We start from the raw sequence: 55,809 nt of genomic DNA on the forward strand, positions 1-55,809 counted from the left end.
AGGTTGATCGCGGACGGCGCAAGCCACAACCGCAAGAGCTTCCCGCGGGCGTCGACGGTCGCTTCGACCTGCCCGTCGACGTCGTGGGCGGTCCCGGAAGCGGCGGCCATCAGTTCGTCCACTTTGGACATGGCTGCTTCGCGGGCCCGGGCCTGCTCGATCAGCTGGCGGGTCGTGATCACCCCGGTCACCTCCCGTACGTGTAGGTGTCGGCGTCCGGGTCGTCGTCCGGGATCGGCTCGTACCCCAGGACGTCCAGCTGCGCCTTGTCCACCACCGGCGCCAGCGCGTGGTACATCCGGTCGCCCGCGCGGCGGGTCGCGCGCTGGGCCAGCTCGAGGATCTGGTCGGCGAGCACCGCCGACCCGTGCCGCAGCGTCGAGCGGTGGATCGTCAGCCCGGTCAGCAGCCCGCCGGGAGCCACCTGGACCTCGATGGTGCCGTCCGGGGACGCCGCCTTGCCCACCACCGGGCCGGAGCGGGCGAAGCGCGCCGAAGCATCGGCCTCCGCCCGCTCCGCCTGCTCGGTGATCCGCGCTGTCGCCAGCTCGATGTCGAAGTCAGCCACCACTCACCCCGTAGGCCGGTAGAAACCGATGAACGACTGTCCCGCGTTCGTGGTGCGGATCTTGCTGATCTGCACCGGGTCGCCCGCCTCGACCATCTGGCCGTCGCCGATCACCATGGCCACGTGGCCGGACCACACGACGAGGTCGCCGGGCAGGAGCTGGTCGATCGAGGGGACCTCCGCGCCGACCGTCTGCTGCGCCGCCGTCCGCGGCAGCTGCAGGCCCGCGTCCTGGTACGACGTCATGGTCAGCCCGCTGCAGTCGAGGCCCTGGCCGCGGGCGGTGCCGCCCCAGACGTACGGCACGCCGAGCTGCGAAAGCGCGTTGCGCACGGCCTTCGCCGCGGTTTCGTTCGGCGCCATGACCTGCTTGCCGCCGGGCAGGTTGATCGCGACGCCGGAGCCGGGCTGCGGCGGGATCGCGACCGGCAGCCGGGGCTTGTGCACGGCGCCGCCACCACCGCCGCCGCCTCCCCCACCGCCGCCGCCCCCGCCGTCCGAGCCGCCGCCGGAGTAGCCGCTGTTGCTGTTGAACGACGAGCCGACCTTCGTCGAGGAAGCGCTGCTCGACGACGTCGTCTGCTCGCCGCCGCCCAGCCGGGTGCCGATGTCGGTCAGCTGGTTGATCGTCTGCTCGCTGAAGGTCGCGGCCTGGCCGGTGAGCTGGGTGATCTTCGTCTGCAGCTTCATCAGGATGTCGCGCGACGCGGCGGCGCGGCTCTCCGGCGGCTGGATCGACTTCACCGCCGCCAGCGCCTTCATCGACGCCGAGATCTCCTTGATGATCTGGTCGCGCACCTGGTCGTTCTTGATCTCGCCGACGTGCAGCGCCTCGGCGGCCTCGGTGACGGCCTTCTCGATCTCGGCGCTCTCGTCGAGGAGGTCCTGGACCTCTTTCTCGAGGCTCTGCGACGTCGCGGTGGCGCGATCGGTCGTCGAGCCCGAACTGGCCGACGTCAGGTTGACGCGCTGCTCGGACGCGACGTCGCGGGTGCGGCCCACCGACGTCTGCAGGGCGTAGTGCGCGTCCCGCGCGCCGCCGATCGCGGCCGGGTCGTGGCGCACCTTGGCGGCGAACTGGTTCGTGGTGTCCAGGCCGTGCCGGACGAGCTGGTCGGCGTGGTGCTCGGTCACGCGCGGCCCGGCCCGAGGTCGGTCCCGAGTCTGCGCACGACGTCGCCGTGCTCGGCTTCGACCGCCGCGTAGTTGCGGTCGGTCTGCCGGGCAGCCTCGCCGACCTGACGCCAGCCGCCGCCGACGCGGTGCATCTTCTCCTGCAGCGCGCGCATCCGGCCGCTGTAGGCCCCCGAGAACCCGGATTCGCCGCCCATTTCCGAGAAGCCGTGGCCGCCGAGCGTCACGTGCGGGCCGACGTGCTTGTCGGCGGCACCCTTGACGTCATCCCCGAGCGGGTCGACTTCGCGCGCGTACCGCGTGTACGCGCCGTCGTCGACGTGAAACCCCGAATGCGAACCGTCCACTGGCCCTCCCTGTCACCGGGGGTGCGACGTGCGCGCGCGACCCCCGGTTCCCCATGGTGCGGGATTCAGCCTAGACCACGGTCCGTACCCGGGTGGGCGAATTGCCCGGAGTCAGCCGGTGACCTTCTTGAGCCAATCGGGGTCCTGCCAGGACACGATCGTGCCGTTCGCGGTGACCGTCGGCGTGCCGAAGCCGCGCTGGCCGCCACCGAAGTCCTGCGCCAGCTTCGGGTCGTTCTCGATCTGCTGGAACGCCGTGTTGAGCTGGTCGTCGTAGGTGCCCGCGTTGACGGTCTGCGCGAACGCCGGGTCGGTGATCCCCACGTTCTTGCCCAGCTCGATCAGCTGCGCCTTGTCGTAGCCGCGCTTGCCTTCCTCGGGCTGGTTCGCGAACAGCGCGTCGTGGAACTGGACGAACTTGCCGGCGTCGGCCGCGGCGAGTGCCGCGTTCGCCGAGTCGAGCGAGTAGCCGGGCGGGCTCGAGCGCTCGTTCAGCAGCGGCACCATGTGGTAGCGGACCTGCAGCTTGCCGTCGTTGACCGCCTGCTCGACCTGGCCCTTGTACTGCTTCTCGAACTCACCGCAGATCGGGCAGAGGAAGTCGGCGTAGACGTCGATCGTGGCCTTGGCGCCCGGCTTGCCGACGGTGACGACCACTCCGTCACGCTTCTGGGTGACATCGGAGGCCAGCGAACTGGTCGTTTCACCGGTGCCGATGGTCTTGCCCTCGGTCTTGTTCCGGTCCGAAATCGTCCAGATCACGCCGCCGATCACGAGCGCGGCCACGACGACCACCGCCGCGATCCCGATGATCCACTTCCGCTTGTCCCCGGACGCGCCCCTGGCCTGGGCCACCGCCTTGGCTCCCCCGGCCTGCGCGGCCTGACGACGCTTCCGAGCGGTCCGCTCAGCTCCACCCACTGTGTATCAGTTCCCTTCCGCGATACCCGAGTAGTCGGCCTCGGGCTCGGTGGAGTTCCCGCGACCTCGCGCCAGCCAGCCGTCGACCGACAGCCACGTGCGCGGCCGCGCCAGCAGCCAGACGGCGAGCAGCGCGAACCCGGTGTCGCGGAGGATCTCCTGCGGGTACTCGGTCTGCCCCGCCGCCACCTGGCCGCCGCCGCCGAAGCACCCGCAGTCGATGCTCAGCCCGCGCGCCCACGACTGGGCGATGCCGGCGATGAGCACGACGAGCAGCACCAGCGCGGCACCGGCGGCCCACCGGGTCGCCAGGCCCGCGAGCAGGAACAGCCCGAGCACGAGTTCGACGAGCGGCAGCGCGATGGCCACCACGTCCGTGAGCGCGTCCGGGAGCACGTCGTACGCCTGCACGGCGATCAGCGTCTGCCCGGGATCCGCCAGTTTCAGCGCACCCGAAACGAGCCAGACGGCAGCCAGCCCGAGCCGGGCGAGCGTGCCGACGGCGTCCAGCACGGGTTGGGACGGTCGCACCACGCACTTAGGCTAACGGGAGGACCTGAGAACCACGTGAGGGCAGGGCAGCGGCGGAGGGAGCGGCTGGATGCGGTGGCGCACGCTCCTCGCTTCGGCGTTGTTGCTGGTCACGACGTCGGCGTGCGGCCCGGCGAGCGTTTCGCCGACCGACTCGCTGGTCACCCGGGCGAGTGCCACGGATCACCTGACCATCGGCATCCGGTTCGACGCGCCCGGGCTTTCGGAGCACACCGTGGACGGCCGGTTCGTCGGGTTCGACGTCGACGTCGCGACTTTCGTCGCCTCGGAACTCGGCGTCGCGGCCAAGGACATCACCTGGCGCGAAACGACGTCGGCGACGCGGGAGACGGACCTCACCTCCGGCGCGGTCGACCTGGTCGTGGCCACCTATTCGATCACCGACAAGCGCAAGCAGGTCGTCTCGTTCGCCGGGCCGTACTTCACCACCGGCCAGGACCTGCTGGTGCGCCGGACGTCGGCCGACATCACCGGCCCGGAGGCCCTCAACGGGCGGCGGCTGTGCTCGGTCACCGGGTCGACGCCGGCGCAGCAGGTGAAGGACAAGTTCGCCCAGGCCGTCCAGCTGGTCGAGTACCCGCGGTACTCCGACTGCGTGACGGCGCTGCTGGCCGGCCAGATCGACGCCGTCACCACGGACGCGGTGATCCTCGCCGGCTACGTCGCGCGCGACCCCGAGCTGCTGAAGATCGTCGGGAAGCCGTTCTCGGCGGAGAAGTACGGCGTCGGCCTGCGCAAGGGCGACACGCAGGGTGTCAACGCGGTCGACGACGCGATCCGCAAGATGATCTCCTCCGGCGAATGGCTCCGCTCGCTCAACGCGAACATCGGGCCGTCCGGTTACCAGCTGCCCCCACCCCCCGAGGTCTCCCCGAAGTGAAACTGCCCGACCTGCCGGTCCGCGCGGTGCTGCCCGACGTGCTGGCCGCGCTGGACGCCCACGGCACCGCGGTCCTCGTCGCGCCGCCCGGCACGGGGAAGACGACGCTGGTGCCCCTCGCCCTGGCTTCGGACGGCGGGCGCGTCGTGGTCGCCGAACCCCGCCGGCTGGCGGCGCGGGCCGCGGCGACGCGGATGGCCGCGCTGCTGGGCGAACCGGTCGGCGAGACCGTCGGCTACGCCGTGCGCGGCGACCGGAAGGTGTCCGCGCGGACCCGCGTCGAAGTCGTGACGTCGGGGCTGCTCGTGCGGCGGGTGCAGGGCGATCCGGAGCTGCCCGGCGTGTCGACGGTGCTGCTCGACGAATGCCACGAGCGGCACCTGGACGCGGACCTGCTGCTGGCGCTGCTCCTGGACGTCCGCGCCGGGCTGCGCGACGACCTCCGCCTGCTGGCGACGTCGGCGACGGTCGCGGCCGGGCGGCTGGCGTCGCTGCTCGGGAACGCACCGGTCGTCACGGCCGAAGCGCGGACTTACCCGATCTCGTACTCGTACCTGCCCCCGGCGCGGGGCGAACGCGTCGAGGCGTGCGTCGCCCGCGCGGTGCGGACGGCGTTGTCGTCGGGCGAAGGCGACGTGCTCGCGTTCCTCCCCGGCGCGGGGGAAATCGCGCGGACGTCGAATCTGCTGCGGTTGTCCGATGTGGACGTTCTCCCGCTGCACGGCCGGTTGTCGGCGGCCCACCAGGACGACGCGCTGCGGCCGCGTGACCGACGGCGGGTGGTGCTGGCGACGGCGGTGGCGGAGTCGAGCCTGACAGTGCCGGGCGTGCGCGCGGTGGTGGACTCGGGACTCGCGCGCGTGCCGCGGGTCGACCACCGGCGCGGGCTGCCCGGGCTGGCGACGGTCCGGGTGTCGGCGGCGGTCGCGACGCAGCGGTCGGGCCGCGCGGGTCGTGAGGGGCCCGGGCGGGCGTACCGCTGCTGGGCGGAGAACGAGCAGTCCTTGCTGCCCGCGTACCCGGAGCCGGAGATCCGCACGGCCGAGCTGGCGCGGCTGGCGCTGGAACTGGCGTGCTGGTCGACGCCGGACGGCAGCGGGCTGGCCTGGTGGGACCCGCCGGGCGAGGGCGCGCTGGCGGCGGGCCGCGCATTGCTGGAGACGCTCGGGGCGACCTCCGGCGGCGTGGTGACCGCACGCGGGCGGCGGATGGCGGAGCTGGGCCTGCACCCGCGGCTGGCGCGGGCGCTGCTGGACGGCGCCGCGGAAGTCGGCGCCCGCAACGCGGCGGAAGTGGTGGCCCTGCTGGACGCGGGCGGCACGCTGACCGACGTCGAAGCCGAACTCCGGCGGCTGCGCTCGGCGACCGACGCCCCCTCCCGCCGCTGGAAACAAGATGCCCGCCGCCTCGAGTCCCTGCTCACGGACCGCAAGTCCGTGAAGGCCTCCTTCACGGGCGAAAACGCCGGTAAGGAGGCCTTCACGGCCGATCCGGCGCTGGTCGTCGCGCTCGCGCACCCCGAGCGGCTCGCGAAACGGCGTCCCGGCGGCGCTCCGGTGTACCTCATGGCGGGCGGCACCGCGGCCGAACTCCCGCCGGGCAGCGGTCTCGACGCCGAATGGCTGGCCGTCGCCGAAGCGACACGGGACCCCGGCCGCGTCCACGGCACCATCCGCCTCGCCGCGGCCGCCGACGAACGCCTCGCCGTCCGCGCCGGCTCGGTGTCCGAAGTGGACGAAGTCACCTGGGACGGCGACGTCGTCGCCCGGCGCGTCCGCAAGCTCGGCGCGATCGTCCTGTCCGAGCGGCCGCTCAAGGACGCGAACGTCCACGACGCCCTCGTCGCCGGCCTCCGCGCCGAAGGGCTGGGCCTCCTCAGGTGGCGCCCGGACACGACCCGCCTGCGCGAACGGCTCGCGTTCCTGCACGAGGTCCTCGGCCCGCCGTGGCCCGCGGTGGACGACGCCGCTTTGCTGTCCGATGTGGACCGCTGGCTGGACCTGTCCGGCGCCCGCCGGAAAGCGGACCTCGCCGCCATCGACGCCGGCACCGCCCTCAAGGCTCTCCTCCCCTGGCCCGAAGCGGCCAAGCTCGACGACCTCGCCCCGGACCGCCTGGAAGTCCCGTCGGGCTCCCACATCCGCGTCGACTACCGCGGCGACCGGCCGGTCCTCGCCGTCAAGTTGCAGGAGACGTTCGGCTGGACCGAAACGCCCACGCTCGCCGGCGTCCCGGTGGTGCTGCACCTGCTGTCCCCCGCCGGCCGCCCGGCCGCGATCACCGCGGACCTCGCGGGCTTCTGGACGACCGGCTACCCGGCCGTGCGCGCCGACCTGCGCGGCCGCTACCCGAAGCACCCCTGGCCGGAAGACCCGGCCACCGCCGCCCCGACGCGGCACACCCGGCGCCGCGGCTGACCCCCGCCGAAAGTCGGGGGCGCGCCGCGACCGACGTCCGATGCCCCCGGCACCCCGGAAACCCCAGACTCCCGGTACAGGCGAACAACCGGGAGGAACCATGATCACGCTTCGCGCGCTCACGAAGCGGTACGGGGAGAAGACGGTCGTCGACGCGCTCACGTGCGACGTCGAACCGGGGCGGGTGACGGGGTTCCTCGGGCCCAACGGCGCCGGGAAGTCGACGACCATGCGGATGACCGTCGGCCTCGACCACCCGCAGCAGGGCGAAGCCCTCGTCGGCGGACGGCGCTACGCCGACCTGCGGCACCCGCTGCGCGAGGTCGGCGCGCTGCTCGACGCCAAGGCGCTGCACCCCGGCCGCAGCGCCGGCAAGCACCTGCTGGCCATGGCGCGCAGCAACGGGATCCCGGCCGCGCGCGTCGAAGAGGTCCTGGCGACCGTCGGGCTTTCCGACGTCGCCGGCAAGCGGGCCGGCCAGTTCTCCCTCGGCATGGGGCAGCGGCTCGGCATCGCGGGCGCGCTGCTCGGCGACCCCGGCGTCCTGATGTTCGACGAGCCGGTCAACGGCCTCGACCCGGACGGCGTCCGCTGGGTCCGGCAGCTGATGCGCTCGCTGGCGGCCGAGGGGCGGACGGTGTTCGTCTCCAGCCACCTGATGAGCGAGATGCAGCTGACCGCCGACCACCTGGTGGTGATCGGCAAGGGCAAGCTGCTGGCCGACGCCCCGGTCGCGGAGTTCATCGCGGGCAATTCCCGCACGACGGTCTCGGTGCGCGTCCCGGCGGCGGCCGAACTCTCCACTTTGGACACCCGGCTGCGCGCCGAGGGCGGGCTGACGCACCCCGGCGAGCCGGGCGAGCTGGTGGTGGACGGCGTCGGCGTCACCCGCGTCGGCGACCTGGCGCACGAACTGGGGATCCGCCTGCACGGCCTCACCGAGCGGACGGCGTCGCTCGAGCAGGCATACATGGAACTGACTGCTTCTTCGGTGGAATACGGGGTGCCGGCATGACGACGGCGGTGCGCGGCGCGGTGGCGTCGGAGTGGACGAAGTTCTGGTCGGTCCGGGCCACGTGGTGGTGCCTGGTGGCGGCGACGGCCTTGATGCTGGGCTACAGCACGCTGTCGGCGATCGCCCAGCGCTACAACGACGACCCGTCGGGCGCCGACACGATCGCCCTCGGCGGCGGGTTCTACTTGGCGCAGTTCGCGGTGATCGCACTGGCGACGTTGTTCGTGACGAGCGAATACACCGGCGGCGGCATCCGGTCGACCCTGCTGTGGACCCCGGCGCGCCCCCGGGTGGTCGTGGCGAAGGCGGCGGTCCTGGTACCGGTGCTGGCTGTTTTCGGGGTCCTGCTGGCGTGCGCGGGGATGGCGCTGGCCGCTGGACTGAAGGACGGTTACGGCCTGCCGACGTCGTTCGAAGGCGCGTTCACGACGGCTTCGGGCATGGGCGGGTACTTCGCGTTGCTGGGGTTGCTGTCCACGGGCGCCGGCTGGGCCCTGCGCAGCGCGGCGGGGACGCTGATGTCGGTGATCGTGCTGCTCGTGCCGCTGCCGCTGATCGTGGCTTCACTGGGGCAGCCGGAGCTGGTGGCGTACTTCCCGGGGATCGCCGGGGTGAACGCGACGGTGGAGGCGGGGCACCCGAATCCGATCACGATGACGGCGGCGCCGTACGCGCCTTGGGTGGGGTTGGTGGTGTGCGCGGTGTGGGCTGTGGTGGCGCTGGCGGTGGGGACCGCGGTGCTGCGGCGCCGCGACGCCTGAGCCGAGACCCCCGCCCTCCCTGGGGGGCGTGCCCTTGTCCAGCCTATCGGCGCGCCCCGACAAACCGGCTCGGCGCCGTCGCTGCGGGCCGGGTTGTCCACAGCACGTGCCAGATGTGGACAACCCGGCCGCTTCAGCTCACCCCGATACCCGCCAGGATCTCCCGCGCACTCCGCACCAACGACTCCCGCGAAGCCGGCTCCGAAGCCCCCGCCAGCGCGCCGAAGATCGTCCCCTCCATCCAGTCCACCACCACCCCGGCATGCCGGACCGGATCCGAAGAACCCGCCGCCGCCAATACCTCCGCGGCCCGGCGCCGGATCAACGCCCCGCCCGAGTCGTACTCCGCGCGCAGCTCCGGCCGCCGCGTCGCCTCCAGCGCGAACTCGTACCGCGCCAGCATCCGCGTCCGCCCCGACGTGATCGCCTCGAACGCGTACCCGGCGATGAGCTCCGCCAAATCGCGCGACGACGCCGAAACCTGGTCCAGTTCGACGATCCGCGCGAAGGCCAGCGAGAGCAGCGCCGCCCGCGTGCGCGCGTAGTACGACGTCGAGCCCGCCGGCAAGCCCGCCGCGCGGTCGACCGCCCGGTGGGTCAGGCCGCGCATGCCGTCCGCCGCGATCACCTCGATGGCCGTGTCGGCGATCACCTCTAGTCGTTCCACCACCCCACTCTACAGGTGTAGAGTCCTCTACACCTGTAGAGGAGGAGCCATGCACGCAGTGGTCGTCGGGGGCGGCATCGGAGGACTCGGCGCGGCAGCTGGACTGCACCGGGTCGGCTGGCGGGTCACCGTGCTCGAGCAAGCCGAAAAATTTGGCGACGTCGGCGCCGGGATCTCGCTCTGGCCCAACGCCCTGCGCTGCCTGGACGAACTCGGCGTCGACCTCGGCGGCAGCCTCGCCCCGCAACGCGACGGCGGGTTCCGCGACCGCCGCGGCCGCCGGATCACCCGCTGGGACTCGGCCGCCTTCGAACGCCGCCACGGCCGTCCGCTCGGCGCCATCCACCGGCGGGACCTCGTCAAAGCGCTCACGGAGGCCGTCCCCGCCGAAAGCCTCCGGACCGGCACCGAAGTCACCGAGGTCCGCGAAGACGGGCTCGTCCGCTTCGACGGCGGTGAGATCGAAGCCGACCTGGTCGTCGCCGCCGACGGGATCCGCAGCCGCGTCCGCCGCGCGCTCTTCCCGCACCACCCCGAGCCCGTCTACTCCGGCAGCGCAGCTTTCCGCGGCGTCGCGAAACTGCCGCACACCAGGCTCGGCACGAGCTTCGACCGCGGCACCGAAGTCGGCGTCCTGCCCCTCACCGGCGACGACGTCTACTGGTGGATCTGTTACGTCACCGAGCCGGGCCGCAACCCGTGCACCCCGGACTTCGGCGCGTGGCACGACCCCATCCCGGCCCTGATCGACGCGACCCCACCGGAAGCGTTGCTACACCACGACCTCTACCACCTCGGAACGCCGCTGCCGACCTACACCCGCGGCCGGATCGCGCTGCTCGGCGACGCCGCGCACGCGATGCCGCCGTTCCTCGGCCAAGGCGGTTGCCAGGCACTCGAAGACGCCGTGGTGCTCGCCCACGCCGTGTCCACAAAGGACCTGACGCAGGCGATCCGGAGCTACGACGAGGAACGACGTCCGCGCAGCCAGAAGGTCGCCAGGGAGTCCGTCCGGATGGGCAAGCTGGGAGCCCAGCTGGCCAATCCCGTCGCAATAGCGCTGCGCACCGCCGTACTGAGGATGCTCCCGGCGAACGCGACAGCCCGGGCAGGCGCGGCCATCACGGGGTGGCGGCCGCCGCGTCTCCCCCGACCAGTCCCGCCTCGTACGCCGTGATCGCCGCCTGCACCCGGTTCTTCGCGCCGAGCCGGGTCAGGATCGTGCTGACGTGCGCCTTCACCGTGCCTTCGACGACGAACATCCGCGCCGCGATGTCCGCATTGGACAGTCCGGAACCGAGCAGGGTCAGCACTTCCCGCTCGCGCGGCGTCAGCGCGCTGATCCGCTCCCGGGCCGCGGCCGCACGCGTCAAGCGGCCGCCGGACAGCCGCGCGATGACCCGCTGGGCGACCTTCGGCGAGAGGAACGCGGCCCCGCCGGCGACGGCGTGGATCCCGGCCAGCAGCTCGCGCGGATCCCCCGACTTCAGCAGGAACCCGCCCGCGCCGAGGCCCAGCGCGCGTTCGATGTACTCGTCCTCGCCGAACGTCGTCAGCATGATCACGCCGGTCGAGGGCAGCAGTTTCCGGATCTCGGCGGCGGCACCGAGGCCGTCCAGGCCCGGCATCCGGATGTCGAGCAGCACGACGTCCGGGTGGGTGGCGAGCGCCTCCGACACCGCCGCGCGCCCGTCGGCGGCCTCGGCGACGACCTCGATGTCCGGGTCCGCGCCGAGGATCGCCGCAACTCCCGCCCGCATCAGCGCTTCGTCGTCGGCCAGTACCACCCTGATCACGATGCCCCCTCGGCGAACCAGTCCTTGGAAACCAGCTTCCCATCGGCGAAACATAGCCGGTAGGCGGCGTAGTCGTTGTTCAGCCACGACCGCCCGGCGCCGTAGTACTCGCACGCGGCGCCGGGCACCGACGGCGGCTCGCCCCGGGTGGGCCGCGCCGAGCGCTGGCGTTCGGGCAGCGTCAGCTCGGCCCGCGGCTGCCCGATCCGCAGCCGTTCGTAGGCGCCGCCGGGCAGTTCGGAGGAGTTCCACTGGTAGAGGAACGCGATCCCGCCGACCGCCAGCACCACCCCGAACAACGCGAGCGGCACGACTACCGCCTGGATCAGGCTGCGCCGCACGTCGCGGCGGGCCAGCTCCAGGGCCCGGGCGGACGTCGACTGCCCGATCTCGTCGTCGGCGGCCTCGCGCAGTTCCGGCGTCTCCTCGACCGGCGCGGCGTCGTGCGGCAGCGTCGCGGTGACGGCGAACCCGCCCTCGTGCGGTCCGGCCCGCAGCGTCCCGCCGACCAGCCGGACGCGCTCGCGCAGGCCGATCAGCCCGCGGCGCCCGGACGCCGCGCCCGGCAGCGGCCCGGCGGGCGGTGGCGCGTTGACGACGCTCACCTCCGTCAGAGCACCGGAACTGGTCACCCGGACCACCACCGCGGCCCCCGGCGCGTGCTTCGCCACGTTCGTCAGCGCTTCCTGCACCACGCGGTGGGCGGCGCGGGCGACCATCGGCGGCGCCTGCGCGCTGTCGACGGTCGAATCGATCAGCAGCCCCGACGCCCGCGCCCGCGCGATCAGCTCGTCGAGGTCGCCCTGCACCGGTTCGACCGGGGCGGCGTCCTCGCGCAGCACGCCGATGATTTCGCGCAGCCGCTCGGTCGCCGCCGCGGCACTGGTCCGCAACTGCGTGGCGGCGTCGCGCTGCGGGTCGTCGAGCCCCGGCGCGACCTCGAGGGCGGCGGCGCGGACGGCGATCAGGCTCAGCTCGTGCCCGAGCGAGTCGTGCATGTCGCTGGCGATCCGGGCGCGCTCGCGCAGCCGCGCCTGGTCGGCGACGAGCCGCTGCCTGCTCTCCATCTCCTCGGCCCGCCGCCAGCCGGTGCGCGCGAGCTCGCCGCGCACCCGGACGTACCGGCCCAGCAGCCACGGCGACAGCCCGGCGAACACCAGGATCGCGACCATCGCCGCCCAGTCCCCGAGCCCGTCGGGCCCGGCGAACAGCGACAGCGGCAGGCCGAGCACCACCACGGCCACGCCGATCAGCACGCCCGGCCGCGCCCGGTCCATCCGCAGCCCGGCCAGGTAGCTCATCGCGACCAGCACGAACACGACCCAGACGGGCAAGCGGTCGCCATACGGGAACGGCACGGCGAGCGCCCCGGCCAGCGCGATGCCGAGCGAGACGACGGGATAGCGCCGGGACGTTGCCACCGACCCCGCCACGACGGCGAGCCCGCCGGCCAGCTCCCAGTACGATCGGCTCTCGATCGTGCCCGCGGCGACGATGAAGCCGAGGAACAGGCCGAGCGCGACGTCGAGCACCACCCGCCACCTGCGCTTCGTCACCTCTTGCACACGTCCGAAGCTACAAGGCGTGACCGCGGGCGACCACTGCCGAAAGTCAACCTTTCAGCGTGTCCACGAACGCCAGCGTCTGCGGCCAGGACAGCGCGAACGCGTCGGCGTTCACCGCCGTCCCGTGCCGCGCGGAGTCGCTGAAGCCATGTTCGGCGCCCGGGAAGTGCTGGCTGAAGGTCGCGCCGCGCGGCCGCGACTGCAGCGCCGTCTGCAGCCGGGCGAACGTCTCGTGCGAGACGACGGCGTCGGCTTCCGGGTAGGCGACGAGGACCGGCGCGGTGATCTGTGTCGACAAAGCGACCGCGTCGAGGTCGTGGTTCGGCGGCGCCGGGTCGCGGACCGTCGGGTGGTAGGCGACGACGCCGGAAAGCCGCTGGTCGCGGGCCGCGAGCAGGAGCGCGAACCGGCCGCCGAGGCACCAGCCCATGACCCCCGCCGACGTGCAGCCGAGGTCGCCGAGCAGGTGGTCGAGCAGCGCGGTCTGCTCCGCCAGCGCGACTTCGTCGCGCAGTTCGCCGAGCTTCGCGCCGAGGTCCTCGCGGGAGGTGTTGTCGGTGCTCGCGCCGTGGAAGACGTCCCAGGTCAGCGCCGTGATCCCGCGGCCGGCCAGCTCGTCGGCCCAGGCCCGGACCTGCGCGCCGATCCCGGTGATCATCGGCAGCAGCAGCATCCCGGTCGCCGACCCGCCCGCCGGCCGGGCCAGGTACGCGGAGAGTTCGCCGACACGGACCGTGGACGTCTCGAAGGTCATGTCCGCATGATGCATGATGATCCACCATGGCCGAGCGCACACTCGCCGAGCAGTTGGGCGGCTACCTCCCCGAGGGCATCGAAGCCCTCGAAGAGCACGAACGGCAGGACCTCGCCGACGCCCTGCGCGACGCGCGCCGCCGGCAGGCGAAAGCGCTCGCCGAAGCAGGCGAAGAGGGCCTCCGGTACGTTCCGGCACTGCTGCGCGGCGCGGTCCGGAAGGCGGTCGGGCTGTGACCGCGGACTACGCCTCGCGCGCGGAGATCCTGAAGCTGGCCCGCGTCCTCGACGTCGAGCACGAGCGGCTGGAGTACCTCGCCCGCGTCGACGCCGACGACCTCAAGGCGTTCCGCGAGCAGGTCACCGACACGCTGTTCGACGCGAACATCGCGGTGCTGCAGCGGATGGCGCTGGCCGCGCGGCTGCTGCCCGGCGCGGTGCTCGCCAAGATCGCCGAAAAGGTGTTCGGCCCGCTGCTGTGCGCCCGGATCGCCGGGCTGGTCGAGGTCTCCCGGGGCGTCGACGTCGCCAAGCGGCTGCACCCGCGGTTCCTCGCCGAAGTCGCGGCGGACCTCGACCCGCGGCGGGCGAGCGCGATCATCTCGCGCATCCCGCTGGACACCGTCCTCGCGGTCGCCGCCGAACTGGCGAGCCGCGAAGACTGGATCACCCTCGGCCGGTTCGTCGGGCACCTGCCCGACCCGACCGTGCGGCGCGCGCTGGAGCAGATCGACGACCCGGGCCTGCTGCGGATCGCGTTCGTGCTCGACGACAAGAACCGCATCGACCACGTCGTCGGCCTGCTGCCCGCGCACCGGCTCGGCCGGCTGATCACCGCGGCGGGCACCGACGAGGACCTTTGGGACCCGGCGCTGGACCTGCTGACCCACCTGTCCGACGAACGGCGCGCCACCCTGGCCCCGATGCTCGGCGGCCTGCCCGAAGGACTGCGGGAACGCGCTCAGGCGACGATCAAGTAGATCCCGTAGCCGACGATCGCCGCGCAGAGCGCGAAGCAGATGACGGCGCCGGCCAGCCGGCCGCTGCCCGAGCCACCGGCCTCGCGGGCCGCGTCGCGCTGGGAGAGCCCGACCACCCCGAAGGAGAAGAGGCTCGTCAGCACGACGACCGAAGCCAGCGCGACGACGAAGACGAGACCGAGGGAACCCCAATCGATGTGCACGGCGGCGCTCCTCAGGCGTTGACCGGCTGCACGCCGGGCTCGGGCTCGGTGACGGAGTGGGCGTTGACGGGGTTCCGCTTCGACGCGAGGTAGATGCCCACCGCCACGACGACCCCGGCGAGCCCGATCAGGACGGTGCCCCAGGTGCCGAGCGTCGAGACCTCGGCGGCGATCGCGCCGACGATCGCGGCGGCGGGCAGCGTCAGCGCCCAGGCGAGCACCATCTTGCCCGCGACGCCCCAGCGCACCTCGGCGAGCTTGCGGCCGAGCCCGGAGCCGATGATGCCGCCCGAGCAGACGTGCGTGGTGGACAGCGCGAACCCGAGGTGCGCCGAGGTCAGGATGACCGCGGCGGCGCTCGTCTCGGCCGCGAAGCCTTGCGGCGTCTGGATTTCCGTGAGCTTCTTGCCCATCGTCTGGATGATCCGCCAGCCGCCGAGGTAGGTGCCGAGCGCGATCGCGGTGCCGGCGGCCAGGATCACCCAGAGCGGCGGACCCGAGTTCGGCGCGAGCGAACCGGACGCGATCAGCGTCAGCGTGATGACGCCCATGGTCTTTTGCGCGTCGTTCGTGCCGTGCGCGAGAGACACCAGCGAAGCCGAGGCGATCTGGCCGGCCTTGAACGTCCGGCCCACCGTGTCCTGCTTCGCCCGCGCGGTGATCCGGTAGACGAGGAAGGTGCCGAGCGTCGCGACGATCCCGGCGACGATCGGCGAGGCGAGCGCGGGGATGAGAACCTTCTCGACGACCTTCCCGAAGTGCACGGCGTCGGAACCCGAGGCGATCCAGGTGGCGCCGATGAGCCCGCCGAACAGGGCGTGCGACGAACTCGACGGCAGCCCGATCAGCCAGGTCAGCAGGTTCCACACGATGGCGCCGACGAGCCCGGCGAAGATGATCACCGGCGTCACCTTGGTGTCGTCGACGATGCCCCCGGAGATCGTCTTCGCGACCTCGACCGAAAGGAACGCGCCGACGAGGTTCAGCACCGCGGACACCCCGACGGCGACCTTCGGCTTGAGCGCCCCCGTGGCGATCGAAGTGGCCATGGCGTTGGCGGTGTCGTGGAAGCCGTTGGTGAAGTCGAAAGCCAGCGCGGCGACGATCACCACCAGCACGATCAGCGAGAAGTCCATGCTCGGCTCTCTCTCCGTAGCTGTTCGTTGGCAACGCTACTGATCAAGAGGGCGGCCGCCGATCCCTGTCGTGTGACGGCTCCCTGAACTCTCGATGAACCGATCCAGCGGGCTCCGGGCCGCGCCCGCAGGAAAGCGCTTGCCGCGGCCCGGCGACGCTCCGGCAAAGGTCTTGAATGAGTCATTCAGGTCTTCGGCGGTCCTGAATGACTCATTCAAGACACCACCGCACCCGCGCCGCCGAGCCCGGCACCACGCTCGCCGTCCACGACTGGGGGTGGGGCAAACCCCACCCCCAGTCCGGTGGTCCAGCCCAGTGCCTTCCCCCACCCCGCCTGAAACCCTGGAACCGGGCGAAAGGGGCACCGATGAAAGCGATCCTGGCGACCGTCGCGTCGGCCGTGCTGTTCTTCTTCGGCACTGGTCTGGACCCGCTGCCCGAACTCGCCTGGCTGGCGCCGTTGCCGATCCTCCTGCTGGCACCGCGCGTCCACGGCGGGATCGTCCTCGCAAGCGCTTTCACCGCCTACCTCGCGGGCAGCGCCGGCAGCTGGAGCTACTTCTGGCACTCCCAGTCGATCCCCCGCCCCGCCGCGCTCGCGATCCTCGTCGGGAGCGCCGTGCTGTTCGCGCTGTCCGCGGGTCTCTTCGGGCGGCTGGCCCGGCGCGGCCACGGCTTCCTGGCCGCGCTCGCCGCCCCCGCGTTGTGGACCGTCGCGCTCTACGTCGTCTCCCTGCTCAACCCCACCGGCCTCATGGGCACCTTCATGACGACACAGGCCGACCGGCCATCGATCGTGCGGATCGCCGCGATCACCGGGGGCTGGGGCGTGGAGTTCCTGGTGCTGTTCGTCCCGGCCGCCGTCGCCGCCGCGCTCACGCCCGGCCGGACGCGGTTCGTCCCCGTCGTGGCGCTGGCCGCGATCGCGGGCGGACTCGCGCTCTGGACCACCCCACCGGCGCCCGCACATTCGACGAAGGTCGCCCTCATCGCACCCGGACAGAACCGCTGGGCCATCGACGTCGCCACCCGCGACGGCCAGACCCTCGTTCAGTCCTATGTGGACCAAATCGCGAAGCTCCCGGACGGCGTCAAGACCGTCGTGCTCCCCGAGGCCGCCTTCGCAGTGGACCAGACCAGCCGCCCGAGCCTCGTCGCGGCCCTCGCCGAGGTGGCCAGAGCGAGGGACCTCGACGTAGTCACCGGCGTCCTCGACGCCACGCCGGACGGCCGTTTCAACGCCGCTCTCGCCGTGCCGCCGTCCGGTGCGCCGATCGAATACCGCAAGTGGCACAACGGGGATTCGCCGAACCTCCGGGACGGCACCGAGCTGACCCGGTTCGCCGGGACCGGCCTGATGGTGTGCATGGACGTCAACTTCGCCGACCCGAGCCGCGGCTACGGCGACGCGGGCACCGGCCTGGTCCTCATCCCGGCGTCCGACGAAGTCGCCGACGGCTGGGCCCACAGCCGCACGGCGCTGATCCGCGGCGTCGAGAACGGTTTTTCGGTGGCGTGGAGCGCGGCCCGCGGCACGCCGATGCTCGCTGACGCGCAAGGCCACGTCCTGGCCGACGCCCGCACCGGCGGGAACCCGTTCTCGGTGGTCGTCGCGGACGTCCCATTCGGCGCCGGGAAGACGCCGTACGCCCGCTTCGGCGACTGGTTCGCGTGGCTCTGCGGCCTGCTCGCGGCGGCCGGGATCGCGGCCACCGCCCGCAGGACGTCAGACCTGGAGAGCCAGCTCGTTGCGTAGCACCTTCGACCACGCCGGATCGGTGCACAGCGTGCAGCCCGGCCCGAAGAAGACGCCTCGCGCTTGCGAGTCACCCGACAGCCAATACCGGAACCACGCCGTGGTCGCGCCGCGGAAACCGCCGCCGTCGCCGGCCGCCGTGAAGTGGGTGGCCCCGGCCAGTTCGCCGTAGACCGCGGGGACGTGCGACGCGGCGTAGTAGCGCGGGATGACCAGCAGGGCCGGCACGACGATCACGTCGAACTGGCCGCCGAGGAAGAACACCGGGCCGTGCAGCGCCGGCACCGAGCCGAGCGGGCCGGGCTCGATCGGGACGGTCGTCGTGACGAGCGGGTCGGCGCCCGCCGCGATCGCCCCGCCGCCTCCCTGGGAATGCCCGGTCGCGCCGATGTGCGCGGTGTCGATCCGGCCGAAGTACCGGCTGCCCGGCCGGGCGTTCTCCGCGACGAGCGTCCGGGCGCCGGCCAGCATTTCCGCGCCGGTCCCCGAGTGACGACCGGATGCGGACCGGGCTGGTTCCAGTGCATCGGCTCCGCCAGCGCCGGCTTCGGAACAGTCACCCTCACCATCGGCCGGGAACGCCCACCCCTTGGTTGTCACTCGTCACAACAAACGGCGCTCAAGTCTGAGCGTTGTCCCAGGTGGCCTCCCCCGCACTGTGACCGATCATGAGCTGCATCACTTACTGACGGGTAGCTGGAGGCAGTGGAATGCGGGTCACCAACGGCGGTGCCAAGCGGATCCTCACGGCGGTCATCGCGGCGATCACCCTCGGCGTCGCCGCTCCGGCGGTCGCCGAAGCGGCGCCGAGCAGCGGCTGGAACGACTGGGGCTGCCGCCCGTCGGCCGCGCACCCCCAGCCCGTGGTCCTGGTGCACGGCCTCGGCGCGAACGACACCGTCAACTGGTTCTTCCACGCGCCGAAGATCGCCGCACAGGGCTACTGCGTGTTCTCGCTGACCTACGGCACCGGCATCCTCGGCCCGGGCGTCGGCGGGCTCGCGTCGATGCGCACCAGCGCCGCGCAGCTCGGCCGGTTCGTCGACCAGGTCCGGTCCGCGACCGGGGCGGCGAAGGTCGACATCGTCGGCCACTCCGAAGGCAGCACGATGCCCGCGTACTACCTCAAGTACGGCGGCGGCGCGGCCAAGGTCGCGAACTTCGTCGGCTTCGGCGCGAACTACCGCGGCACCACGCTCGGCGGCCTCGACGCGCTCGCCAAGGCCCTGCTGACCACGGTGCCCGGCCTGAGCGCGATCCTGACGACGGCGTGCGGCGCTTGCACCGAATACCTGGCGCCGTCGGCCTTCCTGGACGACCTCGCCCGCGGCGGCGTGCACGTCGTCGGTCCGGCGTACACGAGCATCGTCAGCAAGTACGACGAGGTCGTGACGCCGTACACGAGCGGGATCCTGAACGAGCCGGGCGCGACGGACATCGTGCTGCAGGACTTCTGCGCGTCCGACGCTTCGGGCCACCTGAGCCAGGCGATCGACCCGAACGTGACCGGCCTGATCCTGCACGCGCTCGACGCGAGCTACGCGCCCGCGTGCACGCCGTTCACGCTTCCGCTGTGAGCGGGTTCTGCCCGAGGTACCGCCGCCCGTTTTCGGCGGATTCCCGTACCGCCGCGAAGCCGTAGTCCACCATCGCGGCTTCGTAGGCCGCCACCGCCTCGACGACCGGAGCCCCGGCCAGCGCGGACGCCAGCACCGCACCGTCGCGCAACGCGGTGTTGGCGCCCGCGCCACCGGCCGGGCTCATCGCGTGGATCGCGTCGCCGACGAGGGTCACGCGCGAGGGGGTCCACGGCCCGATCGGCACGCTCGTGCGGATCGGCTGCGGGAACGACGCCGGGACGTCCCAGTGCTCGACCATCGCGCGGGCCAGCGGGTGCCAGCCGTCGACCAGCCCGAGCGCCACCTTCTGCAGGTCACCGGGCGTCATCGCGGCGAGTTCGGCCTCGTCGTGACCGATCACTTCCCAGCGCGCGCCCACCGAGCACGTCATGTACGGGTCGCCGTCGCGCAGCCGCAAGTCCGGCACGAGCCGCGCGCACGCGTCGGCGACCGGCTCGGGGTAGTCGACCGGCGCGAACCCGGCCATCGTCCGGTCCGGGCCGAGCATCATGGTGAACACCGCGAACATCTCCGGCTCGAACAACGCCCGCGTGGCCGGGGTCAGCGGAATCCGGCCGTAGAGGTGCACGAGCCCGGCGTCGACGACCTGGGCGTGCGGCAAGTACTGGCGCCGCACCGGGGAGTTGATCCCGTCCGCGCCGACGAGCAAACTGGCACGGGCGGAGGTGCCGTCGGCGAAGTGCGCGGTCACGCCGTCGCCGTCGGTTTCGTAGTGCGTGAACCGCTTGCCGTAGCGGACTTCCTGACCGTGCAGCAGGATCTGCCGCAGGGTGAAGCGGTTGACGTTGAGGTGGATCCCCTCGTCCGTCAGGCGGGTGACCAGCCCCAGCTGGTCGTCGTAGACGTTCGTGTGCGGCCGCGCCCGGCCCGCGGTGGCGTGGAAGAGTTCGTGCAGCCGCCGAGGCAGCACTTCACGCAACGCCGAATCGCCGACGCCGCCGATGTGCAGCCGGTACCCCTGCTTCCGCGCACCCGGCGACTCGTCGCGTTCGTAGACCTGGCAGGGGATTCCGGCCCGGCGCAGCCCCTGCGCGAGACTGAGACCGCCCAGACCGGCACCGATGATGATCACAGACACAGCTGTCCCTTCGTCGCTTCCGAGGAAGGGACGCACAGGTAAGCCTGCCGATGCCGTCCGGACTAACCCATACCGGACTGTGTCTTCGCGCGTCCTCGCCTCCGACGTTAGCGCACGCGATCTCCGGCGCGCCACACCGAATTCGTGAGCGGCACGCCCGGCCGGTACGCCAGGTGCGTCACCGAGGGCGCGTCGAGCACGTGGACGTCCGCCCGCGCGCCGGGCCGCAGCACGCCGACGTCGTCGCGGCGCAACGCCCGCGCACCGCCCGCGGTGGCCGCCCGGACGGCCTCCTCGACCGTCATCCGCAGCTGCAGCACCGCCGTCGCGACGCAGAACGCCATCGACGTCGTGTACGAGCTGCCCGGGTTGGCGTTGCTGGCCAGCGCGACCGTCGCGCCCGCGTCGAGCAGCCGCCGGGCCGGCGCCATCGCCTGCCGGGTCGACAAATCGCACGCGGGCAGCAGGGTCGCCACGGTTTCCGACGCGGCCAGCGCCTCGACGTCGGCGTCGCTCAGGTACGTGCAGTGGTCGACACTGGCCGCGCCGAGCTCCACCGCGAGCCGCACGCCGGGGCCTTCGCCGAGCTGGTTGCCGTGCACCCGCAGCCCGAGCCCACGCTCGGCGGCGGCCTTCAGGACCCGCGCCGACTGGGCTTCGTCGAACGCGCCGGTCTCGCAGAACACGTCCGCCCAGCGCACGCTTCCCGCTACGGCGTCGAGCATTTCGCCGCACACGAGATCCACATAGGACTCCGCGTCGGCGCCCGGCGGCACCAGGTGCGCGCCCAGGAACGTGACCTCGTCGGCCACTTCGGCGGCGATCCGCGCGGATCGGGCCTCGTCCGCGACGGTCAGCCCGTACCCCGTCTTGGTCTCCAGGCACGTCGTCCCCTGGCGGGCCGCTTCGTCGGCATGGCGACGCAGGTTGGCGGCGAGCTGCTCGTCGGACGCCTCCCGCGTCGCGCCGACGGTGATCGCGATTCCCCCTGCGGTGTAGGGCTTTCCCGCCATCCGCGCTTCGAATTCGGCGGTGCGGTCGCCGGCGAAGACGAGGTGCGTGTGGCTGTCGACCCAGCCCGGCAGCACCGCGCGACCCTCGACGTCGACGTGCTCGTCGGCGTCCGGCGCGCTCGACGCCGGGCCCACCCAGGCGACACGCGAGCCGTCCAGTACCAGGGCCGCGTCGGACAGCCGGCCCAGTTCGGCGTCGTTCGTGGTGAGCTCGCCGATGCCCGTGATCAGGACTGCCACAGTGCCTCGATCTCCTTAGCCAGCACGGTTTCCGGTCGTTCGATCAGCTGGTGCGCACCGTCGCGGACGACCTCGCGGTCCGCCACGACGACGTGCCGGACGTCGGCGCCGGACGCGGCGAACACCACGCCCGACGGCTCGATGCCGGCCGTTCGCACCGAATCCAGGGTCACGGTGACCAGGTCCGCGCCCGCCCCCTCGGCGAGCGCGCCGACCTCGTCCCACCCGACCGCGGCGTGGTCGGTCCCCGCTTCGAGGAGTTCCTCGGCGGTGAACCGGCCGCGTTCCTCGCTGGCCAGCCGGTCGTCCAGTTCCAGTGCGCGGGTTTCTTCGAAGGCGTCGACGACGGCGTTGCTGTCGCTGCCGATGCCCAGCCGCACCCCGGCGTCCCGCAGGGCGCGGGCCGGGCCGATGCCGTCGCCGAGGTCGCGTTCGGTGGTCGGGCAGAAACAGGCCCGCGCCCCGCCCAACAGCGCGATGTCCGACGCCGTGAGGTGGGTGGCGTGCACGGCGACCAGCCGTTCGGTCAGCACCCCGCGCTCGGCCAGCAGCTCGGTGGGGGTGCGGCCGTACGCGGCCAGGCACTGCTCGTTCTCGGCCCGCTGCTCGGAAAGGTGGATGTGCACGACTCGCGGGCTGTCCACAAGGGACAACTGGTCGGCCGGGACCGCGCGCACCGAATGGATCGCCGCGCCGACCCGGAACAGGTCGTCTTCCTCCAGCGCGGCCACCCGAGACGCCCACGCCGAGGCCGAGCCGTCGGAGAACCGCCGCTGGACCTCGTCGGGCTCGACGCCGATCCCGCCCGCCAGGTAACAGGTGTCGAGCAGCGTCAGCCGGATCCCGGCGTCGGCGGCGGCCTGCCGCAACGCCGCCCCCATCGCGTTCGGGTCCGCGTACGGCTTCCCGCCGGGCGCGTGGTGCAGGTAGTGGAACTCCCCCACGCTCGTGTACCCGCCCAGCACCATCTCGGCGTAGACCCCGCGCGCCAGCCGGTAGTAGGTGTCGGGGTCGAGCCGGGACGCGAGCGCGTACATCCGCTCGCGCCACGTCCAGAACGTGCCACGCTCGTGGTGCGTCCGCCCGCGCAGCGCTCGGTGGAAGGCGTGCGAGTGGCCATTCGCGAACCCCGGCAGCGTCAGACCTTCGAGTACGACGCCGGTCCGCGGCGACCCCGGGGTCACGGCCGTGATCCGCCCGCCGTCGACGTCGATCCGCACCGCGGAAGCGATCCCACCGGGCAGCCACGCCTGTTCGCACCAGTAGGTCATCGCGCCAGCCGCTCCAGGACGCCGGCGAGCGCTTCGGCCCCGGCTTCGACGTCGGCGGCTTCGGCGAACTCCTCCGGCGAGTGACTGATCCCGGTCGGGTTGCGCACGTAGAGCATTCCCGACGGGACGAACCCGGCGAGGATCGCCGCGTCGTGACCGGCGCCGGTGGGCAGCTCCGGCGGCCCGCCGAGCCAGCCGCCCAGGTCCCGGCGCAGGGCGTCGTCGAACACGACATCGTCCGAATAGGACTCCCGGGTGACGGTGACCCGGCAGCCTTCCTCGGCGGCCGCAGCCTCCGCCGCGCGCGTGATGTCCTCGACCAGCGCGGGCGTCACGCTTCCCGGCACCCGCGCGTCGAGCCACAGGTCCACAATGGACGCGATGACGTTGGTGCCGCCCGGTGTCGGCACGAGCCGTCCGACGGTCGCCCGCGCGTCCGGCACCGCCTTGGCCAGCCGCCGGACGGCGGTGACCGTCGCGGCGGCGGGCAGCATCGGGTCGGCCCGGTCGGCCAGGAGTGTCGCCCCGGCGTGGTTCCCCTGCCCGGCGAAGGAAAACCGCCACCTTCCGTGCGCGATCACCGTGCTGCCGACCGCGACCGGCGCACCCAGGTCGATCAGCCCGCGTCCCTGCTCGACGTGCAGCTCGAGGAACCGCCCGATCTGCCCGAGCCGCGCCGGATCGGCGCCGATCAGCTCCGGGTCGAAGCCGGACTTCGCCGCGGCCTCGGCGAACGTGACACCGTCGGCGTCCCGCAGCCCGCGCGCCTTGCCGGCGTCGATCGTGCCGGTGAGCAGCCGCGAGCCGAGGCAGGGGACGCCGAAACGGCCGCCCTCCTCCTCGGTGAACACGACGACGGCGAACGGCTTGCCCGGCCGGAAACCCCTGGCCTGTAAGGCCTCCACCGCGGCCAGCGCGCTGACGACGCCGAGCGGGCCGTCGAACGCGCCGCCGCCGGGCACCGAGTCGAGGTGGCTGCCGGTGACGACGGCGTCCGGCCCCGGCGGTCCCCACCAGGCCCAGATGTTGCCGTTGTGGTCGGTGTCGACGTCCAGCCCGAGCCCCAGCGCGCGCTCGCCGAACCACGCGCGCAGGTCCTGCTCGGGCGCGTCGAAGGCGTGCCGCGAATAGCCGCCGCGCTTCGGGTCGCGCCCGACGTCTTCGATTTCCGCGAGCAGCCCGGAAGCCGTCACGCCTGCTCCCGCATCGGCACGCGCACCCCGCGCTCGTCCGCGACCTCGTTCGCCCGGTCGTACCCGGCGTCGACGTGCCGGATGACCCCCATGCCCGGGTCGTTGGTGAGCACGCGTTCGAGCTTCTGCGCGGCCAGCTCGGTCCCGTCGGCGACGCTGACCTGCCCGGCGTGGATGGACCGGCCCATGCCGACGCCGCCGCCGTGGTGGATCGACACCCAGCTCGCGCCGGATGACGTGTTGACCAGCGCGTTCAGCAGCGGCCAGTCGGCGATCGCGTCGGAACCGTCGGCCATGCCCTCGGTCTCGCGGTACGGCGAGGCGACGCTGCCGGAGTCGAGGTGGTCGCGGCCGATGACGACCGGCGCCTTCAGCTCGCCGCTGGCGACCATCTCGTTGAACCGCAGGCCGGCCAGGTGGCGTTCGCCGTAGCCGAGCCAGCAGATCCGCGCCGGCAGTCCCTGGAAGGCCACACGTTCGCCGGCGAGCCGGATCCAGCGCGCGAGGGATTCGTTCTCCGGGAACAGTTCCAGCATCGCGCGGTCGGTCGCGGCGATGTCCTCGGGGTCGCCGGACAGCGCGGCCCAGCGGAACGGGCCGTTGCCCTCGCAGAACAACGGGCGGATGTAGGCGGGCACGAAACCGGGGAAGTCGAACGCGCGCTCGCAGCCGCCGAGCTTGGCCTCGCCGCGCAGGGAGTTGCCGTAGTCGAAGACCTCCGCACCGCGGTCCAGGAAGCCGAGCATGGCGTCGACGTGGTCGGCCATCGACTCACGCGAGCGGTCGGTGAACTCGTCGGGCTTCTTGGCCGCGTAGTCGTGCCAGTCCTCGACGCTGATCCCCTTGGGCAGGTAGGAAAGCGGGTCGTGCGCGGACGTCTGGTCAGTGACGATGTCGACCTCGACGTTGCGGCGCAACAACTCCGGCAGCACCTCGGCCGCGTTGCCGACGACGCCGACCGACAGCGGCCGCTTCTCCCGCTTCGCCTTGGTGACGCGGGCAATGGCGTCGTCGAGGTCGTCGGCGACCTCGTCGAGGTACCGGGTCTCGACGCGGCGGTGCGCGCGCTGCGGGTCGCATTCGATGACGAGCGCGACGCCGTCGTTCATGGTCACGGCGAGCGGCTGCGCGCCCCCCATGCCGCCGAGGCCCGCGGTCACGGTCAACGTTCCGCGAAGGGACCCGCCGAACTTCTTCTTCGCCACGGCGGCGAACGTTTCGTACGTGCCCTGGAGGATGCCCTGCGTGCCGATGTAGATCCACGAGCCCGCGGTCATCTGCCCGTACATCGTCAGGCCCTGCTGCTCGAGGCGGCGGAACTCCGGCCAGGTCGCCCAGTCGCCGACCAGGTTCGAGTTGGCGATGAGCACGCGCGGCGCCCACTCGTGCGTGCGGAACACGCCGACCGGCTTGCCGGACTGGACGAGCAGCGTCTCGTCGACGTCCAAAGTGGTCAGTTCGCGGGTGATGGCGTCGAAGCTGGCCCAGTTGCGGGCGGCCTTGCCGGTGCCGCCGTAGACGACCAGGTCCTCGGGCCGCTCGGCGACGTCCGGGTCGAGGTTGTTGTGGAACATCCGCAGCGCGGCTTCGGTCTGCCACGACTTGGCGGTGAGCTGGGTGCCGCGGGCGGCACGGACTACGCGGGACATCAAACCTCCAGACGGGCGGCGTCGAGGACGGCGCCGGAGCGGACGAGTTCTTCGGCGGCCGCGATCTCGGGCGCCAGGTGGCGGTCGGGACCGGGGCCGTTCACCTTGGTGCGCAGGAGATCCCGCACGCGGCCGGTGACCGGCGACGGCTCCAGCGGCGCCCGGAAGTCCAGCGCCCGGGCGGCCGTCAGCAGCTCGATGGCGAGCACGGTGGTCAGGCCGTCGACGGCCTTGCGCAGCTTCCGCGCGGCCGACCAGCCCATGGAGACGTGGTCCTCCTGCATGGCACTGCTCGGGATCGAGTCGACGGACGCGGGCACGGCGAGCCGCTTAAGCTCGCTGACCACGGCGGCCTGGGTGTACTGGGCGATCATGTGGCCGGAGTCGACGCCGGGGTCGTGCGCGAGGAACGGCGGCAGGCCGTGCGAACGCGCCTTGTCGAGCATCCGGTCGGTGCGGCGCTCGGCGATGCTGGCGACGTCGGCGATCGGGATGGCCAGGAAGTCGAGCACGTACGCGACGGGCGCGCCGTGGAAGTTGCCGTTGGACTCGACGCGGCCGTCGGCGAGCACGACGGGATTGTCCACAGCGGACATGAGCTCGCGGTCGCCGACCAGTTCGGCGTGCGCGAGGCTGTCGCGCGCGGCTCCGTGCACTTGCGGGGCGCAGCGCAGCGAATAGGCGTCCTGGACGCGGTTGCAGTCCGGGCCGCGGTGGCTCTCGACGATCTTCGACCCCTGCAGCGCCTGCCACATCCGGGCGGCGGACTTCGCCTGCCCGGGGTGCGGGCGCAGCGCCTGGAGGTCGGCGGCGAACGCGCGATCGGTGCCGAGCAGGGCTTCGACGCTCATCGCGGCGGTGAGGTCGGCGATGTCGAAGAGCTTGTGCAGATCGGCGGCGGCCAGCAGGAGCATGCCGAGCATGCCGTCGGTCCCGTTGGTGAGGGCGAGCCCCTCCTTCTCGGCGAGCACGACCGGCTCGATCCCAGCCTGCTTCAACGCCTCCGCGGCCGGCTTCAGCCGGCCGGCGTGGATCACTTCGCCCTCGCCCATCATCGCGAGCGCGACGGCGGCCAGCGGGGCGAGGTCGCCGGAGCAGCCGAGCGAGCCGTACTCGTGGACGATCGGGGTGATGTCGGCGTTGAGCAGGGCCGCAAGCGTTTGCGCGGTCCCCGGCCGGACGCCGGTGTAGCCACTGGCGAGGGTCCGCAGCCGCAGCAGCATCAGCGCGCGGACGACCTCGGGCTCGACGGCGGGCCCGGCGCCGGCGGCGTGCGAGCGGATCAGGCTGCGCTGCAGCGCGGTCCGGCTCTCCACCGGGATGTGCCGGGTGGCGAGGGCGCCGAAGCCGGTCGAGACGCCGTAGGTGGGCGTGACGGCGTGCGCGAGGTTCTCGATGTGCTGGCGGGTCGCGGCGAGGGTCTTCTCGGCCGCGTCCCCGAGCCCGACCGGCGCGTGGCCGCGGACGACGTCGACGACCTGGGCCGCGGTGAGGGGTTCGAGGCCCAGGAGCACTGTTTCCGGCATGGGCCCATTGGACATCGTCCTTCCCGCTGGTGGGATGCCCCAGGGAGTGGTTCTGTCTGGTATCCCAGACGCTAGGCTCGGGCCGTGGGCGACAGCAGCGAGGTCCCGGCACTGCGCCGCGGGCTGGCGGTGCTGCGCCTGCTCGCGACGCGCCCCGGCCCGGTGACGGCGGCGGCCATCGCGCGCGAAGCCGGCCTCCCCCGGTCGACGACGTACCATCTGCTCAACGAGCTCGAAGCCGCCGGTTTCGTCGTGCACCTGCCCGCCGAACGCCGCTACGGACTGGGCATCGCGGCGTTCGAACTCGGCTCGGCGTACCTGCGGCACGACCCCCTCGAACGGCTGGCCGGGCCGTTGCTGCGGAAGCTCGTCGACCGCGTCGGGCACACCGCGCACCTCGGCGTGCTGCACGGCAACGAGTCGCTGTACTTGATCAAGGAGCGTCCGCTCCGCCCGGAGACGCTGGTGACCGAGGTCGGCGTCCGCCTGCCGGCCCAGCTGACGGCGTCCGGCCGCGCGATCCTGCGCCACCTGCCGGCCCCGCACGTCCGCGCGCTGTTCCCCTCGGCGGCGGCGTTCGTGCACCGCACCGGCCGCGGCCCCGCCACGCTCGCCGACCTCCGCCGCACGCTGAACGCGGAGCGCCGCCTCGGCTGGTCGGTCGAAGACGGCCACGTCACGGCGGGTTTCGCCTCGGTGGCCTGCCCGGTCTTCGACCACGGCGCCCGCCCGCTGGCGGCGATCAGCGTGACCCTGCGCCACCACTGCGCGACGGACCCGTGCGAGGAGACGTGGCCGGACCTGGCGGGCGAGGTGGCGGCCACGGCGGCCGAGCTGACCACCCGCATCGGCGGCCACCCGGGCTGACGCGCTGCTGCGAACAGGGTAACTGTCACCGAACGGCTCGATTCCACTCCGTTCGGTGATTACCGTGGCTGAACAGGGGTTTCGAGGGGCGCCACCGATGGACGACGCACGCGTGACGAAGGTGGGGTTCGGCGCCGTGCTCGCCGTCGCCGAGTTCCGCGCGATGTGGACCGCCGAGCTGCTCTCGATCTGCGGTGACCAGCTCGCCCGCGTCGCGCTCGCGGTCCTCGTCTTCCAGCGCACCGGCTCCGCGGCGCTGACCGGCCTGACCTACGCCCTGACGTACGTGCCTTCGCTGCTCGGCGGCGTGCTGCTGGCCGGGGTGGGCGACCGGCGGCCGCGGCGGGACGTGATGGTCGCGGCGGACCTGGCCCGGGCCGCGCTGGTCGCCGTCATCGCGGTTCCCGGCGTCCCGCTGTGGGTGCTGTGCGCGCTGGTCGCGGTGCTGACGGCGCTGGGCGGACCGTTCAAGGCGGCGCAGCAGGCCCTGCTGCCCTCGGTGCTCGAAGGCGAGCGGTACCTGGTCGGGATGGCGCTGCGGAACGTGACGATCCAGGGCGCGCAGCTGGCCGGGTTCGCCGGCGGCGGGGTCTTGATCGCGGCGCTGACGCCGTCCACGGCTCTGGCGCTCGACGCGGTGACGTTCCTGCTCTCGGCGCTGCTGCTGGTCACGGGCGTCCGGCGGTGCGCCGCGGTCACGCAGGCGGTCCGCGCGGCGTGGCTTTCGACGACCGGCGCCGGCATCCGGCTGATCTGGCGCGACCCGGCGCTGCGGACGCTGGTGGCGCTCAACTGGCTGGCCGGGTTCTACATCGTGCCGGAGGCGCTGGCCGCCCCGTACGCGGCGGGCATCGGCGCGGGCGCGACGCTGGTGGGCCTGCTGATGGCGGCCGACCCGGCGGGCAGCGTGGTCGGCGGCGTCGTGTTCGGCAAGTGGATCCCGGAACACGTCCAGGCGCGGCTGCTCGGGTGGCTCGGGATCGCCGCGGGGCTGCCGCTGCTGCTGTTCGCCCTCCGGCCGGGGCTGGTGCTTTCGGTGCTGCTGCTGGCGACGTCCGGCCTGCTCGCGACGGGCTACAACATCCAGGGCACGGTGTCGTTCATGCGCCGGGTGCCGGACGCGCACCGCGCGCAGTGCGCGGGCGTGAACTCCGCGGGCCTGATCACCGTGCAGGGCCTCGGCGCGGCCGCGGCCGGCGCGCTGGCCGAAGTAGTGAGCCCGGCGCACACCATCGCCGTGGCCGGCGCGGCGGGTGCCGCGGTGGCCGTGCCGATCGCGAGGGCGTGGCGCCGGGCCGGGCTGGAGGGTCCATGACCTCAGTTGTCGCGTCCGCACATGGTGCGCCTCCCTTCACCACCTCGGGCCGAACCGTCTCCGTCACCGGCCGGACACCATGAGTATGCGGACTGGCGGCGGCATCCCGCGCTCCGGGCCACGCTTTCGTGACGTCCTCGTGGCACCGCGGCACTGGGCGCTGTGGCGGCAACGTCCCCGCGTGGTGGTCTACTGCCTGCTGACCGAGGTGGCCGCGGTCGCGCTGACGCTGCGCCCGTACCCGGTCGCGGTGGACCGCCGGACGCTGCTGATCCTGGCGACGTTGCTGCTCCTCGGCATCCTCCAGTCGGAGACGGGACGGCGCGTGGAACGCATCCGCCGTCGCGTGTCGGGAACCCCGCACATCAACATGACGTCGGTCTGGACGTTCGCCGGCGTCCTGCTGCTTCCCCCGCCACTGTTGGCGCTCCTGGTCGCCGGCCTCTACTCCCACCTGGCACTCCGCAGCTGGTACCGCCTGCAGCGGGTACCGGCGTCGAGAACGGCCAGCAACGCGGCCATCATCCTGCTGTCCTGCTACGCGGCCCAAGCGGTGGTCCCCGACATCCGGACGGCGATGACGCACGGCTGGGCCGGCACGTTCGCACTGGCCGCGGCGGGCGTGACGTTCTTCGTGGTGAACGCCTTGCTGGTGCTGCCGGCCAGGCAGGAAATCGGCCGCACCCCGGAAGCCCTGTTCGGCACGTGGTCGGACAACGGCCTGGAAGTGGCGACGCTGTGCCTGGGCGCGCTGAACGCGCTGGCACTGGCGACGTTGCCAGGGCTGGTCCTGCTGGTGCTGCCGCCGTTGCTGTTGCTGCACCGCACGGTTCTGGTGAAGCAGCTGGAGGTGGCGGCCCACCGCGACGAGAAAACGGGCCTGTACAACACGAGCGGCTGGCACGCCCTGGCCGAGCGAACCCTGGCCGCGGCGGCCCGCCAGCACTCGACGTTCGGCTTGCTGATGCTGGACCTGGACCACTTCAAGCAGGTGAACGACACGTACGGCCACCTGGCGGGCGACGCGGTGCTGCGCGCGGTGGCCCAGGCGATCATCTCGGCGGTCCGCGGCCGCGGCGACGCGGTGGGCCGGTTCGGCGGCGAGGAGTTCGTGGTGCTGCTCCCCGGCATCAGCGAGCCCGACATCGGCGCGGTGGCCGAGCGCATCCGCCGCGCGGTCAGCGCCCTGACCGTCCCGGTGGGACAGCTGTCGATCACGGGCCAGTCGGTCTCGATCGGCTCGGCGGTCTACCCGCAGGCGGGAACGTCACTCCAGCGCCTCCTGGACGCGGCGGACACCGCGCTGTACCACGCGAAGGCGACGGGCCGGAACAAGGTGGTCCACGTCGCGGACCTGAAGTAGCGCCTACCGCTCCCGCCACAGTCCGGCGTCAAGCCCGAGCATGTCCAGCAGCTCGGTGCACTCCCGAGCATTCGTGGAGTGCCCGGCAACGGTAACCAGAGCCCGACAGTGCTCGGCGGCGAGCCGATGGGCCTCCTCGGCCCGCAGCACCCCCATCCGGCTGTCCTCATCGTGGGCGCTCGAGCTGCCACTGTGCCGTGCCCAGGTCATCTGGCCACCTACTTCCAGCCTCGCGGGTGCGGAGCCATTGGTCGGGACCTCAGCATGACACTCACAAAGATTTCACTCGCAAGTGGCCCCTGTCACACCCATTCGCGCACGACCTATCACCGACAGCAACCAGCCCAATGGCCTGCACCGCTCGGCCCAAGAAGCTGGTCCGGCCCACCCGAACCCGGGTAAGACTGTCTGATCCTGGCTGTGCCAGGCGGGGAGGGGGAACCGGATGAGCAGCAACCCGAACGACACGTCGAACAGCCACTCCGGCGACAACAGCGAGAACGTGGTGCAAGCGGGCACCGTGAACACCCTGAACTTCTACAACACGCCCAGGACCGAGACGCCCGAAGCAGAATCGACCACTTCGACGTGGAATCCGTCCAAAGTCGCCGTAGCAACCATCGCGATCCTCGGTGGCCTGTGGTTGCTCCCGAGCCCCGAGGACGCGGACGCGATCCCCGCCGAAAGCGGAGCCCGACCAGCAGGCTCAAGCAACGAGGCAGTGCTGACGGCAGTCCAAGCCAGCCTCACCTCGTGCGCCCAGACCCCGGTCCTCCAGCCGGCGAACTGCCCCCAGAAGATCGACGACCCCACCGGCCAGGCCAACGACGTCCACTGGGCCCTCCACGGCAACCCGACCGACGGAACGTACGGTCCGATCTGGAGCAACGACCGCTTCTACGTCGCCGGCTACGCGGTCATGACGGTGACATACACAACGCCCTACCGAGTCCCCTCACCCCAAAACCTGTCGGTCGAAGCCGTCCCGTACCGAGCGGAAATCACGTGGACCGACAACAAGCCAACGGTCGTCAACCTCCGCCGCTACGACACGATCGACAACCAGCGAGTCGCGAAGAAAGACCCCGGCCTACCCCCAGTTCAAGCAACGCAAGCCCTCCGAAAAGCCTTCGACCAGTGCGTCGCAGCCAAGCAGGCCCCCATGCCCCCACAGTGCCCGCAATCATCGATGACCCAGCCCAGCGACCACGCCACCTGGACCCTGAACGGCAACCCGGTCACCAACACGAAGCAGACCTTCGACCCCACAACCGGCCTGACCCACATAACCGGCAGCTACTCGGCAACAGCGACCACCCACAACGACTTCCTGGGCATGACCTACGACTCGACGGACAACCAATCAGGCAACTACGACGCCTCACTGATAGCAACCGGCCCAACCCTGCAAGTCCTACAAATCAAAGCCACCCCCTGACCCCCACACACCCGCACCTACCCACCCACCGGACCACCAGCGGGGGCAAGGGGCGGCAGCCCCAAGAAGGGGTCCAGGGGGCGAAGCCCGCCTGGCGGGGGCCCGGGGGTTCGACCCCCGGAAAAACACCTGAGAACGAGAGAAGGCCCAGCCCCGAAGGGGCGTGGGCCTTCTCGCAGTGGAGGTGCCGGGAATTGAACCCGGGTCCTCTGGCGTATCAACAGGACTTCTCCGTGCGCAGTCCGCTACGTCTCTACTTGGCCCCCTCGGTCACACGAACAAGCCGAGGTGACGAGCCCAGCCACTGTTTGCTTCACGACAGTTCCCCGTGGCCGGGACTGCCGCTGAGCCTCCTAGCTGATGCCGGTACCCGGGCCGGAGGCGAACCCGGGCCGACAGAGACGCACTCGCTCAGGCGGCGAGGGCGTACTCGCGCTGACTGGAGTCGGCGCTTATTTGGTTGCGATGACGCTTACGGTGGTCTCTCGCCTGCACCGGCACGCTTCTCCTGAATCAACGTCCAAAGTCGAAACCGTTCACCCCCTTGGTGGGACACAACCTGTCCATCATAACGCGTCCCGCCACCGCTTTTGTTCCAGGTGGGTAGGGCCAGCCCCACCACGGGGATGCCCGCGCGCACCATGTCGGCCGGCCGGTCCGGAGGCGATCCTTGAGGCAACGAAGGGAGCCGGTCATGGTGCGCGAGAGGCGGGATCCGCCGTTCGGCGGTTCGGTGGTGTTCCTGCTGATGAACCTGCCGCTGGGGGTGGTGGCGTTCGCCTTGCTGACGTCGTTCACGGCGGCCGGCGTGGGGACCGCGGTGGTGTGGGTGGGCGTGGGCCTGCTCGCACTGCTGGTCTTGGCCGTGCGGGGGGCCGCGCGGCTGGAGCGGGCCCGGGTCTACGCGCTGCTGGACCGGTACATCGACCTGCCGTACCTGCCGTTGCCCGCCGACGGCCAGAAGGACCGGTGGAAGGCGCGGCTCAAGGACCCGTCGACCTGGCGGGACCTGACGTACTTCTTCGTCCTCTTCCCGCTCGGCCTGGTCGAATTCGTGCTGGTGACCGTCTTCTGGTCGACCAGCTTGGCGCTGGCGGGGCTGCCGGTCTACTTCCGGTGGCTGCCGGACGGCGCGTACTACTTCCCGGCGGAGGACCTGCGGTGGCTGACCGTGGACTCGACCGTGGAAGCGCTACCGTGGGCGGCGCTGGGGGTGCTGTTCATCGCGTTGTCGGTGGCGCTGACGAAGGCGCTGGCGGGACTGCACGCCCGGCTGGCGAACGCGCTGCTGGGGCCGACCGTGGCACAGCGCCGTCGGATGGAGCGCTGGTGGGAAGACGCGGAAGAGAAGAACCTGGTGGCGGGATGACCGAGGCACTGCCGGTGGAGCACCCGCGGCCGCACCCGGCTCGCACGATCGTGTACATGATCGTCAGCTTCTTCTTCCGGATCCTGCAGTTCGTGCTGATCGTGACGGGGCTGGCGGTGGGGATCGCGACGGCCGTGATCTGGGTCGGGTTCCCCATCCTGCTGGCGACGACGAGCTTCGTCCGCTGGTCGGGCGACCGCGAGCGGAGCTGGCTCCGCACGATGCTGCGGGTGCCGTTGCCGCCGGTGCAGCGGCGGCCGTACGAGGAGGGGCAGCCGCTGCTGCGCCGGTGGGTGGTGCGGCTGAGCGACCCGACGACGTGGCGTGACCTGGCGTACCTGATGGCGGCCTTCCCGCTGGCGTGCGTGGAGCTGGGGATCGCGCTGGCGTCGATCGTGCTGCTGCCGATGGCGGTCTGGGTGACGCCGTGGCTGGGCTGGCTGCACGGCGAGCTGGGGCTCGCGCTGCTGGGGCCGGACCGCACGAAGCGGCTGGAGCAGAAGGCCGAGCGGCTGCAGGCGTCACGCGCCCGCGGTGTCGACGCGGCCGAGGCCGAGCGGCGCCGCATCGAGCGTGACCTGCACGACGGCGCCCAGCAGCGGCTGGTCGCGGTCGCGATGAGCCTCGGGCGCGCGAAGTCGAAGTTCGACCACGACCCGGAGTCGGTGCGGGAGCTGATCAACGAGGCCCACGCGGACGCCAAGCTCGCCGTGTCCGAGCTGCGCGACCTCGCGCGCGGCATCTACCCGGCCGTCCTCGGCGACCGCGGGCTGGACGCCGCGCTGTCGGCGCAGGCGGCGAAGTCGCCGATCCCGGTGGACGTCCAGGTCGACGTCGAGCCGCGCCCGCCGGCGGCCGTCGAAACGACGGCGTACTTCATCGTCGGCGAGACCCTGACGAACATCGCGAAGCACTCCGGCGCGACCGAAGCGGGCGTCAAGGTGTGGCGCACCGACGAGCACGTGGTCGTCGAGATCACCGACAACGGCCACGGCGGCGCCGAGATGCGCCCCGGCGGCGGTCTGGCCGGCCTCGCCGACCGCGCCGCGACGATCGACGGCGTGATCACGGTCGTCAGCCCGGCCGGCGGCCCGACCGTGATCCGGGCTGACCTCCCCTGCCAGTGGTGAATAGGCTGGACCCCGTTCATCCACGAGCTTGGGGGCCGGATGCGGGTAGTCATCGCCGAAGACGCCGTCCTGCTGCGGGCGGGGGTCACGCGCCTGCTCGCCGACGAGGGGATCGAGACGGCCGCGGCCGTCGACAACGGCGACGACCTGCTCGGCGCGGTCAAGGAACACCGCCCTGACCTGGCAATCGTGGACGTCCGCATGCCCCCGACGTTCACCGACGAGGGCTTGCGCGCGGCGCTGGCGGCGCGCAAGGAGATCCCCGGCCTCCCGGTCCTGGTGCTCTCGCAGTACGTCGAAGAGTCGTACGCGGTGGAACTCCTCTCGGGTGGCGCCGGCGGCGTCGGCTACCTGCTGAAGGAGCGCGTCGCGGACGTCGCGGACTTCCTGGACGCGGTCCGCCGCGTCGCGAACGGCGGGACGGCGATCGACCCGGACGTCATCGCGCAGCTGATGGCCCGCGGCCGCCGCAACCCCCTGGACGCACTGACCGCCCGCGAGTCGGAGGTCCTCGGCCTGATGGCGCAGGGCCTGTCGAACACGGCGATCGCGAACTCGCTCGTCGTTTCGCACGGCGCGGTGGAGAAGCACATCGGGAACATCTTCTCGAAGCTCGGGCTCGAGGCGAGCGCGGAGGAACACCGCCGCGTCCGCGCGGTGTTGACGTACCTGGGCCGCTGAGCCGGCAGTCCTCGTCCGTCAGGCAAGGACTGTGCAGGGGGACGTCATGAGCACCGCTTCGCGCAACCACGACTGCCGGCCCGGCCGGGAGTTCCAGGACGGGATCGACCTCCCCGGCTGGGAGGAGCAGAGCGTCTGGGGCTGGGACCCGCCGACCGGAAGCTTCTTCGCCCAGCTGTGGCGCAACGGCAGCACCGGCGACGATCCCGACATCTGGCTCAGCGGCTTGGACACCGCGTACCCGTGGCCGTCCGGCATCGTGCTCGAAATCGTCGAGCGGGTACCGGAACCCCCGGCGGCGGTGGTCGCCGCGCTGGGACTGGCCGCCCCGGAACCGCGGCTGCGTGACGACGCCGAGGTCGTGGCGCTGCTCCGCTCGGCCGTGGACCGGGAAAAGACCGCTCTGCGGCGCGGCGCGATCCACGCGCTCGGGTGGGCGCAGGGCCTCGCGAAGACCACCCCGGTCCTCCGCAGCGAATGGCGTCGGCCCCGGCCGACGGCCGCTGAGGTCGAGGCCGAACACCACCTGGTCACCGGCGCGCTGCACCGGCCCGGCGGCGACCGCGACTTCCTCTCCGGCATCGACGCTTCCCTCGCGTGGCTCCTCACCCGCACGTCCGACACCTGGTTCCTCTGACACCCGCCGCGACCGTGCGGACTTACCCACACGCCGACATTCGGTGACCAAAAGCCCCGTAGGGTGGACTGAGGGTCACCCGTTCCGCGGGCGGCACCCCCAGCACCGCTCACCTACCATGAGCGGACCCGCCGACGAGAGGAGCGAGCAGATGACCGACGAAGTCCGCTTCTTCGGCGGCCCGCTCGACGGCCGCGTCCAGGAGCTCGGGGACGCCGAGCCGGTGCCCGGCACCGTGATCCGGCACATCCACCTGCACGGCGGACCGAAGATCGAGACCCGCTACGAGCTCGGGCTCACCGAGCACGGCTGGGAGTACCGCGTCGCCGCGACGCAGCACGAACCGGAGCCCGACGGGCTGAGGTAGGGAGAACCCCCGTACCCGGCGGGGGTGAACAGGACCCCCAAGACGCCGGTCAGCACCGCTGTTCCGGCACGCCGGAGCGGCCAAGCTCAACGGCATGCAAACGAGCCGGGACCGCTTCCTCGACGTCGTCCGGGCGGGGGCCATCCTCGCCGTCATCGCCCAGCACTGGGTCATGCCGGTGCTGTCCTACTCCGACGGCCACCTCGCCACCGGAAACGCACTCGCGACGCCGGGGTGGTGGGTCGTGACGTGGCTGTCCCAGGTCATGCCGCTCGTCTTCTTCGCCGGCGGCGCCGCGGGCCTGATTTCCTTCCGCCGCGCGGAATCCACGCGGACGTGGCTCGCCAGCCGGATCAAGCGGCTGATGGTCCCGGTGCTGCCGTTGCTGGCCGTCTGGCTGGTCGTCCCGGACTTCCTGCGCGGCCTCGGCGTGCCACCGCAGCCGCTGCAGGTCGGCAGCGCGATCGCCGCGCAGCTGCTGTGGTTCCTCGCCGTGTACGTGCTCGTCGTGCTGCTGACGCCGCTGATGGCCGCCGCGCACCGGCGCTGGGGGCTCAAGGTGCCGCTGGTGATGGGCGCCGCGGGCATCCTCGTCGACGTCGCGCGCTTCAACGACCTGGGCTACATCGGTTACGCCAACGCGATCTTCGTCTGGGTCGCCGTGCACCAGCTCGGGTTCCACTACGTCGAAGGCCGCCTCGGCACGCTCACCCGTCGCGGCGCCCTCACGCTCTCGGCCGCCGGGTTCGGGATCACCGCGCTGATGGTCGCGTTCGGCCCGTACCCGGCCAGCATGATCGGGATGCCCGGCGCGCCGGTGTCGAACATGAGCCCGCCGACCGTGCTGCTCGCCTTCCTCGCCGTCGGCCAGATCGGCCTGCTGCTCGCCTTCCGCCCGCAGCTCAACGCGCTCGCCGCGCGGCCGGGCATCGGCAACGCGCTGAGCTGGCTGGGCGCGCGGTTCATGAGCGTCTACCTCTGGCACATGCCGGCGCTGATCGTGGTGGCGGGAGTGACGGTGTACGGCCTCGGCTACGAAACCCCCGAGCCGGGCACACTGCTCTGGCTGGTGATGGCGCCCGCGTGGTTCGCCGTCTGCGGGCTGGTGCTGCTCGGGCTGCTGCGGCTGTTCGCGCACTTCGAGATGCAGCGCGACAACGGCGAAATCACCGCGCGCACACCGCAGCTCGTGCTCGCCGGCCTGCTGGTCTCCGGCGGCCTGCTCGGCCTGGCCGCGCACGGGTTCGCGCCGCTGTCGGACGGCATCGCGCACGGCCCGGTGCCGTGGGTGGTGCTCGCGACGGCCGGGTTCCTCTTGGCGGGCAAGCACATCCCGGTCACCGCGCTCGGCACGCGCTACCTCGGCCGCGCGGTGGACATCTCCGAGCGGGCCGCGCTCAAGCGCTGAGCAGCCGCAGCGGGGTGTCGTGCAGAACGGCTCGCAGGAACGGCTCACCCAGGCGATCGTCGGCCGCCCAGCCGGCGATCGCCTGCAGCTGCGTCGCGTAGGAGTACGGGATGTTCGGGAAGTCCGTGCCGAGCACGACGCGGTCGGCGTACTCCGCCAGCCGCGCCGTCCAGTCCGGCGGCAGCGGCGACATCGCCTCGGCGAACGGCACGCCCACCATCGTCGTGTCCAGGTGCACCCGCGGGTACTTCGCCATCAGCTCGAACGCCGTCCCGAACTCGGGCATCGCCGCGTGCGCGAGCACCGCCGTCAGCTGCGGGTGCCGCGCGAGGACCTCTTCGAAGACCGACAACCCGGTGAAGTCGCCCCGCAACGGTCCGTGTCCACAGTGGACCACGACGGGGACGCTGGCGTCGGCGAGCGCGCCCCACACCGGCTTCAGCAGGTCGTCACGTGGGTCGTACGCGCCCACCTGCACGTGCGCCTTGAACACCCGGGCGCCGGCGCGCAGCGCACCGTCCACAGCGGACCCGGCGCCGGGCTCGGGGTAGAACGTGCCGGTCGGCACGGCGTCCGGTACCCGCGCCGCGAACTCGAGCGCCCACGACGTCAGCCACTCCGCCATCCCCGGCTTGTGCGGGTACACCAGCGGCGCGAAGCGCGTCACACCGAGCGACCGCAGCGTCGCCAGACGCTCCTCTTCGGACGTCCGGTAGTGCACCGGCCACTCGGTGCCGTAGTGCGTCGATGCCTGGTCGAAGTACGCCCAGACCTTGTCCATCACCGGTTTCGGCAGGAAGTGGACGTGCAGGTCGACCAGGCCGGGGAGGCCCAGCGACGCCGTCCACCGCGCGACGTCGGCGTCGGACTCCGGGCCCGCCGTCACTCCGTGAACCGGCCCTTCAGCGCGCGGCCCATGGCCTTCCTGATGTCGCGCTCCGCGTCGCGCTTGGCGAGCGTCTGCCGCTTGTCGTAGGCCTTCTTGCCCTGTGCCAGCGCGATTTCGACCTTGACCTTGCCGTCCTTGAAGTACATCGACAGCGGCACCAGCGAGAGCCCGCTCTCCTTGGTCTTGCCGATGAGCTTCTCGATCTCGCGCCGGTGCAGCAGCAGCTTCCGGGTCCGCCGGGGCGTGTGGTTGGTCCACGTGCCCTGCGTGTACTCCGGGATGTGCACGTTGCGCAGCCACACTTCGCCGTCGTCGACCGTCGCGAACGCGTCCGCCAGGGACGCCTTGCCCTCGCGCAGGCTCTTCACCTCGGTGCCGACGAGCACGAGACCGCACTCGTAGGTGTCGAGGATGGAGTAATCGTGCCGCGCCTTGCGGTTCGACACGATCACCTTCTGGCCACGTTCCTTGGGCATACGACCACTCTACGTGATTCCGGAATCGACGAGCAGCTGGTTAAACGACTAGTGCCGGACGTACAGCCGCAGCGTGACGTAACCGGTGATGGCGGAGATCACCACGGACACCGCCAGCAGGATCGGCGCGACCGGGAACAGCAGCTCCAGCATGGTGATCTTCGGGAACACGTCGCCGGTGAACACCGAATCGAGGAAGCCGGCCTTCGTGATGATCAGCATGATGATCCCGAGGATCGCACCGACCGCGCCGGCGACCACCGCCTCCAAGAGGAACGGTAGCTGCGTGTACCACCGCGTCGCGCCGACGAGCCGCATGATGCCGACCTCGGTGCGCCGGGTGAACGCCGACACCTGGATCGTGTTGGCGATCAGCAGCAGCGCCGCGATGGCCATGATGAGCGCGGCGCCGAACGCCATGTTCCGGACGCCGTTGAAGGCGTTGAACACGCGGTCGAGGAACTTCTTCTGGTCGTCGACCTTCCGCACGCCCGGCTTGGTGGCGTACTCCTGCACGATCGAGTCGCTGCGGTCCGGGTCCTTCAGCTTCACGTGCAGCGACGCGGGCAGCGACTCGGGGCCGGTGAGTGCGATCAGCTCGGGCTGGCTCTCGAAGATCTTCTTGAACCGGTCGTAGGCCTGGTCGCGGTTCTCGAACACGACCGACTCGACGCCGTTGTTGCTCTGCAGATCCGAACGCAGCGACTGGCACAGCGCCTGGGTGCAGTTCTTGTCCGCCGCGCTGATGTCGTCGGTGAGGTAGACGGAAACCTCGACGTCGGCGAGGAAGTTGGACTTCATCTTGTCGATCGTGCGCACGGCCAGGAGGCCGCCGCCGAGCATGGCGAGCGACACGGCCGTGGTCAGGATCATCGCGATGGTCATCGTGACGTTCCGGCGCAGGCCGGTGACTACCTCACTGAAGACGAAACTGGCGCGCATGGCGGGTGCAGGTCCTTGGGGTCGGGGTCGGTGTGGGCGGGTCTCAGCGACCGATGCCGTAGACGCCGCGGGCGTCGTCGCGGATCACCCGGCCGAGCTGCAGCTCGACCACTCGGCGCCGCATGGAGTCCACGATGGAGTGATCGTGGGTCGCCATCAGGACGGTCGTGCCGGTGCGGTTGATCCGCTCCAGCAGCAGCATGATGTCCTGGCTGGTGTCGGGGTCCAGGTTCCCGGTCGGCTCGTCGGCGAGCAGCACCAGCGGGCGGTTCACGAACGCGCGCGCGATCGCGACGCGCTGCTGCTCACCACCGGAGAGCTCGTTGGGCAGCCGGTCGGCCTTCCCGTCGAGGCCGACGAGCTCGAGCACCTCGGGGACGACCTTCTTGATGGTCGGGCCGGGCTTGCCGATGACCTCGAGGGCGAACGCGACGTTCTCCGCGACGGTCTTGTTGGCCAGCAGACGGAAGTCCTGGAACACGCAGCCGATGGTCTGCCGCAGGCGGGGGACCCGGCGGCGGGCCAGCTTGGCGACGTCGAAGTTGGACACCATCACGCGGCCCTTGCTCGGCGTCTCTTCGCGCAGCAGCAGCCGGAGGAAGGTCGACTTCCCCGATCCCGAGGGACCGATGAGGAAGACGAACTCACCCTTTTCGATGTCGACGGACACCCGCTCGAGCGCGGGCCGCGTCGAGGTCTTGTAGACCTTGGAAACCTCTTCGAGCCGGATCACGATTCGGCATACTACCCACCGGTCTCGTGAAGCCCCGGTTGCCCGGTCCACCCGGGTGGAGCAGCGGGCGTTCGCGCACGGTGAGCGGTCGGCCGAACACCCGCCGCACCGATCAGGCGGCGGTCTGCTTGCGCCAGCGGATGCCGGCGTCGAGGAAGCCGTCGATGTCACCGTCGAGCACCGCGGTCGGGTTGCCGACCTCGAACTCGGTCCGCAGGTCCTTGACCATCTGGTACGGGTGCAGCACGTAGGAGCGCATCTGGTTGCCCCAGCTGGAGCCGCCGTCCTTGAGCGCGTCCATCTCCTTGCGCTCTTCCTCCTTCTTGCGCTGCAGCAGCCGCGACTGGAGGACCTTCATCGCGGCCGCCTTGTTCTGCAGCTGCGACTTCTCGTTCTGGCAGGAGACGACGATGTTCGTCGGGATGTGCGTGATGCGCACCGCGGAGTCGGTCGTGTTCACGCTCTGCCCACCGGGGCCCGACGAGCGGTAGACGTCGACCCGGATGTCCTTCTCCGGGATGTCGACGTGGTCGACCTCTTCGACCTCGGGCAGCACCTCGACGTGCGCGAACGACGTCTGGCGGCGGCTCTGGTTGTCGAACGGCGAGATCCGGACGAGCCGGTGGGTGCCCTGCTCGACCGAGAGGGTGCCGTAGACGTAGGGGGCGCTGACCTTGAACGTCGCCGACTTGATGCCCGCCTCTTCGGCGTAGGAGATGTCGTAGACGTCGGTCGGGTAGCCGTGGCGCTCCGCCCAGCGCAGGTACATGCGGAGCAGCATCTCGGCGAAGTCGGCCGCGTCGACGCCACCGGCCTCGGAGCGGATGGTGACGACGGCGTTGCGGTCGTCGTACTCGCCCGAAAGCAGCGTGCGGACCTCGAGGCCGTCGATGGACTTGCCGAGGTCGGCGAGCTCGGTCTCGGCCTCGCCCATGCTGCCGGCGTCACCCTCGGCCTCGGCGAGCTCGTACAGCACACCCAGGTCGTCGAGCCGCTGGCGCAGGTCGGAGACGCGCCTCAGCTCGCCCTGCCGGTGGGACAGCTGACTCGTGACCTTCTGAGCCGCCTCCGGGTCGTCCCAGAGGGTGGGGCTCGAGGCCTGCTGCTCCAGGTCGGCCACCTGGGCACGCAGCGCATCCAGGTCCATCACCGACTCGATCTGCGTCAGCTTGCCGGTCAGGTCCTTCAGTGCCGCGTCGAACTCATCACTCACGTTTGTCAAGGTTACGGCAAAACCCACGACCGGTTGCGAGGACCGGTCGTGGGCGCGCGAACCTCAGGCCGCGGGGATGGCGTCGAGCAGCTTGAGCGCGGCCTTGGCCTGGGCCTGGGCGAACTCGGCGACCGCCTTTTCGTACGGCCCCTCGGCCGCCTTGGTGGCCGCCTTCGCGTCGTCGAGCTGCTGGCCGTAGCTGGTCCGGGCGGCGTCCAGCAGCGACTGGCGCTGCTTCGCGGTCAGCGACCCCGCGTGCACGAGCCGCAGGATCAGCGGGCTGCGCAGGTGGTCGGGACCGGCCTCGGACGTCAGCCAGGCCTTGAAGGCCTTCTTGCCGGCGGCGGTGATCAGGTACTGCTGGCTGGAGCGCGGGCCCTGCTTGCCGAGCCGGACGAGACCTTCCTTGGACAGCGCCGGGAGCTCCCGGTACACCTGGCTGCGGGTGACGCTGAAGAAGGCGCCGAATCGCTCACCCGCTCCCGCGACGAGCTGCCCGCCGGTGGCGGGACCGTCGTGGAGCAGACCGAGCAGGGCGGCGGCTGTTGCATTCAATTCGGACACGTCCCCTACATTCCCACTTATCGGCCGCTGTGTCCACAGTGGTCAGCAGATCTGTCCATTGTGGCTAGTCAGATCCCCTCGTTCGGCCCAATGCGACCAGGTCCACTGTGGACCGCGGACACGCAGCGCAACCATCACCGCGGTTCTTTGGTCCAACCAGCCGCACGCGAACGGCCCGGAAACGTCCAGGCAGGTGAGTCCGGCGAGCGGCTTTCCCCGGCTTGGCCGACGCCGGATACGCACCGCAACCACGCCGCTGCGGGGTTGCCATCGCGGAATCCGCGGTTTTTCGAGCGCTTCACGGGAAAGTCGGCCGTGGAAGTTGTTCCGATATGACAAAAGAGGCGCGTTCCCGGATTTCCGAGAACGCGCCTCTTCGTGGTAGCGGGGACAGGATTTGAACCTGCGACCTCTGGGTTATGAGCCCAGCGAGCTACCGAGCTGCTCCACCCCGCGCCGTTGTGGTACTTGAATAGATTACACGGGGTCGCGAACGGCTTTACACCGGGGTCCACCAACCGGCTGACCAGGTGTTACTCCACTCCGAGCCACTGCCGTGCTCCACTCAGGACCATGGCCAGCCCGTCCTCGAACCGCGAATCGACGTCGGCGAGCAGGTCCCCGGCCTCCGCGCTGCGGTAGCGCTCGTCCAGTTCGCCGGGCTTCGGGTAGACGGCCTGCTCTTCGATGGTGAACCCGACGACGTAGCTGTACACGGTGAACAGCGCCTGAGCGGCCCGGCGCTCGTCCAGCCCGGCCTCGATGCTGCGGCGCAGCGGGCTCGGCGGGATCAGGCCGGTGTCCCCGAGGTAGGTGCCGGCGAAGACCTTCCCGCCGTCGCGGTAGGACAGCATCATCCGCCGCAGGGCCCGCGCGCCGTACGCGACGGCGTCCCACTCCCCCAGCGACTCCGGCGGCAGGCGGTCCTCGGCCGAGTCGCGGTACATCTGCGTCGCCATCTCGTCGAGCAGCTCCTGCTTGTTCTTCATGTGCCAGTAGAGCGCCGGCGCCTTGACCCCGAGGTCGGCGGCGATCAGCCGCAGGGTGAGGCCGTTGAGGCCCGCCTCGTTGAGCAGCTTCAATCCCGATCGCGCGATGTCCTGCCTGGTCAGGGCCATGTTTTCGCTTCTCCTCGTGGTACCCGCCTTGACAATTTAACGATGTTAAGGGCACTCTCGGGTGGGGTCAATTTAACGTTGTTAAGGAGCTGGGGATGAACGAGCTGACCGCGGACGTGGTCGTCGCCGGGGCGGGCCCGACGGGGCTGATGCTTGCGAACGAGCTGGCGCTGGCCGGCGTGCCGGTCGTCGTGCTGGAACGGCTGGCCGCGCGCACCGGGCTGTCGAAGGCGCTGAACCTGCAGCCGCGCACGGCGGAGGTGCTGGACCTGCGGGGCCTGCTGGGCCGGGCGGAGCAGCGGTCCTTCACCACCGTGCCGGAGGGCCACTTCGCGATGATCCCGGTGAGCTACGCCGGCTGGGACACGCGGCACCCGTACCAGGTGGGCATCCCGCAGGCCCAGGTCGAAGCGGCGCTGGAGGAGCGCCTGGCCGAGCAGGGGGTGAAGGTGCTCCGCGGGCACGAGCTGACCGGCTTCGCCCAGGACGCCGCCGGCGTGACGGTCACGGCGGGCGACGTCCGGGTGCGCGCGGCGTACCTGGTCGGCTGCGACGGCGGCCGCAGCGCGGTGCGGAAGGCGCTGAACCTGCCGTTCGAAGGATTCGAAGGACGCGGGCACGGCGTCTCGGCGGACGTGCTGTTCCGCTCGGCTCCGGCGGGCGCGCCGCGGGAATGGCGTTCGATGCGGAACCTGGTGCGGTCGGCGGCGTCGCCGGGGTCGTTCGTCGGCCTGATCCCGCTGGACGAGCCGAACCTGTATCGCCTGAGCTACGGCGACCGCCTGAACCGCCCGGCGGACCTGCGGGCGAAGGTGACCGACGACGAGGTGCGCGCGAAAGTCCGCGAAAGTTTCGGTGGCGACGCGGAAATCTCCGAAATCCGCTGGGCGTCCCGGTTTTCCGACGACGCCCGGCTGGCCGGCCGGTACCGCGTGGACCGCGTCTTCCTGGCCGGCGACGCGGCCCACACCCACTTCCCGGCCGGCGGCCAGGGCCTGAACCTCGGCGTGCAGGACGCGATGAACCTGGGCTGGAAACTGGCGGCGGAGCTGACCGGCCGCGCCCCGGCGGGCTTGCTGGACAGCTACGAAGCCGAACGTCGTCCGGTGGCGGAAGCGGTCCTCCAGAACGTCGCGGCGCAAACGGCGTTGATCCCGGCGACCCCGGAACAGCGGGCGATGCGGCTCCTGTTCCAGGATCTGACGGCGATCCCGGAGGTCCGGCACCGGCTGTCCGGAATGGTGTCCGGCTTGGACATCCGGTACGCCTCCGAAGAACCGCACCCGGCGGGCACCCGCCTCCCGGACTTCCCCCTCGGCGACGGCCACGTGAGCGACTTGTTCCACAAAGGAAAGTTCGTCTTGCTGACCACTGAGGCAAGGAAATCGCCACACCCGGACGTCATCGTGGCCCGCGTGCCCGCCCTGCCGTGGCCGGACCTGACCACGGTGCTGGTCCGCCCGGACGGTTACGTCGCCACGGCAACGGATTCCGTCGACGGCTGGCTCACCGACTGACGCAACCACCCACCGGGGGTCCAGGGCGGCGAAGCCCCCCTGGCGGGGGTCCGGGGGTTCGACCCCCGGGGACAATGCGAAAGAGGCCTGTGTTCGCGCTTTCCGCGAACACAGGCCTCTGACCGCTGTAGCGGGGACAGGATTTGAACCTGCGACCTCTGGGTTATGAGCCCAGCGAGCTACCGAGCTGCTCCACCCCGCGTCGTGACACCCACCTTACGCCACCGTTTCCAGGCGGTGCAAAGCAGGTGCCCGTTAGGTAACTGAGGTCACCCTCCCGGCTGGCTGCTGGGGGGCGGAGCACTGCTGGACGGCGTCGCCGACTTGGCCGCTTCGTACGCCCGGGCCGCCGCGTCGAGCGCCGCGAGTGCCGCACCCTGGTCCGCGAAGTTGCCCGACTGCTGGGCCGCCTTCAGCTTCGCGATCGCCGCCTGGATGTCGGTGACCGCCTTGTCCAAGGCCGCATTCCCGCCGCCGGAGTTGGGCGGGGTCGTCGGGGTCGTCGGCGGCGTGGTGGGCGGCGTCGTCGTGGGCTGCCCGGCCTGCGGTGGTGTGGTGGTGGCTTGGCCGGTGCCGGCCCCGAAGACCTGGTCGAGGGCTTCCTGCAGCGTCGCGCCGTAACCGACCTTCGGCCCGTACGAAACGAGGACGCGGGCCAGCTGCGGGTAGCTGGTCTGGTTGCGCTGCCTGATGTACACGGGCTCGACGTAGAGGAAGCCCTGCGCGACCGGCAGCGTGATCAGGTTGCCGTAGATCGGGGTGACGTTCGGGTTGTTGAACAGCGTCCGGTCCTGGGCGACCCGTGGATCGCTCTGGAACCGGTTCTGCACCTGGACCGGACCGTCGACCTGGGTCGCCCCGGTGGCCGCGCTCGGCAATTGCAGGACGCGGATCTTCCCGTAGTCGTTCGCATCGGAAGACACCGACATCCAGGACGCGAGGTACTGCCGTTGCAGACCGGTCAGTGAACTCGTCAGCTGGAACGTCGGCTTGCTCTGCCCCGGGGTGTCCGCGAGGACGTAGTAGCCCGGCTGGTTCGCCGCACCGGCCGCCGTCGGGTTGCTCGCCCCCTCGGCCGTCGGGTCCTGCGGGACGCTCCAGAAGGCCTGCTGCGAGTAGAACTCCTGCGGGTTGCTGACGTGGTAGCGGGACAGCAGCTCGCGCTGGATCTTGAAGAGGTCCTCGGGGTAGCGGAAGTGCGCGCGCAGGTCCGGCGAAATCTCGGAGCTGGGCTTCACGAGCCCGGGGAAGACCTTCTCCCAGGCGTTGAGGACCGGTTCCTTGTCGTCGATCGAGTACAGCGTCACGGTGCCGTTGAAGGCGTCGACGGTGGCCTTGACCGAGTTGCGGATGTAGTTGATGGAGCTGTTGGCCTGCCGGGCGACGCCGTTGAGGGAGTCGTTGGTGGCCGCGCCGAGCTGGGTCTGCTGGGCGTACGGGAAGTTGTTGAGCGTGGTGTAGCCGTCGATGATCCACTGGATCTTGCCGTCGACGACGGCCGGGTACGGGTCGCCGTCGAGGGTCAGCCACGGCGCGACCTTGCTGACGCGATCACGTGGGTCGCGGTTGTACATGATCTTCGAGTTGTCGCCGATGGCGTCGGAGAACAGGATGTTGCGTTCGCCGTACTCGGCCGCGAAGGCGAGGCGGTTGAACCAGTTGTCGATCGAGACGCCGCCGCTGCCGTTGTAGGTGTAGCGGTCGGTCGTGGTGTCGTACTCGCCGGGCGCGTTGCCGGACGTCCCGCCGACGATCGCGTAGTCGGAGTCCGCGGCCGACAGCTCGCCGTAGTAGATGCGGGGCTGCTTGACCTCGATGCCCGGCTGGTTCGGGCCGGGCGAGCCGGCGCCGGTCGGGTTCTGGGTGTCGCTCGTCGTGGCGACCGGGTAGCCGCCGTCGGAGTTGGCGTCCTTGACCGCGCGGTCGATCGTGTTGGCCGGTGCGGCGACGAAGCCGTTGCCGTGCGTGTAGACGAGGTGCTTGTTGATCCAGCTGGTCTGGTTGCCGGTCAGGCCCTCGGTCTTGATCTCCTTCGCCGCGACGATGTAGTCCTGCGTCACGCCGCCGACGGTGTAGCGGTCGATGTCGAGCTTCGCCGGGAAGCCGTAGAAGTTCTCCCGGCCGACGCGCTGGGTGAAAGTGTCGGAGAGGACGTTCGGGTCGAGCAGCCGGATGTTCGACATCGTCCCGGCGTCGGCCTTCAGCTGGTCCGGCGTGGCGGAAGTGGCGCCGGTGTACTGCTGGTACTGGACGTCGGTGAGGCCGTACGCGCGGCGGGTGGCGTCCATGTTGCGCTGGATGGACGTCGCTTCCTTCTCGTTCGCGTTCGGCTTGACCGAGAACTGGTCGAGGATCGCGGGCCACGCGACGCCGACGAGGATGCTGGACAGGATGAGCAGCACCAGCGCGATGGCCGGCAGCTGCAGGTTGCGCAGGAACGCGCCGGCGAAGAACGCGACCGCGCAGATCACCGAAATGCACAGCAGGATCAGCTTCGCGGGCAGGACCGCGTTCAGGTCGGTGTAGGTGGCACCGATGAACAGCGGGGCGCCGCGGTCGGACAGCAGCAGGTTGTACCGGTCGAAGAAGTACTCGGCCGCCTTCAGCAGCACGAAGACGCCGACGGTGATGGCGAGCTGCGCCCGGGTCGGGCCGGCGAGCTGGCCGCCCTTGCCGGCGAGCCGGATGCCGCCGAAGACGTAGTGCGAGATCAGCGCGCCGAAGAAGGAGATGACGACGGTGATGAACAGCCAGCCGAGCAGCCAGTTGTAGAACGGCAGGTCGAAGGCGTAGAAGCCGACGTCGTTGCCGAACTCGGGGTCGGTCTGGCCGAACGTGGTGCCGTTGAGGAACAGCTGCACGACCTGCCAGTCGCCCTGGGCGGACAGGCCGGCGATCAGCCCGGTCAGCACCGGGATGCCGACGCCGAAGAGGCGGATGCGAGCGACGATCGCCGAGCGGTAGCGCGCCAGCGGGTCGTCGGCGCCGGAGATCGGGACGAACACCGGGCGGGTCCGGTAGGCGATCATCAGGCTGATCGCCAGCGCCCCGCCGACGAGCAACCCGACCGCGAAGAACAGGATGACCCGGGTCACCACCTGGGTGGTGAACACCGGTCGCGCACCGACTTCGCCGAACCACAGCCAATCGACGTACGTGTCGAGGAGGCGGGCCCCGAGCAACAGCGCCAGCACGATCACCGCGGCGATGATGAGGAGGATCCGGCTCCGCCGGGACAGCTTCGGCAGGCTCACCGGGGGCCGAGTCGCCACGGCACACGCTCCTGTCTTCGTCAACACTTGAGCAGGGGCGCGTGCGCCCCCTGATTCCCTAACTCTACGGATGCCCGGTGAAGTTCCCGGGACCCGCCCAAACCGGACTCGCGGCAATCACCCGCCGGCCGGCCTGACACGATGTGCGCATGGCAGCAGACGAAGCGCGACAGGCCGGCGTGGCCGCGCTCGCCCGTGAAATCGAGGAGTTCGTGGCCGCGGGTGGCTGGGACCAGCCGCCGCAGCTGTTCGCGCTGGTACCGACGGCGGCGCTGCTGGACGAGCAGCCGGAGCTGGCCGGGCAGCTGGACCGGGCGAACCCGCTGACGCCGGTGGCGCAGGAAGCGCTGCCGGAGGGCGACCTGGCCGAGGCGCTGGGCCGGATCGCGTGGCCCGATCTGGTCATCGGCTGTGCCTTGGCGCAGGAGATCATCGTGCTGCCGCCGGGCTCGGAGTCGGAACTGCCGGACGTCGCCGAGGCGGACGCCGACAGCCTGCGCCGCGCGGCGGCCGACCACCCGCAGCGGACGGAGGCCCGCCTGGTGGCCGCGGTCGTGCGCGACGGCGAAGGCGCCTGCGTGATGCGGCTGCGCGGAGCAGGCTCGGAGGAGCCGGTCGACGAGATCGTCGAGAGCCCGGACCTGGCACCGAACCTCGTCGAAGCGCTCAAGGCGACGCTGCTCCCCTAGCAGGCGGCCGTCGGGCGGCCCGCCTTCAGGTTGCCCAGCTGGGTCAGCGCGTCGTCCAGTGTGGACACCTTGATGAGGTTGAGCCCGGCCGGCGCGTTGGTCTTGGCCTCGGCGCAGTTGTGCTCGGGCACCAGGAAGTCGGTCGCGCCGGCCTCGCGCGCGCCGACGACCTTGAACGAGATCCCCCCGATCGGGTCGACCTCACCGGTCTCGGTGATTTCGCCGGTGCCCGCGATGTGCCGCCCGCCGGCCAGGTCACCGGGCTGCAGCCGGTCGATGATCGCGAGCGTGAACATCAGGCCGGCCGACGGGCCGCCGACGTCCTGCAGCGAGATGTTGACGGTGAAGGGCGCGTCGGCGCGGTCGGCCGCGGTGAGGCCGATGAAGCCTTCCTTGCGGTCCGGGCGCGAGGCGAGCGTGAGCGGCACGGTCCGCTCGGGCTGGCCGTCGGACTGGAAGGTGATCTGGACGGTCTGGCCGGGCAGCGTGCCGGCCAGCGCGGCCCGCACGTCGGCGGCCTCGGCGATCTTCTTGCCGTTGACGGTGATCAGCTTGTCGCCGGGCGAGAGCACGTGGTCGGCGGGGCTGCCGGAGACGATCTGCTTCGCCAGCACCTTGATCGGGTAGCCGAGCTTGCGCAGCGCGGCGACCTGCGCGTTCGTCTGGGAGTCCTGCAGCTGCTGGATGTTCTCCTGCTTGACCTGCTCGTTCGTCTCGCCGGGCTTGAAGTACTCCTCGCGCGGCGCGAGCGCGTACCGGCCGCTGGCCCAGAAGCCGAGGCCTTGGAAGAGGGTGACGCCGTCGTGCAGCGAGACGGTCGTCATCCGCAGCTCGCCGGTGGTCTGGAAGGTGTCGTGACCGGTGACCTGGATGACCGGGTTGCCCGCGGCGTCGCGACCCAGCGTGTCGTAGGTCGGGCCGGGGCTGATCGCGACGAACGGCACGGGCACGACCGAGCCGAGCACCACGAAGATCAGGAACAGCGAGCCGCTGACCACGAGTGTCCAGCCGCGGCGGGTCATCCGCCGGGCCTCGCCGGCCGGTTCCGCCGCCGGTTCCGGCGCGCTCTTCGCGGGGGCGGTCTCCTCGGAGGACTTGGTCACGACCGACAGCGTACGGTGACCGTGTTCGCTTCTCGGTGAAGGCCACGCACATGGGTCCGGTTGACGCCCTCGACGGCCGTCGACCCGCGTACGGTGGACACATGAGCAAACCCCCGTTCGGCTTCGGACCGTCCGATCCCGACAAACGAGGTGAGAACGACCCCTCGGAAGGCGGGCAGCAGTCCGGCGCCGAGGCCTTCAACCAGCTCGGGCAGATGCTGAGCCAGCTGGGCCAGATGCTCAGCCAGGCCGGCACTTCCAGCGGGCCGGTGAACTACGACCTCGCCAAGCAAATCGCCCTCCAGACCCTGGGCAGCGCGGGCAACACCGGCGAAAGCCGCCTCGGCTTCCGGGGCGGCGACGACGCCAACGCCGCGGTCCGCGACGCGGCCCACCTGGCCGAGCTGTGGCTCGACGCGGCGACGGTGTTCCCGGCCGGCGCGACGTCGACGGTCGCCTGGTCGCCGCGCACCTGGGTGGAGAAGACCCTGCCGACGTGGCAGCGGCTCTGCGACCCGGTCGCCCAGCAGATCTCGGGCGCGTGGATGCAGGCGCTGCCGGAGGAGGCCAAGCAGGCCGCCGGCCCGTTGCTGCAGATGATGGGCCAGATGGGCGGCATGGCCTTCGGCTCCCAGCTCGGCAACGCGCTCGCCCAGCTGGCCTCGGAGATGCTGACGTCGTCCGAGATCGGCCTCCCCCTGGCGCCCGCCGGAACGTCGGCGCTGCTGCCCGCGAACATCGAGAAGTTCGCCGAGGGCCTCGAGCTGCCGAACAGCGAGATCCTGGTGTTCCTGGCCGCGCGCGAAGCCGCGCACCAGCGCCTGTTCACGCACGTGCCGTGGCTGCGCCAGCGCCTGCTCGCGACGGTCGAGGAGTTCGCCCACGGCATCACGGTCGACACCTCGGCCCTGGAGTCCCTGGCCGGCCGCATCGACCCGTCGAACCCGGCGAGCATCGAAGAGGCGATGTCCTCGGGTCTCCTGGAGCCCCAGACGACGGACGAGCAGAAGGCCGCGCTGAGGCGCCTGGAGACCCTCCTGGCCCTGGTCGAAGGCTGGGTCGACGTGGTGGTGGCCGAAGCGGTCGGCGACCGCCTCCCGGGCGCGGACGCCCTGCGCGAGACCCTCCGCCGCCGCCGCGCGACCGGCGGCCCGGCCGAGCAGACGTTCGCCACCCTGGTCGGCCTGGAGCTGCGCCCCCGCCGCATGCGGGACGCGTCCAACCTGTGGAGCCTGGTGGGCGACCGCCACGGCGCGGAGAAGCGCGACGGCCTCTGGTCCCACCCGGACCTGATGCCGACGGCGGAGGACCTGGACGAGCCGATCGACTTCGCGGACCGCGTCGGCGAGAGCGGCTCGCTCGACGACCTGGACCCGATCGCGGAGCTGGAGCGCACGGAGCGGGCCGAGCGGGAGAAGGAGAACCCGTCGGAGCCCGACACCGACTCCGACAAGGGCGACCAGTCCTGAGCCGAACGGGCCGATCGGCCTGAGCTGTGGTCCAGAGGGCCGGTGACCTGCGGGTCACCGGCCCTCTGCCGTCTCAGCTGTCAATCCTCGAGGGAAATCCCCCACCCGGCGGCAGCCGACAGCCCCTCGAGGTACCCGATCGCCCGCTCGGTCTTCGGATACCGCTGCACCAGCGCCCAGAACGCGGCGTCGTGCCCCGGCTCCCGCAGGTGCGCCAGCTCGTGCACCAGCACGTAGTCGAGCACCCACGGCGGGACCTTCTGCAGCCGGTCACTGACCCGGATGGTCGCGTCGACCGGCGTGCAGGACGCCCACCTCGTGCGCATCGGCGGCACCCAGCGGACGCTCGCCGGCACCGCGTCACCGCCCAGGTACTTGCCCGACAGCAGCGCGCAGCGCGCGAGCAGGACTTCGTCCGACGTCTTCGGGGACGCCGGCCGGCGTGGTTCCGAGCGCTGCAGTTTGCGCTCCATCTCGGCGACCCAATGTTTCTCCTCCGCCCTGGTCATCCGCGCGGGGATGAGCACGACGAGCGTGTCGTCTTTCCAATACGCGGTGACCGTCCGGTGCCGGCGCTGGCTGCGCCGCACTTCGACCTTGTGTCCAGGTGTGTCCGACAAGGGGTTCGTGTCCCCCCGGCCTCTCAGCGAGGGCATGCGTGCTTCGACCACTCGACAACGGTAAGGCCAGGCACCGACAACTCCGAGCGCCTTGAGGTCACAGACCCGAGTTGTCCACAGCCCGCTCCACTTGTGGACAACTCGGCCGATCCGGCGTCTTCACGAGCCTTCCGGTCGGTCCGGGGTGCCATCCTGCGGACATGCTCCTCTCCACCGCGGACATGCCGCCGGTCCTCCTGCCCACCCATCCCGCCCTGCTCCCGGGCCTGACAGTCCTCGAACGAGGCCCGCGCGAGATCCAGATCGGGCTCGACCCGCGCCACGGCGTGATCGTCGAAAACCTGGCCCCCGAACTCACCGCCCGAATACGCGCGCTCGACGGGAGCAAGCCCGTCGAGCGGCTCCTGCTCGCCGAGAGCGAACACCGCGACCAGCTGCGGACACTGCTGCGGCAGCTGACCGCCCTCGGCCTGGTCACCGACGCCGGCCGCCCGGAAGGCCCGGGCCTGCGCGCCGAGACCGGCCTCTGGTCGCTGCGGGCCCGGCACCACCAGCTCGCGCTGGCGGACCGGAGGCGCGCCGCGGCGGTCACGGTGCACGGCAACGGCCGGGTGGCGGTCGCCGTGGCCGTGCTGCTGGCCAACGCCGGCGTCGGGCACGTCGAGCTCCAGCAGTCCGGCACGGTCACCGAGCACGACCTCGGCTCGGGCTTCACCAGCGCGGACCTGGGCCGGAGCCGGCGGCACGCGCTCGCCGACCTGCTCCGCCGGGTCGACCCCGAGGTCCGCGTCACGCGCCTGCACGACCGCTACCCGGACTTCGCCCTGCTCGCCGACGCCGTCGTACCTCCGCCGGAGGTCGTCGCCGAGCTGGTGGAGGACGGCGTCCCGCACCTGCCGGCGCGCGTCCGGGACGGGACAGGCATCGTCGGGCCGCTGGTCGTGCCGGGCCGCAGTTCCTGCCTGCGCTGCGCCGACCTGCACCGGACGGACCTCGACCCGTGCTGGCCGCGCGTCGCGGGGCAGCTCGCAGGCCGGCACCAGCGGCCCGACCTCGGCGCGGTCCAGGCCTGCGCGTCGCTGGCCGTCGCCCAGGCCATGCGGCTGCTCTCCCCCGCCGCCCCGGCGCCGCCGGTGTGGAACGCGACGCTCGAGATCGACGCCTTCGACGGCCGCATCCGCCACCGCGGCTGGCCACCGCACCCGAGGTGCGGGTGCGGCGCGGGACCCCTACATCAAGAGACGTAGGCCACTAACACCGCGCGAGCAGGCTGCGCGCCGCCGCGTGCGCAAGGCAGAATCGCTGGGGTGACCGACTTCCGCGACCCGGGCGACCGCGACACCGCGATGCCGCGCAAGGGTGCCGCCCGCACCGCCAAACTCGCCAGTCTCCCGCTCGGCATCGCCGGCCGGGCGGTCGGCGGGTGGGGCAAGAGGCTCGCGGGCCAGAGCGCGGAACAGGTGAGCGCGACGCTTTCGGCCAAGGCCGCCGAGCAGCTGTTCGAGGTGCTCGGCACGCTCAAGGGCGGGGCGATGAAGTTCGGCCAGGCCCTGAGCGTGTTCGAGGCGGCGGTGCCGGACGACATGGCGAAGCCGTACCGCGAGGCCCTGACGAAGCTGCAGGCCGCGGCACCGCCGATGTCGGTCCGGCAGACCCACCGGGTGCTCGCCGAGCAGCTGGGCCGCACCTGGACCAGCCGGTTCGCGTCGTTCGACGACGAGCCGGCCGCGGCCGCGAGCATCGGCCAGGTCCACCGCGCGGTCTGGCACGACGGCCGCGAGGTCGCGGTCAAGGTGCAGTACCCGGGCGCCGACGAAGCGCTGCGCAGCGATCTGCGGCAGCTGCAGCGGTTCAGCCGGCTGTTCCAGGCGTTCGTGCCCGGCACCGAGGTCAAGCCCCTGCTGGCCGAGCTCGCCGAGCGGATGAACGAGGAGCTCGACTACCAGGCCGAGGCCCAGCACCAGCGCGCCTTCGCGAAGGCGTTCGACGGCGATCCCGGCATCCTGGTGCCGCGGGTGGTGGCCAGCGCGCCGAAGGTCGTGGTGACGGAGTGGGCGAACGGCACCCCGCTGTCGAAGGTGATCGCGGGCGGCGACCGCGAGACCCGCGACCTGGCGGGCCGGCTGCTGGCGGAGTTCCACTACTCGTCGCCCGAGCGCGTCCACTTGCTGCATTCGGATCCGCACCCCGGCAACTTCATGATCACGGCCGACGACAGGCTGTGCGTCATCGACTTCGGCGGCGTCGCCCGGCTGCCCGACGGCATCCCCCGCCACCTCGGCGAGATGACGCGGCTGGCTCTGGACGGCGAGTCCACGGACCTGATGCGCCTGCTGCGGGAGAACCGGTTCATCCGGCCGGACAGCGACCTGACCGCGGACGAGGTGCTCGCGTACCTGGCGCCGTTCACCGAGCCGCTGGCCGAGCCGACGTTCCACTTCACGCGCCGCTGGATGCAGAAGCAGGCCGGACGGGTGGGCGACAGCCGCGGCAACGACTTCCGGGTCGGCCGTTCGCTCAACCTGCCGCCCGAGTACCTGATGATCCACCGGGTGACGGCGGGCTCGACGGGCATCCTCTGCCAGCTCGACGCGGAGATCCCGGCGCGCGGCATCGTGGAGCGCTGGCAGCCCGGATTCGCCGGCTGAGTTGTCCACAGGCGGGGCCGCGAACGGGCGGTTGCCGCCGAGTTGTCCACAGCTGCGGGGAAGGCTGTTCCACCCGGTTGGCGGAGCCGTCATGCTCGATGCATGGCTGCTACTCAGTGCACCGACCCACTGTCCCTCAGTAACCCCGGCACCTGCGAGGTGATGAACCTCGAACAGTTGCGAAGGGCCGGGGTGTCCGATCGAAGAACCAGGCGGCTCTGCGGCCCCGGCGGGCCGTGGCGCCGCCTGCACCCCGGTGTCGTCCTGCTGCGCAACACGGCTCCGACGCGGCAGCAGCTGCTGCACGCCGCGCTGGTGCGGTACGGGCCGCAGGTGGTGATCACCGGCGCGGACGCGTTGCAGGCCCACGGCGTCAAGTGCCCACCGGCAGGCGAGATCCGGCTGCTGGTGCCCGACCACTGCCGGGTGGTGGCGTGCGAAGGCGTCCGCGCGGCCCGCACGGCCCGGCTGCCGGCCCCGGTCCACGTCGACGGCCTGCCGTTCGCCCCACCGGCCAGGGCCGCGCTCGACCTGGCGCGCGAGGAGCCCGAGCCGGCCCGGATCCGCCACCTGCTGACGCTGCCCCTCTACTGGGGCCTGTGCGACCGCCAGGAGCTGGTGCAGGAGCTCGACGCCGGCCCCCAGCGCGGCACCTCGGCGGTCCGGCGGGTGCTGCGCGACCTGGACGAGGGCCCGATCCAGGCCCACGGCCTGGCCACCCGCGTCCTGGAGACGGCCCGCCTCCCACCGCCGAACCGGGACGTCACGATCTGCGACCGCCGCGGCCGCCGCATCGGCGAGGCCGACGCCTGGTGGGACGAGCTGGGCCTGGCCTGGCAATACCGCTGCGGCCCCGGCCCCTCCGGCGGCTTCAGCCACCTGGCCCTTGCGGCGACGGGCATCGTCCTGGTCCGCTGCA

At 71.5% G+C, this 55,809-nt stretch carries 54 protein-coding genes, 2 tRNA genes and 1 other RNA gene (2 of these 57 only partly in view); 25 read left to right on the plus strand and 32 right to left on the minus strand.

Annotated elements, in window-relative coordinates:
• The 6 genes from H4696_RS27140 to H4696_RS27165 all read right to left on the minus strand — a co-directional run.
• Nucleotides 1-182, minus strand: the beginning of a protein-coding gene (locus H4696_RS27140; RefSeq protein WP_086861991.1) for a YbaB/EbfC family nucleoid-associated protein. It extends 313 nt beyond the left edge of the window; 182 of the gene's 495 nt are visible here — the first part of the coding sequence; its start codon is at nucleotides 180-182; its stop codon lies off the left edge, out of view.
• A gap of 5 nt (nucleotides 183-187) precedes the next feature.
• A complete protein-coding gene (locus tag H4696_RS27145; protein WP_086861992.1) occupies nucleotides 188-568 on the minus strand; it encodes a hypothetical protein in 381 nt (126 codons plus the stop codon).
• A 3-nt stretch (nucleotides 569-571) separates the two neighbouring features.
• Complete coding sequence (locus H4696_RS27150) at nucleotides 572-1,702, minus strand: NlpC/P60 family protein (RefSeq protein WP_192782565.1); 1,131 nt, start codon at nucleotides 1,700-1,702, stop codon at nucleotides 572-574.
• Nucleotides 1,699-2,049 (minus strand): hypothetical protein, encoded by a 351-nt coding sequence (locus H4696_RS27155; RefSeq protein ID WP_086863949.1) that lies wholly within the window; start codon nucleotides 2,047-2,049, stop codon nucleotides 1,699-1,701. The genes H4696_RS27150 and H4696_RS27155 overlap by 4 nt, the downstream gene beginning before the upstream one ends.
• Before the next feature lie 111 nt (nucleotides 2,050-2,160).
• Nucleotides 2,161-2,904, minus strand: coding sequence for a DsbA family protein (locus tag H4696_RS27160; RefSeq protein WP_086863948.1), 744 nt, complete (start codon nucleotides 2,902-2,904; stop codon nucleotides 2,161-2,163).
• 72 nt (nucleotides 2,905-2,976) lie between these two features.
• Nucleotides 2,977-3,483, minus strand: coding sequence for a MauE/DoxX family redox-associated membrane protein (locus tag H4696_RS27165; protein ID WP_086863947.1), 507 nt, complete (start codon nucleotides 3,481-3,483; stop codon nucleotides 2,977-2,979).
• An 88-nt stretch (nucleotides 3,484-3,571) separates the two neighbouring features.
• Between H4696_RS27165 and H4696_RS27170 the strand changes: the two genes are divergently transcribed.
• From H4696_RS27170 to H4696_RS27185, 4 genes are all read left to right on the plus strand, one after another.
• A complete protein-coding gene (locus H4696_RS27170) occupies nucleotides 3,572-4,402 on the plus strand; it encodes a glutamate ABC transporter substrate-binding protein (RefSeq protein WP_086863946.1) in 831 nt (276 codons plus the stop codon).
• Entirely contained in the window at nucleotides 4,399-6,819 is a 2,421-nt protein-coding gene (gene hrpB / locus H4696_RS27175) for an ATP-dependent helicase HrpB (protein ID WP_086863945.1), read from the plus strand. The genes H4696_RS27170 and hrpB overlap by 4 nt, the downstream gene beginning before the upstream one ends.
• Nucleotides 6,820-6,919: 100 nt before the next feature.
• Complete coding sequence (locus H4696_RS27180; RefSeq protein ID WP_086863944.1) at nucleotides 6,920-7,834, plus strand: ATP-binding cassette domain-containing protein; 915 nt, start codon at nucleotides 6,920-6,922, stop codon at nucleotides 7,832-7,834.
• Nucleotides 7,831-8,595 (plus strand): ABC transporter permease subunit, encoded by a 765-nt coding sequence (locus tag H4696_RS27185; RefSeq protein ID WP_086863943.1) that lies wholly within the window; start codon nucleotides 7,831-7,833, stop codon nucleotides 8,593-8,595. Before H4696_RS27180 ends, H4696_RS27185 begins: the two co-directional genes overlap by 4 nt.
• 133 nt (nucleotides 8,596-8,728) lie before the next feature.
• On the opposite strand, the gene H4696_RS27190 is transcribed toward H4696_RS27185, so the two are convergent.
• Entirely contained in the window at nucleotides 8,729-9,262 is a 534-nt protein-coding gene (locus tag H4696_RS27190; RefSeq protein WP_249027178.1) for a TetR/AcrR family transcriptional regulator, read from the minus strand.
• A 49-nt stretch (nucleotides 9,263-9,311) separates the two neighbouring features.
• On the opposite strand from H4696_RS27190, the gene H4696_RS27195 reads away from it, so the two are divergent.
• Nucleotides 9,312-10,439, plus strand: coding sequence for an FAD-dependent monooxygenase (locus H4696_RS27195; RefSeq protein ID WP_086863942.1), 1,128 nt, complete (start codon nucleotides 9,312-9,314; stop codon nucleotides 10,437-10,439).
• Here the strand turns inward: H4696_RS27195 and H4696_RS27200 are convergent.
• The 3 genes from H4696_RS27200 to H4696_RS27210 are packed head-to-tail and all read right to left on the minus strand — an operon-like array spanning nucleotide 10,384 to nucleotide 13,377.
• Nucleotides 10,384-11,058, minus strand: coding sequence for a response regulator (locus H4696_RS27200; protein ID WP_086863941.1), 675 nt, complete (start codon nucleotides 11,056-11,058; stop codon nucleotides 10,384-10,386). The genes H4696_RS27195 and H4696_RS27200 overlap by 56 nt on opposite strands.
• Nucleotides 11,055-12,623 carry a sensor histidine kinase gene (locus tag H4696_RS27205; protein ID WP_086863940.1) on the minus strand — a complete coding sequence of 523 codons (1,569 nt, stop codon included), beginning with the start codon at nucleotides 12,621-12,623 and terminating at the stop codon, nucleotides 11,055-11,057. The genes H4696_RS27200 and H4696_RS27205 overlap by 4 nt, the downstream gene beginning before the upstream one ends.
• Nucleotides 12,624-12,669: 46 nt before the next feature.
• Nucleotides 12,670-13,377 (minus strand): dienelactone hydrolase family protein, encoded by a 708-nt coding sequence (locus H4696_RS27210; RefSeq protein ID WP_086863939.1) that lies wholly within the window; start codon nucleotides 13,375-13,377, stop codon nucleotides 12,670-12,672.
• A gap of 26 nt (nucleotides 13,378-13,403) precedes the next feature.
• On the opposite strand from H4696_RS27210, the gene H4696_RS27215 reads away from it, so the two are divergent.
• The gene (locus tag H4696_RS27215) at nucleotides 13,404-13,613 is read left to right on the plus strand and encodes a hypothetical protein (protein ID WP_086863938.1); all 210 of its coding nucleotides are present in this window, start codon (nucleotides 13,404-13,406) and stop codon (nucleotides 13,611-13,613) included.
• Entirely contained in the window at nucleotides 13,610-14,356 is a 747-nt protein-coding gene (locus H4696_RS27220) for a hypothetical protein (RefSeq protein WP_086863937.1), read from the plus strand. Before H4696_RS27215 ends, H4696_RS27220 begins: the two co-directional genes overlap by 4 nt.
• On the opposite strand, the gene H4696_RS27225 is transcribed toward H4696_RS27220, so the two are convergent.
• Nucleotides 14,338-14,559 carry a hypothetical protein gene (locus tag H4696_RS27225; protein WP_086863936.1) on the minus strand — a complete coding sequence of 74 codons (222 nt, stop codon included), beginning with the start codon at nucleotides 14,557-14,559 and terminating at the stop codon, nucleotides 14,338-14,340. The two genes, H4696_RS27220 and H4696_RS27225, sit on opposite strands and share 19 nt — an antisense overlap.
• Before the next feature lie 11 nt (nucleotides 14,560-14,570).
• Nucleotides 14,571-15,695, minus strand: coding sequence for an inorganic phosphate transporter (locus H4696_RS27230; RefSeq protein WP_086863935.1), 1,125 nt, complete (start codon nucleotides 15,693-15,695; stop codon nucleotides 14,571-14,573).
• 368 nt (nucleotides 15,696-16,063) lie between these two features.
• Between H4696_RS27230 and H4696_RS27235 the strand changes: the two genes are divergently transcribed.
• Nucleotides 16,064-17,452: an acyltransferase gene (locus H4696_RS27235; protein ID WP_086863934.1), complete on the plus strand. Its 1,389-nt coding sequence runs from the start codon at nucleotides 16,064-16,066 to the stop codon at nucleotides 17,450-17,452.
• Here the strand turns inward: H4696_RS27235 and H4696_RS27240 are convergent.
• The gene (locus H4696_RS27240) at nucleotides 17,423-17,923 is read right to left on the minus strand and encodes a poly(ethylene terephthalate) hydrolase family protein (RefSeq protein ID WP_225955819.1); all 501 of its coding nucleotides are present in this window, start codon (nucleotides 17,921-17,923) and stop codon (nucleotides 17,423-17,425) included. The two genes, H4696_RS27235 and H4696_RS27240, sit on opposite strands and share 30 nt — an antisense overlap.
• Nucleotides 17,924-18,162: 239 nt before the next feature.
• Between H4696_RS27240 and H4696_RS27245 the strand changes: the two genes are divergently transcribed.
• Nucleotides 18,163-19,029: an esterase/lipase family protein gene (locus H4696_RS27245; RefSeq protein WP_086863933.1), complete on the plus strand. Its 867-nt coding sequence runs from the start codon at nucleotides 18,163-18,165 to the stop codon at nucleotides 19,027-19,029.
• Here H4696_RS27245 and H4696_RS51315 read toward each other — a convergent pair.
• The 6 genes from H4696_RS51315 to hutH form a co-directional block, all read right to left on the minus strand.
• Nucleotides 19,013-20,170, minus strand: coding sequence for an FAD-dependent oxidoreductase (locus H4696_RS51315; RefSeq protein ID WP_249027177.1), 1,158 nt, complete (start codon nucleotides 20,168-20,170; stop codon nucleotides 19,013-19,015). The two genes, H4696_RS27245 and H4696_RS51315, sit on opposite strands and share 17 nt — an antisense overlap.
• A 107-nt stretch (nucleotides 20,171-20,277) precedes the next feature.
• A complete protein-coding gene (gene hutI / locus H4696_RS27255) occupies nucleotides 20,278-21,423 on the minus strand; it encodes an imidazolonepropionase (protein ID WP_192782566.1) in 1,146 nt (381 codons plus the stop codon).
• Nucleotides 21,411-22,694 carry a formimidoylglutamate deiminase gene (locus tag H4696_RS27260; RefSeq protein WP_086864451.1) on the minus strand — a complete coding sequence of 428 codons (1,284 nt, stop codon included), beginning with the start codon at nucleotides 22,692-22,694 and terminating at the stop codon, nucleotides 21,411-21,413. The genes hutI and H4696_RS27260 overlap by 13 nt, the downstream gene beginning before the upstream one ends.
• Complete coding sequence (locus H4696_RS27265) at nucleotides 22,691-23,887, minus strand: allantoate amidohydrolase (protein WP_086864450.1); 1,197 nt, start codon at nucleotides 23,885-23,887, stop codon at nucleotides 22,691-22,693. Before H4696_RS27265 ends, H4696_RS27260 begins: the two co-directional genes overlap by 4 nt.
• Complete coding sequence (hutU, locus tag H4696_RS27270; RefSeq protein ID WP_086864449.1) at nucleotides 23,884-25,536, minus strand: urocanate hydratase; 1,653 nt, start codon at nucleotides 25,534-25,536, stop codon at nucleotides 23,884-23,886. The genes H4696_RS27265 and hutU overlap by 4 nt, the downstream gene beginning before the upstream one ends.
• Nucleotides 25,536-27,062: a histidine ammonia-lyase gene (gene hutH / locus H4696_RS27275; protein ID WP_086864448.1), complete on the minus strand. Its 1,527-nt coding sequence runs from the start codon at nucleotides 27,060-27,062 to the stop codon at nucleotides 25,536-25,538. Before hutH ends, hutU begins: the two co-directional genes overlap by 1 nt.
• A gap of 84 nt (nucleotides 27,063-27,146) precedes the next feature.
• Here hutH and H4696_RS27280 point away from each other — a divergent pair, with 84 nt between their 5' ends.
• The 4 genes from H4696_RS27280 to H4696_RS27295 all read left to right on the plus strand — a co-directional run bounded on the left by H4696_RS27280 (nucleotide 27,147) and on the right by H4696_RS27295 (nucleotide 32,045).
• A complete protein-coding gene (locus tag H4696_RS27280) occupies nucleotides 27,147-27,929 on the plus strand; it encodes an IclR family transcriptional regulator (protein ID WP_086864447.1) in 783 nt (260 codons plus the stop codon).
• 97 nt (nucleotides 27,930-28,026) lie between these two features.
• Nucleotides 28,027-29,244 (plus strand): MFS transporter, encoded by a 1,218-nt coding sequence (locus H4696_RS27285; RefSeq protein ID WP_169735166.1) that lies wholly within the window; start codon nucleotides 28,027-28,029, stop codon nucleotides 29,242-29,244.
• Nucleotides 29,245-29,383: 139 nt separating this feature from the next.
• Complete coding sequence (locus H4696_RS27290) at nucleotides 29,384-30,607, plus strand: GGDEF domain-containing protein (protein ID WP_086864446.1); 1,224 nt, start codon at nucleotides 29,384-29,386, stop codon at nucleotides 30,605-30,607.
• 445 nt (nucleotides 30,608-31,052) lie between these two features.
• Entirely contained in the window at nucleotides 31,053-32,045 is a 993-nt protein-coding gene (locus H4696_RS27295; protein WP_086864444.1) for a hypothetical protein, read from the plus strand.
• A gap of 176 nt (nucleotides 32,046-32,221) precedes the next feature.
• Here the strand turns inward: H4696_RS27295 and ssrA are convergent.
• Nucleotides 32,222-32,589: a transfer-messenger RNA gene (gene ssrA, locus H4696_RS27300) on the minus strand.
• Between the two features lie 150 nt (nucleotides 32,590-32,739).
• Here ssrA and H4696_RS27305 point away from each other — a divergent pair.
• From H4696_RS27305 to H4696_RS27330, 6 genes are all read left to right on the plus strand, one after another.
• Nucleotides 32,740-33,414 carry a sensor domain-containing protein gene (locus tag H4696_RS27305; protein WP_086864787.1) on the plus strand — a complete coding sequence of 225 codons (675 nt, stop codon included), beginning with the start codon at nucleotides 32,740-32,742 and terminating at the stop codon, nucleotides 33,412-33,414.
• The gene (locus H4696_RS27310) at nucleotides 33,411-34,544 is read left to right on the plus strand and encodes a sensor histidine kinase (protein WP_086864788.1); all 1,134 of its coding nucleotides are present in this window, start codon (nucleotides 33,411-33,413) and stop codon (nucleotides 34,542-34,544) included. The genes H4696_RS27305 and H4696_RS27310 overlap by 4 nt, the downstream gene beginning before the upstream one ends.
• A gap of 39 nt (nucleotides 34,545-34,583) precedes the next feature.
• A complete protein-coding gene (locus H4696_RS27315; protein WP_086864789.1) occupies nucleotides 34,584-35,225 on the plus strand; it encodes a response regulator transcription factor in 642 nt (213 codons plus the stop codon).
• A gap of 46 nt (nucleotides 35,226-35,271) precedes the next feature.
• Nucleotides 35,272-35,862, plus strand: coding sequence for a hypothetical protein (locus H4696_RS27320; protein ID WP_086864790.1), 591 nt, complete (start codon nucleotides 35,272-35,274; stop codon nucleotides 35,860-35,862).
• Nucleotides 35,863-36,013: 151 nt separating this feature from the next.
• Nucleotides 36,014-36,229, plus strand: coding sequence for a hypothetical protein (locus H4696_RS27325; protein ID WP_086864791.1), 216 nt, complete (start codon nucleotides 36,014-36,016; stop codon nucleotides 36,227-36,229).
• 94 nt (nucleotides 36,230-36,323) lie between these two features.
• A complete protein-coding gene (locus tag H4696_RS27330; protein ID WP_192782567.1) occupies nucleotides 36,324-37,637 on the plus strand; it encodes an acyltransferase family protein in 1,314 nt (437 codons plus the stop codon).
• Here H4696_RS27330 and H4696_RS27335 read toward each other — a convergent pair.
• From H4696_RS27335 to H4696_RS27370, 8 genes are all read right to left on the minus strand, one after another.
• Complete coding sequence (locus H4696_RS27335) at nucleotides 37,627-38,523, minus strand: amidohydrolase family protein (RefSeq protein WP_086858963.1); 897 nt, start codon at nucleotides 38,521-38,523, stop codon at nucleotides 37,627-37,629. The genes H4696_RS27330 and H4696_RS27335 overlap by 11 nt on opposite strands.
• Nucleotides 38,520-39,002 carry an SsrA-binding protein SmpB gene (gene smpB / locus H4696_RS27340; RefSeq protein ID WP_086849338.1) on the minus strand — a complete coding sequence of 161 codons (483 nt, stop codon included), beginning with the start codon at nucleotides 39,000-39,002 and terminating at the stop codon, nucleotides 38,520-38,522. Before smpB ends, H4696_RS27335 begins: the two co-directional genes overlap by 4 nt.
• A 48-nt stretch (nucleotides 39,003-39,050) precedes the next feature.
• Nucleotides 39,051-39,944, minus strand: a complete 894-nt coding sequence (ftsX, locus tag H4696_RS27345; RefSeq protein ID WP_086858964.1) for a permease-like cell division protein FtsX — start codon at nucleotides 39,942-39,944, stop codon at nucleotides 39,051-39,053.
• Between the two features lie 43 nt (nucleotides 39,945-39,987).
• Nucleotides 39,988-40,677 (minus strand): cell division ATP-binding protein FtsE, encoded by a 690-nt coding sequence (gene ftsE / locus H4696_RS27350; protein ID WP_003082104.1) that lies wholly within the window; start codon nucleotides 40,675-40,677, stop codon nucleotides 39,988-39,990.
• 112 nt (nucleotides 40,678-40,789) lie between these two features.
• Entirely contained in the window at nucleotides 40,790-41,890 is a 1,101-nt protein-coding gene (gene prfB, locus H4696_RS27355; protein WP_143265039.1) for a peptide chain release factor 2, read from the minus strand.
• A 63-nt stretch (nucleotides 41,891-41,953) separates the two neighbouring features.
• Nucleotides 41,954-42,454, minus strand: coding sequence for a PadR family transcriptional regulator (locus tag H4696_RS27360; protein ID WP_086858966.1), 501 nt, complete (start codon nucleotides 42,452-42,454; stop codon nucleotides 41,954-41,956).
• Between the two features lie 379 nt (nucleotides 42,455-42,833).
• Nucleotides 42,834-42,910 (minus strand) — tRNA-Met (locus H4696_RS27365).
• A 77-nt stretch (nucleotides 42,911-42,987) separates the two neighbouring features.
• Nucleotides 42,988-43,572 carry a TetR/AcrR family transcriptional regulator C-terminal domain-containing protein gene (locus tag H4696_RS27370; RefSeq protein WP_086858967.1) on the minus strand — a complete coding sequence of 195 codons (585 nt, stop codon included), beginning with the start codon at nucleotides 43,570-43,572 and terminating at the stop codon, nucleotides 42,988-42,990.
• Between the two features lie 95 nt (nucleotides 43,573-43,667).
• Here H4696_RS27370 and H4696_RS27375 point away from each other — a divergent pair, with 95 nt between their 5' ends.
• The gene (locus H4696_RS27375; protein ID WP_086858968.1) at nucleotides 43,668-45,089 is read left to right on the plus strand and encodes an FAD-dependent monooxygenase; all 1,422 of its coding nucleotides are present in this window, start codon (nucleotides 43,668-43,670) and stop codon (nucleotides 45,087-45,089) included.
• A gap of 128 nt (nucleotides 45,090-45,217) precedes the next feature.
• On the opposite strand, the gene H4696_RS27380 is transcribed toward H4696_RS27375, so the two are convergent.
• Both H4696_RS27380 and H4696_RS27385 read right to left on the minus strand, forming a co-directional pair.
• A tRNA-Met gene (locus tag H4696_RS27380) sits at nucleotides 45,218-45,291 on the minus strand.
• Nucleotides 45,292-45,358: 67 nt separating this feature from the next.
• On the minus strand, nucleotides 45,359-48,361 hold the full coding sequence (locus tag H4696_RS27385; RefSeq protein WP_086858969.1) for a UPF0182 family protein: 3,003 nt from the start codon (nucleotides 48,359-48,361) through the stop codon (nucleotides 45,359-45,361).
• Nucleotides 48,362-48,510: 149 nt separating this feature from the next.
• Here H4696_RS27385 and H4696_RS27390 point away from each other — a divergent pair, with 149 nt between their 5' ends.
• Nucleotides 48,511-49,050 (plus strand): PPA1309 family protein, encoded by a 540-nt coding sequence (locus H4696_RS27390; protein WP_086858970.1) that lies wholly within the window; start codon nucleotides 48,511-48,513, stop codon nucleotides 49,048-49,050.
• Here the strand turns inward: H4696_RS27390 and H4696_RS27395 are convergent.
• Nucleotides 49,047-50,072 (minus strand): YlbL family protein, encoded by a 1,026-nt coding sequence (locus H4696_RS27395; protein WP_192783075.1) that lies wholly within the window; start codon nucleotides 50,070-50,072, stop codon nucleotides 49,047-49,049. The two genes, H4696_RS27390 and H4696_RS27395, sit on opposite strands and share 4 nt — an antisense overlap.
• A gap of 182 nt (nucleotides 50,073-50,254) precedes the next feature.
• On the opposite strand from H4696_RS27395, the gene H4696_RS27400 reads away from it, so the two are divergent.
• Nucleotides 50,255-51,622, plus strand: a complete 1,368-nt coding sequence (locus H4696_RS27400; protein ID WP_169734949.1) for a zinc-dependent metalloprotease — start codon at nucleotides 50,255-50,257, stop codon at nucleotides 51,620-51,622.
• An 80-nt stretch (nucleotides 51,623-51,702) separates the two neighbouring features.
• Here H4696_RS27400 and H4696_RS27405 read toward each other — a convergent pair whose 3' ends face one another.
• The gene (locus tag H4696_RS27405; protein ID WP_338078703.1) at nucleotides 51,703-52,212 is read right to left on the minus strand and encodes a M48 metallopeptidase family protein; all 510 of its coding nucleotides are present in this window, start codon (nucleotides 52,210-52,212) and stop codon (nucleotides 51,703-51,705) included.
• 230 nt (nucleotides 52,213-52,442) lie between these two features.
• Between H4696_RS27405 and H4696_RS27410 the strand changes: the two genes are divergently transcribed.
• The 3 genes from H4696_RS27410 to H4696_RS27420 form a co-directional block, all read left to right on the plus strand.
• Nucleotides 52,443-53,489, plus strand: coding sequence for a ThiF family adenylyltransferase (locus H4696_RS27410; RefSeq protein WP_192782568.1), 1,047 nt, complete (start codon nucleotides 52,443-52,445; stop codon nucleotides 53,487-53,489).
• Between the two features lie 60 nt (nucleotides 53,490-53,549).
• Nucleotides 53,550-54,890, plus strand: a complete 1,341-nt coding sequence (locus tag H4696_RS27415) for an ABC1 kinase family protein (protein ID WP_086865033.1) — start codon at nucleotides 53,550-53,552, stop codon at nucleotides 54,888-54,890.
• Nucleotides 54,891-55,052: 162 nt separating this feature from the next.
• Nucleotides 55,053-55,809, plus strand: partial view of a hypothetical protein gene (locus tag H4696_RS27420; RefSeq protein WP_086861916.1) — the 5' portion only. 131 nt of this gene lie beyond the right edge of the window; only the first 757 of its 888 coding nucleotides appear in the window; the start codon lies at nucleotides 55,053-55,055; its stop codon lies beyond the right edge, outside the window.

It is taken from the genome of Amycolatopsis lexingtonensis, assembly GCF_014873755.1.
Lineage (GTDB): Bacteria > Actinomycetota > Actinomycetes > Mycobacteriales > Pseudonocardiaceae > Amycolatopsis > Amycolatopsis lexingtonensis.

Bases quoted from the DNA above. Each gene is read 5' to 3' on its own strand.
- H4696_RS27320 (WP_086864790.1), top strand. From the start codon at position 35,272: ATGAGCACCGCTTCGCGCAACCACGACTGCCGGCCCGGCCGGGAGTTC.
- H4696_RS27215 (WP_086863938.1), top strand. From the start codon at position 13,404: ATGGCCGAGCGCACACTCGCCGAGCAGTTGGGCGGCTACCTCCCCGAG.
- H4696_RS27310 (WP_086864788.1), top strand. From the start codon at position 33,411: ATGACCGAGGCACTGCCGGTGGAGCACCCGCGGCCGCACCCGGCTCGC.
- H4696_RS27240 (WP_225955819.1), bottom strand. From the start codon at position 17,923: ATGCTGGCCGGCGCCCGGACGCTCGTCGCGGAGAACGCCCGGCCGGGC.
- H4696_RS27305 (WP_086864787.1), top strand. From the start codon at position 32,740: ATGGTGCGCGAGAGGCGGGATCCGCCGTTCGGCGGTTCGGTGGTGTTC.
- H4696_RS27400 (WP_169734949.1), top strand. From the start codon at position 50,255: ATGAGCAAACCCCCGTTCGGCTTCGGACCGTCCGATCCCGACAAACGA.
- H4696_RS27395 (WP_192783075.1), bottom strand. From the start codon at position 50,072: ATGACCCGCCGCGGCTGGACACTCGTGGTCAGCGGCTCGCTGTTCCTG.
- H4696_RS27210 (WP_086863939.1), bottom strand. From the start codon at position 13,377: ATGACCTTCGAGACGTCCACGGTCCGTGTCGGCGAACTCTCCGCGTAC.
- H4696_RS27185 (WP_086863943.1), top strand. From the start codon at position 7,831: ATGACGACGGCGGTGCGCGGCGCGGTGGCGTCGGAGTGGACGAAGTTC.
- H4696_RS27410 (WP_192782568.1), top strand. From the start codon at position 52,443: ATGCTCCTCTCCACCGCGGACATGCCGCCGGTCCTCCTGCCCACCCAT.
- H4696_RS27230 (WP_086863935.1), bottom strand. From the start codon at position 15,695: ATGGACTTCTCGCTGATCGTGCTGGTGGTGATCGTCGCCGCGCTGGCT.
- H4696_RS27375 (WP_086858968.1), top strand. From the start codon at position 43,668: ATGAACGAGCTGACCGCGGACGTGGTCGTCGCCGGGGCGGGCCCGACG.
- ftsX (WP_086858964.1), bottom strand. From the start codon at position 39,944: ATGCGCGCCAGTTTCGTCTTCAGTGAGGTAGTCACCGGCCTGCGCCGG.
- H4696_RS27245 (WP_086863933.1), top strand. From the start codon at position 18,163: ATGCGGGTCACCAACGGCGGTGCCAAGCGGATCCTCACGGCGGTCATC.
- hutU (WP_086864449.1), bottom strand. From the start codon at position 25,536: ATGTCCCGCGTAGTCCGTGCCGCCCGCGGCACCCAGCTCACCGCCAAG.
- H4696_RS27195 (WP_086863942.1), top strand. From the start codon at position 9,312: ATGCACGCAGTGGTCGTCGGGGGCGGCATCGGAGGACTCGGCGCGGCA.
- H4696_RS27285 (WP_169735166.1), top strand. From the start codon at position 28,027: ATGGACGACGCACGCGTGACGAAGGTGGGGTTCGGCGCCGTGCTCGCC.
- hutH (WP_086864448.1), bottom strand. From the start codon at position 27,062: ATGCCGGAAACAGTGCTCCTGGGCCTCGAACCCCTCACCGCGGCCCAG.
- smpB (WP_086849338.1), bottom strand. From the start codon at position 39,002: ATGCCCAAGGAACGTGGCCAGAAGGTGATCGTGTCGAACCGCAAGGCG.
- H4696_RS27170 (WP_086863946.1), top strand. From the start codon at position 3,572: ATGCGGTGGCGCACGCTCCTCGCTTCGGCGTTGTTGCTGGTCACGACG.
- H4696_RS27315 (WP_086864789.1), top strand. From the start codon at position 34,584: ATGCGGGTAGTCATCGCCGAAGACGCCGTCCTGCTGCGGGCGGGGGTC.
- H4696_RS27330 (WP_192782567.1), top strand. From the start codon at position 36,324: ATGCAAACGAGCCGGGACCGCTTCCTCGACGTCGTCCGGGCGGGGGCC.
- H4696_RS27325 (WP_086864791.1), top strand. From the start codon at position 36,014: ATGACCGACGAAGTCCGCTTCTTCGGCGGCCCGCTCGACGGCCGCGTC.
- H4696_RS27295 (WP_086864444.1), top strand. From the start codon at position 31,053: ATGAGCAGCAACCCGAACGACACGTCGAACAGCCACTCCGGCGACAAC.
- H4696_RS27260 (WP_086864451.1), bottom strand. From the start codon at position 22,694: ATGACCTACTGGTGCGAACAGGCGTGGCTGCCCGGTGGGATCGCTTCC.
- H4696_RS27180 (WP_086863944.1), top strand. From the start codon at position 6,920: ATGATCACGCTTCGCGCGCTCACGAAGCGGTACGGGGAGAAGACGGTC.
- H4696_RS27390 (WP_086858970.1), top strand. From the start codon at position 48,511: ATGGCAGCAGACGAAGCGCGACAGGCCGGCGTGGCCGCGCTCGCCCGT.
- H4696_RS27235 (WP_086863934.1), top strand. From the start codon at position 16,064: ATGAAAGCGATCCTGGCGACCGTCGCGTCGGCCGTGCTGTTCTTCTTC.
- H4696_RS27370 (WP_086858967.1), bottom strand. From the start codon at position 43,572: ATGGCCCTGACCAGGCAGGACATCGCGCGATCGGGATTGAAGCTGCTC.